The sequence below is a fragment of the Brevibacillus formosus genome, assembly GCF_003013405.1.
GTDB lineage: Bacteria > Bacillota > Bacilli > Brevibacillales > Brevibacillaceae > Brevibacillus > Brevibacillus formosus.
Window position 1 is genome coordinate 1 of record NZ_PXZL01000021.1, and the last position, 56,958, is coordinate 56,958.

Genomic DNA, 56,958 nt, shown 5'->3' on the forward strand with positions numbered 1-56,958 from the left:
TTTCCCCGCGAATCCCTTCGCAGCGGTCAGTCCCAGCCCCCAGCAGGACGGAGCCTGGAGCCTAGACTGGAAATATTCTTCTCTCCACTACAGCCACATGTCCACTTCTTCATAACAAAAAGCCCACCAGTTCCCGAGCAGGAAAAGGTGGGCTACATACGCATAGGTAACAATCAAGCGAAAAAGCGCTGTCTGCCGGCAACCGTATCCCTGCGCCGGCATGATCCGGATCAGGTGCAATGGGTCGATGGTCGATTGCTTCCATCCTCTCAGCCCCGCATGAAGGACTCCCCAAGTTGCTTGTTCATTATGATATTCCTCTGTAAGTATAGTCCTGTTTGCAACCATCTGACAAGCACGTCCGGTGGTTAATCCTCATCCTTCACATCGTAGCTCTCCGGAATCGGCTCATGACGTGCGGCATCCTCGAACTCCCGGAGCTTGCGAATTTCCTCCAGATGATGATTAAATTGCTCTTTGTTGATGATGTACTCGTTGCCGTCATGGACAGCACGGATGCGTCCCTGCTTGATTTTTTCCATAATAAACGTCTCGGGAAGCTCCAAATAGGCGGCTGTCTCCTCAACGGTCAAATACGTCTTATTCTCGCGCAATCTAGCCTCCAGTTCCGCTTTCTGCCGCTCGTAGCCCGGCTTGCCCAACAAGGCAAACATATTGGCCTTGTATGCCTCCACCCCTGGCTGATCAAACGGATTGACGCCTAGCAAATAGCCGCTGATTCCGCATGCCTTTTCAAAAAAGTAAATCAGTCCGCCGAGATAGTAAGCTGTCGCCTCCGGTATTTCCACAAGCAGATTCGGTACGCCGCCGTCCACATGGGCCAGCACCGTTCCCTCGAAAGCCTTTTTATTGACATACCCCATTCGTTTGCCAGTCAAAAAATTCAATCCATCGACGTCAGCGGGGTCCTCCTGGACAGTCAAATCCACAGCGGGCTTCCTCACAGACAGAACGGTCTCGAATAAATGCCTCATGCCGTCCTGTATGTATTGGCCCAACGAATGCAGGTCCGTTGAAAACTCGGCAGAAGCTGGAAAAATTCCTTTGCCGTCCTTGCCCTCCGATTCCCCGAAGAGCTGCTTCCACCACTCTGCAAAATAGCGAAACTGCGGTTCATAGCTTACCAACAGCTCCACTGTCTTGCCTTTTCGATAGAGTGCATTGCGAATCGCCGCATACTGATAGCACGGATTGTCGCTTAAATCCATGACCATGTAGCGTTCGCGTGCATCCCTGGCCCCTTGCATGAGAGCATCCATGTTCGCCCCGCTTACAGCGATCGGCAACAATCCAACCGCGGTCAGGACTGAATACCGCCCACCGATATCATCTGGGATGACAAAGCACTCATAGCCCTCGTCATCCGCCAGCTTTTTCAGGGCTCCCCGCTGTTTATCAGTCGTAATGTAAATTCGTTTTTTGGCCTTTTCACGTCCGTATTTCTTTTCCAGCCATTCCCGAAAAAGTCGAAACGCGATAGCGGGCTCAGTCGTCGTGCCCGATTTTGAGATGACGTTGACGGACACATTTTTTCCTTCTAATACGTCCATCAGATGAGAGATATAAATCGGACTAATATTGTTGCCCACAAAATAAATCTCTGGAAAACGCCGCTTGGACTTCGGCAGCAAATTGTAGAAGCTGTGGCCCAAAATGTCAAGTACCGCTTTTGCCCCTAGATACGAGCCTCCAATGCCAATCACCAGAAGCACATCCGAATCTGATTGAATTCGTGCTGAAGCTTGGCGAATTCGCTCATACTCGTCCCGGTCGTATTGTTCCGGCCAATCGACCCAACCAAGATAATCCTTACCAGGTCCAGTCCTTGAATGAAGCATTTGATGCGCAATTTCGATCGCTGGAGCAAGCTGCTCCCACTCATGCTGTTTGACAAAGGCTCGAGCGTTGGCATAATCAAAGCGAATCGTTTTGTTCATAGCTCCCCTCCGAGGAACGTCATCTCATCTTTATCTATGATATCACGGCAATTGGCGGCAAAGAACTTCCCGATAAAACGTATCAAAATGCGTTTAATTATGTCCAAAATGTGAACATTCGGTATTTCATGTTACCTTTTTCCAGCACTTCCGTAAAAACCTTTCGAGCAATGAAATAATATGGTTCTTACCAAAGCAAGGAGAATGAACATGAAAAAACGATGGTGGATCATCGGTTCCGTCGTAGTCCTCCTGGGCATCGGGGGCGTTGCGTTTTCCATGATGGGATCGCAACAAGCTATGGGAATGCCTGTCAGCATCGGCGCACCAACGAAATCAGCTTTGGAAAGCAAGGTTTTGACATCAGGGGTCGTCACCGTAGAGGACAAGCTCAAACAGTACGCCAATGTCACCGGAACCTTACGTGAGTTTGTCGTCAAGGAAGGCGACAAGGTGAAAAAGGGACAAGTGATCGCGAAAATTGACACGTCAGATGTCGATAGCAGAATTCTCGAGCTGGAAGCGCAAATGGAATTGGCCAAAGCCAACCTCGCCAAGGCACAAATCGGCAACGAGCCGGAAGAAGTCGCGCAGGACCAAGAACGTGTCTCCCAAGCCCAGCGTGAATATGATGCGGCAAAGCGGGAATATGATCGGATGAATCAATTATTCACTTCTGGCGCTTCTACCCAGCAAGAGCTGGACAAGTTGAAATCACAAATGGACAGCGCTTTATCTACGCTGAATGTTGCCAAGCAACAGCTCGCGCTCAAGCAAAAGGGTCCACGCAAGGAAGACATTGCCGCTCAGCAAGCCCAAATCAACAAGCTGAATGTAGAAAAAGCACAGCTGAATAAAGAAAGAGTCCAAAGTGTCGTCGTAGCACCGATGGATGGAACCGTCATTGGCGTTGCAGCTGATAACGGTCAATACGTCAACAAAGGAACAGAAATCTTGACCCTTGCCAATCTGAACAATCTGTTGGTTGAAGCAGATATCAACGAATCCGATGTCAACAAGCTCAAAATCGGTCAATCTGCCACGATTGAAGGCGTGACACTTGGAAAGAAAAAGCTGAATGCGGAAGTAGCTCGCATCTCTCCAACCGCGACGACTACAGCCACCAAGTCAGGGCAAGGTGATAAAACTCGCGTCAAAGTCACCCTCAAGCCATCTGGCGATCTATCTGCTTTGAAGCCTGGTTTCCATGTGGACATCAACATCTCCGTCGAAAAAATCGATAATGCCTTGCAAGTGCCAATTGAAGCCGTACAGCAAGACGCTGACGGCAGCACCTTTGTCTGGGTATCTGCTAATGGTGTGGCGAAAAAGCTGAAGGTCGAAACCGGCATGGAAAATGAGTTGTTCACTCACGTCAAGTCCGGACTTAACGGTGATGAGCAAGTGATTCTAGGCCCTGTCGAATCCCTGACTGAAGGAGCACCTGTCATGCCGATGAGTGGCGGCGGCGCACCAATGGGCATGTAACACGTAAAGAAGGAGGTCAGCCGACGATGCTTCATGTAGAAGGCTTGACGAAAGCATACAAGACGGGTGATACCGTACTGCCCATCTTAAAAGGTGTCTCCCTGCTGGTGGAACAAGGCGAATTCGTTGCCATCATGGGGCCATCAGGATCAGGGAAATCGACGTTTATGAACATGCTGGGCTGTCTGGATCGTCCAGATTCGGGTTCGTACATGCTAGATGGCATTGAGGTCAGCAGCCTAAAGGATACGGAGCTCGCCGTTGTTCGCAACCAAAAGATCGGCTTTGTGTTCCAATCGTTTAATCTGCTAGCCCGCTCTACCTCCTTGCACAATGTAGAGCTGCCGATGATGTACGCAAATGTCAGTCGCTCAGAACGGCGCAAACGGGCTACAGAAGCACTCAAGCGAGTGGGACTGGCTGAACGCATGGATCATAAGCCGACCCAACTGTCCGGTGGTCAGAAACAGCGTGTGGCGATTGCCAGAGCACTGGTCAATAAGCCAGCCATCCTGCTGGCAGACGAACCGACGGGAAATCTGGACAGCCGCTCCGGGGTCGAAATCATGGCCATGTTTCAGGAGCTGCATGCGCAGGGCGTTACGATCATTCTCGTTACCCACGAATTGGATATCGCCCAGCACGCTGAGCGGATTGTGACTTTCAAGGATGGCGTGATCATTCGCGATGAAAAGGTTACGGAGCGAATATTCTCCAAGCCGTCTGACGAGGTGATTGTCACATGAATTTTATGGAAAGCTTTAACACCGCCGTGGAGGGTATTTGGGCGAACAAAATGCGCTCAATCTTGACCATGCTCGGGATCATCATCGGGATTACCTCCGTCATTGTCGTCACGGCACTCGGTGAAGGTGGACAGAAAGCCATCAATGAAGAGATGGAAAAGTTCGGGCAAAATACGTTTAGCGTCTTCATCAATTGGGAGACAAAAGAAGAGATAGCCTCAGAAGATATGACCGTGGAAGATACCGAGGTACTCGGCAGGATTAGTCCTGCCATCGAATACATCGTGCCTTCCAACTCCAGCACGATTGATTTGAAGGGACCGAAAAAGGAAGAACGCGTCAACCTCACTGCCTCCACTGCTGACTATTTTTCGATGCAATCAACCTTGAAGGTGGCAAAAGGGCGACTTTTCAACGAGGTAGATGACAAAGAGCAACGTGCGGTCATCGTTTTAGAGGAAGCTCTTGCTCAAAAGCTGTTCGGTCAAATGAGCCCGATTGGTCAGCGTGTTCGCTGGGGAAATCAATCTCTCGTCGTAATCGGGACGTACACGGAAGAGAAGTTCAAGTTTGACATGGCAACAAGCTACGGAGCGATTATTCCCATCCGTTACGAAATGAGCCTGCAGGAAGAGCCTTCTGTCCAAATGATCATGGGAAAAGCGATCGACAAAGCCTCTGTCGACCCAGCCATGCAGCAGGTCAAACAGTATTTGAGCCGCAAGCATCAAAAGGAAGACCATTACAGAGTTCGCAGCATGCAAGAATCGATGGATCAGTTTAATCAAATGACGGGCACCTTGACGCTGATCTTCAGTATCATCGCTGGTATCTCCCTTGTGGTTGGGGGCGTCGGCGTTATGAACATTATGCTCGTATCCGTGACAGAGCGTACGCGCGAGATCGGGATTCGCAAAGCATTAGGGGCACGCCGACGAGATATTTTGATTCAGTTTTTGATTGAGTCGGTCATCGTCTGCTTGATCGGTGGATTAATCGGGGTGTTGTTCGGCCTTGGTATCGCTTCGATCATCGCCTATTTTGCACAGTTGCCGCCGCTTATGTCCTGGAACAGCGTGTTTATCGCTTTTGGCTTCTCCAGTGCTATCGGTATTTTCTTCGGCCTCTATCCGGCCAACAAGGCAGCCAAGCTCGATCCAATCGAAGCACTGCGCTACGAATAAGGAAAAATGGTGCAGCCAATTTTCCATCCTTAAATGGGCGTGTACCCTTTTTGAAAAAACAAGCACCTGTAGGCTCTCTGGCTACAGGTGCTTGTTTATGTTGGCAACGTATCTGTTACCAGCTTCAAAAGAAAAAAAAGCGCAATCCCCACGCTCGCGACTGTCCACCAGAGCGGCTTGCTGTCTGCCTTCTCTGCCTTGTAGATCCCGATTAACTTCCAGGTACCCACCGCCACGCACAAGAGGCTAAACAGGAGCAGGATTGTCCCCATGACCTCCCTCCCCTCACTCCTAGCTATATGGGAATGAGAGAGAAAAAATCACTTCTTCGGGTCCTTTTTGCCCAATCGACCGAGGACCATCCGGCCCCGCTCCTTGATCGACTCGTCCTTAATATCTTGTTGCCGCTTTTTCATCAAACCGTTTTTGGAAGTATCCGGTCGGTCCGTTTGCCGTCCATCCCGCATTAGCTGTACTTGCCTCCGCCTTTTTTCTCGTAATCGTCCAAAAGCTCAGCAAAGCTCTTGTTGCGCTCGCGTTCTTCCTGCTCCCGGCGCATTTGTTCGGCTGCTTCCTTTGCTTTGCGCTCGCCTTCTGTCTTCATGTCTTTTTCAAGCTGCTTGAGTGCTCCGAGCGCATCTGCATTCAGCATATCCTTCAAACTGTTCAATCCGCTTTTCGCGTCTGTCGTAGTCGTTGTTACTGCTTGACGCTGTTGTGGTTTTCGTTGTTTTTTCGCCATTTGAATTGCCACCCTTTCCCTATCCTCATTCTGTCCTCATTCTCTGGCCCCATCCGGGTCATACTATCTTCATCTTTCATAAAGAGGAGGACATCACATGGTTCGCAACAAAGAAAAAGATTTTGGAAAAACCGCTGAAATCCGAGGACCCAAAGCCCAATCCGAGGCTGTCCGTTCTGACGGCTCCATTAATAGTGAACCACAAGAAAGGCTAAAAGAAAACCGCTAACAAAAAAACCGCCGGGCAGCCATTATGCTCGGCGATTTTTACTCTTTCTAAAGTTTAATGAGTCTAGGGGGCGTGTAATCTCATGAGAATGACAGTTCATTGAAGATCTATGCGAAGAAATTATAGAGCAGGAGAGAATCAAGCAACGATACTTCCGAAATGCTAAGACAAAGCCTAAGGATGATCTTCATCAAATCATGAAAAAGTCCTTTGAACATAATAAAGATGGATTAAGGTATTTTTGAAGTTTTGACCTCAAAATCAGGTAACGAACAGCGAAGAAAAACAGAGCTTGAACGAGATCGTGATTTTTTGCCCAAAAGTGCTGTTTGTCCACGATGGGAGGACATTTTACCTTGATTTTCTCCAGCTCCCAAAACGCTAATTTGCGAAAAAACGCTCGAAATTGAGGATTCGGGCGTTTGTTTGCATGATGTTTATTATCGGGGGACCCAATATAACGTAATTGGACGACATGTGAGTGCAAAAAAGCCCAGTGAACCTTGGCGCACGCAATATATAAGAACATTTCTATAAGGGATACAGCCAACATTTTAACGTTAGCTTAACTAGTCAGGATGGGTGACTTTACATTATTCAATGTAAAGTTGCCCGTTCTTTGTTTCTTTAAAAATTAGATATCTATACTCATTTCCATAGTACATTGAGTTAGGTGTTTATGATGGGGGATGCTGCCCCAAACCGGGGTACATCCGAGATACGTGTAAAAATGGGTCAAGCACTGGTCAGTAACAGTTCGTTGCATGTCGTAAAAATTGTAACCCCATGACCTAATTTTGCTGTTATCTCGGCTGTACCCCGAAGTGAGCCATTAGTAGGGCTTGCCTTAGTTTCCGAGACTCACCATTTGCGGAACTAAGGCAAAAATATCCCGAATTTTCACAAATGCTTGTGGTGACAGCTACGCTGGTATTACCCCAAGTTGTAGACTGAACATGGTACTCAGCGGTAACAACAGGACCTAAATGTTCTGGAAGCCTTATCTGATAAAGTGTCCCAGTCTAAAACTTTTTTGAGTCTAGAACTTTATTTTCAAATAACACTTCCACTATAATTCTTAATTGGTATATAATGGAATTTGTTGTGACCAATAAAAGGGAGGTTTTGTAATGAAAAGGATTTACTCTCTATTTTTCTCCATTTGTTTATTGTTAGTCTTTAGTATCCCTCTTACTGCTTCCGCAGAAAGTAATGAAAAAGCTTCGCCTGTACCTAACGAACGGGTTGTCGAACTATTAAAAAGAGCCAATATTGAATTTCAAATTGTAAATGGTAATATAAAACTAGAGAATACCTCACCCGAATCTATAGCTAGGTCCAATAAGTTACTTGCTTCAGAGTTCAACTCTATTGCTAAAGCTGCTGTTTCTTATCCAACTCCCTATGTGCATATGAAATTGAATGATTATACGGCTTCAGACAGATTTAAAGCAGCAACTAAAATTGCTTTGGCTTCAGCTACCGTTGAATGGGCAAAAAATAAAGGCTTACCTGATCCACGTAAAATCGGTGTAGCTGCTGCTGGCGGATTTGGTATTTATTATTTTTTAGCGCCTATTAATCCAGAGCATTTGTATTTTTATATCAAATATTCCTATAGAGAACTAGGTCCAGGTAAATTTGACATGAATGGGAACTTTATAGGAGATTATGAGATTAAAAAAGAAATAAGAGTAACTAAAAACTCCGATTATTCAGGGGGTAATCTTGAAACAGATATAAGAAAATCTACAGTAATAGATGCTTGGTTTTAAGGAAGGATTTTTCAAATGCTTGGATATTTTATTACTTTTATAGCCAATTTTGTTATAGCTTGTTTTTTTTATGATGGATCTGGTGTTACAAAACCTCTAATTCATTCCATCATTATCGTGATTTTGATTTTTATAGTTGACTTAATATCAAAGAATAAAAAAAACAATCAAAAAAGCTCTTAGAAAATTGATCTGCCCCCTGTCATGTAGACTGTGGAAAAACAAAAAGTCTGACACTAACTATTCACTTTAGTTGGTGTTCTTTTTTATTCTTTGTACTTTTGGTATTGAAAAGGACACACCTGTAGAAGATGTCCTGGTAATCGACACAGTAAACAATTAAGCCAACATTTTGACGTTAACTTAACTAGTAAGAATGCTGGTGCTCTCCCGAGAATGACTGTGGAAATCCAACCAGTTGTTGAAGAGAAACAATTGCTTTCGTCTGGAAATATAGGCGCAGGGTTGCCGGATTACCTCGGCAACTTCACCTTGAACGAATTAATCAAAATGGCAAATGTGGAAGTAAAGAAGAAAGACATTTACTTGAAGGTGAAACAAATCAGTGCTACCGAAACCATTACCCTGGAAGTCCGGATTTACCCAGATGGTATTGCTATGTTGGGTACAGCAATGACTAAGCCTACAAAGAAGAAATTGCGTGCAACGGTTTTGAGGATGCTGGAGGAAGGAAAATCGCAAGAAGAAGTCGCACACTCACTGGCTGGCTGCGTTACTGTATACAAAAAGCCGATTGCATAAGCAATCGGCTGAAGGAAACTTTGCGCGTGTCGTGAAGACTAAAAACTCATAGGTGGTGGATTGTACCATGACACAAATGATTGTAGTTCTGATTATCTTTACTTTTGTTGTCCTGATTGCCCGAATTGTTTTCCGATCAATAAAGGAGAAAAGACTTCCAAATCCGCCTAACTATACCCCTTACGATGATGTAATGTCTGGAAAAGTTCGCTCGGATGAAACCCGTGAAGCAAATAAGGAAAACTAGACAGGTCTCAACTTTCGCTTCGTTTCTCTTAGCCTGACCCTCAATGCCTTCTAAAACCTCACTAAGGGCCTGCTGATCGTGTTTTGCTTCATGTATCCTTTAACGACATAGTCAGTCCAATATTCCTCTTCAGAGATTCCCAGACCTTGAATCAGACCATCAATTGCCTTTTGGATTTCTTCGGGTTGGCTATTCATAGAAAAATCGAAATTTACCTCATTAGAGCTTTCAGATGATTGGCCACTCCACCAAAAACCGAAGTTTTACATAAAACCTAATATCGAGACCAAAATATAACATAATTGGACGAAGTAATTTGAAAAATAAGGTGCAACATATTACAGAAAAATGATTCTAGTATATAAAGAGAGCATCTCGTGAGGGGGGATTTTTATCCCAATGTGGGGGTTCTTATTAACCATTGTTGGTGGCTTGATCGTATTTGGTGTAATTTATGACCAGATCAACAAAAGAAAAAAGAGAAGAATCCCAAGAACTTGAGCAGCTCCCAAATGGTGTACACAGAGAACTATCTAAACGAAGTACGTAATGATATTAGTGGACCACAATAAAATTTGCAGCCCACTCTCCCTTGAGAGGCTGGCTGGGCAATTGATAGAACAAGCGAAGCAGTTAATAAGGAGGTCATTGCATGTTTTGGGAAATAATATTGGCTTTTATTGTACCAGTGCTTGTTCTTGGATATGTGGCTGATAGACAACGTAAAAAGAAAGTACACATAAATGAAATTAATTATGCCGGAAAAGAAAATATTACCCATACATTCGAGGCAGAAGCTGTAAGTAGAACTTTCATGGATAGACCATAAAAAGGGTAACACGGCTAGTCTCATTTGGGCTGGGCACAAGCTCCCCTCCGAAACCGAATAAGGGGTCAGTGACTGATGCATGCTATGGGATAAAAGGAGGTCCAGATGATGGATAACGAGAAGCAACAGAACGACAAGACGAAGGATATTTCCCTCGATGGGACGCTGCCACATCAAATCAGTGCTCCTGACTTCAAGAACTCGTCCCGTACGATTCAAAAGCCATTCGTCAATGAGTTCGGAGTCGTCATCGGTGACAGCTTGTACGAGTCCAAGGAATCTCCCTTACACAACTGGAGTACAGAAACTGATCCCTCCGTCATGGCAGGAGACCGGTGGGTACATCCGACCAATGACATTGGCTGGAACTCGATAGAAAACCGTGAGCTCCTTGAGGATCAAGAAGAACCAGATAGAGCGCGTTTTATGCACCCTACCCTCGATGTGAGCAAAGGCAAGGACTAATGACAGCTTTTTCATGCAAGCCCGTTCGGCAGAGGCACTTCTGACCGGACGGGTGTTTTTGAATTGCGCTTGCACCTTCGTCCTCGGGACACTACTCTGACTTGTGTTACAATGGAAGACAAGTAGCAGAAAGGAGCTAGTCCATGAGTATCACACTTGCGATAGAACCAGCGTTTTCCCTTGCCTATCAACGTTATGCCGGCTTTGTACCGGGAGATACGCTTCGATTATATGTACGAACAAGCGGCCCCGGGACCGGTGGCATGTTTTATGCAATTGAAAAAGATGAGGCCCTCACCGATGATGCTGTGTTTGAAATAGAGGGGTTGCGATTTGTCATTCGTCCAACTGATTTCTGGTATTTTGACGGGGGACATCTGAGCTACGATCCGCTCTATGGCGAGTACGGCTTTCACTTCACCAACCCTCGTCTGGATGGCAACTAGAACAGAAACTTTTCTCGACTTGATTCGTAAGAAGGAATATCTGCCTATATCTTCTGGGAGGAAAAACGATGAAAAAAAGCCGTTCAGTCCTTTTGGCGATCGGTGCTTTCTTACTTGCCAATTTAAAATGGATACTTGGCATACTGAAGTTTTCGAAATTCGGAACCACCATTATATCCATGGGGATTACCTTGTGGGCGTATGCCGCTTTTTACGGTTGGAAATTCGCCGTGGCTCTCGTCTATCTGATCTTCGTCCATGAAATGGGCCATGTGATTGCCGCTAAACGAAAAGGAATCGCGACTTCACCTGCTGTGTTTATTCCTTTTGCCGGAGCCTTCATCGCCATGAAAGACATGCCGCGTGATGCAAAAACGGAGGCGTACTTAGCCTACGGCGGACCCTTGGCGGGGATGATTGCTTTCTTGCCTGCCCTCCCGCTGTATTGGTATACGCAGGACCCTTTCTGGGGGTTGGTTATCTACTTGGGCGCCATGCTCAATTTATTTAACCTGCTGCCGATCTCTCCGCTGGATGGCGGCCGCATCGTTTCGGTATTGTCCACGAAAATTTGGTTTATCGGGTTAGCCGGGCTTGGCGTTATGCTGTTCGCCAACCCAGGACCGATTACTGTGTTCATTTTCATCATCGGCTTGATTACGTGGTACAACCGCCTGCGTGGCAGCTATCAACAAAAGCTCCTGCAATACGAGCGCGAAAAGATTGCAGACTTCCAGCAAAGCATAGCCAAATGGCCCGCGCTGGAATCGACATGGGATATTCGCATGCAAATGAATGCCGAGGTCAATGCGATCAATCAGGAAGATTTGAAGAAATTTTATGTTCCATTTTTGCAGGACAAAAAACGCCTTCAGCGTGACTTCAAGCGACTTGATAAAGTGTATGTGAACAGAAAATGGGAACTGTTCAGACTGTGGGAACGAGAGCCTGTTCTGTATTATGATTCGGACCCGAACCGACCGATCCCATCGGATGCGCTCCGTGATGGAGAACGTGCGGCGCAAGAAAGGTTAGGCGAACTGGATGAGCAAATGCACCAGCTCACAACGTACTACGATGCACCTGCCTCTACGAAGTGGAAAGTGCTAGCTGCCTATCTCGGTCTAGCTGCGGTTTTGTCAGTTTTTTTCGTCTACGCCCAACAAATACTGCACAGGTAAATCCTTGCACTTTGCGTTGCTTGACAAAAATGGATGCCCATCTGCGGCGTTCTCCGGGCGCAAAAACATGCGCTACGGTTATCTGAGAGTCGCTCTTCCCGACCAAAAGGGCGTAAAACGCCCTCTACGGTGGTATTTCGCTTTTGTGCGTTCCACCCAATCAGAGTAAAATAGAAAATAGTACTTTCATAAAATTCCAGAGAGGATGACTTTTTACTTGGACACCGTCCCGATAGTGCTCAACCTACTGCTTGTTATATTTCTTGTTTTTCTCAACGGCTTTTTCGTAGCCGCAGAGTTCTCACTCGTAAAGGTGCGGCAAACGCGCCTGACACAGATGGTGAATGAAGGTAACAGACGTGCAGTCTATGCCCAAAAAGTAACGCATAAGCTAGACGCTTACCTATCTGCCTGCCAGGTCGGGATCACTCTCGCCTCGCTGGGACTGGGTTGGGTCGGGGAACCGGCCATTGCCCATATGATTGTGGAGCCTTTGCTTGGATCCTCAGGATTGCCTGGTTATGCGATCTCCGCGATTTCTTTTGGTGTAGCCTTTGCGATTATTACGTTCCTCCACATTGTCTTGGGTGAGTTGGCTCCGAAATCATTGGCCATTCAAAAAGCAGAAATCACCTCGTTGTGGGTTGCCGCGCCATTGATGTTTTTCTATAAATTGCTTTACCCTGCCATTTGGTTCTTGAACGGAACCGCCAACGCTCTCATGAGACGACTCGGACTCGAAGCCATCTCAGAACATGAAGCGGCGCATACCGAAGAAGAAATTCGTCTTCTGGTCAACCAAAGTCACCAAAGTGGCCATATCGACCAAACCGAATTGGCTCTTGTGGAACAAGTTTTTGACTTCTCCGAAACCGTTGCTCGGGAAACGATGATCCCGCGCATTGATATGGTTTGCTTATATACGACGAATACCTTTGAAGAAAACCTGGAGATTATCCGCTCGCAGCGCCACACGCGTTTTCCGGTTGCAGCTGAGGACAAGGACAACATCATTGGTTTTGTCCATGCGACAGACTTCTACCTTTCCGCCTTGCAAGACGGAAGCGTAGAGCTGGATACGTTGGTCCGCCCTGTCCTGACCGTACCGGAAACCATGGAAATCAGCACGGTATTGCGCCTGATGCAGAAAAACCGTTCACAGCTCGCGATTGTCATCGACGAATACGGTGGAACAGCCGGTCTCGTGACGATGGAGGATATTCTGGAAGAAATCGTTGGGGATATCCAAGACGAGTTTGATGAGGAAAGACCAGAGATTGAAAAGCTGGACAATGGCCTCTCTGTATCCGGTATGCTCGTGTTGGCTGACCTGAATGACCATCTTCCGTTCGAACTCGAATCCGAAGATGTAGACACGATCGGTGGTTGGTTGTACAGCCAACTGGAAGAAGACATCGCTGTTGGTGCGACAGTAGAATGGGAAAACCACCTGTTCACCGTCAAGCAGATGGACCATCACCGTGTTACACGCGTTCTGATTACGCGTTTGGAAAAAGATGAATCGGAGCAACAAGAACTGTTGACCGTCTCCTAATCATCACACCCTTAACACAAACCCAAGCCCCACACCTGCTGACTTGCCTGGTGCGGGGCTTTTTTCTATTTGTCTACGTGGTTCCCTGGTCCGCTAGTTCCTTCCAGTCGTCCACGCCGTTGTCCTCCAAAATCCCCATCGTCACATCACTAATATCCGGGTCAGTCAGCAAGCTGTCGCGAATGCGGTATTTAATATCGTCCGCCACAGCAAGGCTCAGTCCTGTCCGCAGCTCTACGTAGCTCTCCACATGGTAAAAACGCCCTTCCTGTACAATCCGCATCTGGTTGATGTCCGTCACATCCGGATCAGCAAGAATGACTTTGGCTACCCGATCCTCGATTTCTTTGGGAGCTGCAATACCAATCAAACCGACCATGTTGTCATACCCTACCTTGAATGCCACACCCACCATGAGAATCCCGATTAAAATGGTGGCAATCCCGTCCAGCAAGGCAAAGGAAGTAAACGTAGTGACGATAACGGCAATCAGTGCCAATAACGCACCGAGCGTAGCTACGATGTCTTCATAAAAGACAAGTCTGGTCGGGGGAGCCGCACGTCCTACATTCCGAAAGGCTGCAGGGATGACAGCAAAGCCCTTCGCTTCCACCCGAGCTTCATGAACGATTTCGAACATTACTTTTACGAGCACATATCCATCCACAATGACCGCCAGAGACAAAATGATGAAATTCAACCAAAAATGGCTGGATTCTGCTGGCTCGGAAATGAGATGGAGGCCTTTGATAATCGTTTCGTAGGCCATGATGGTTACGACGATCACCGCGACCATACAGAAAATGTTAATGACACGACCAAAGCCTGTAGGGAACCTCGGTGTCGGTTTTTTCTCTGCGAGTACGCTGCCAAAGAAAACGAAGAATTGGTTGACCGCATCGGCTACAGAATGCATCGCCGAAGCAAACATGGCTCCACTCCCACTAAAGACAGCCGCAAAGCCTTTTGCGATCGCAAGCCCTGTGTTTCCCAAGGCCGCTGTCGCCGAGGACGTATTTCCCTTTTTTAGCGTTGCCCAGAAAGAGCTCATGGTGTTGCCATTCCCTCCTTGAACGAGACGATTTTCTTTACTATTCCCTATTCGCAAGGAGTGTTCCTTATGAGAAATGGAACATATACACAAAGAAAAGACAGACATCCGAAGTGGAATATCTGCCTTTCCTTGATACCGCTACCTTATGCTACTAATTTCAATCCTGCTACTGCTATAATCACCACGGCGATGCACAAGATCCGCAGCTTGTCTTTTGCTTCTCCATAGAACAACATCCCAACAAGAGCGCTGCCTACCGTACCAATCCCTGTCCAAACCGCATAAGCCGTTCCCATGGGGATATCTCTCATGGCAAAGGACAAGAGGAAGAAGCTGAGGGAAAAGCCACCGATCAGAACCGCAAACGAGCGGAACGAAGGCTTTTGGTTGACTTGTGTAATCCCCATCACGCCAACGACCTCAAACAACCCTGCAAAAATTAAGGATAACCATGTCATGCCACTTCACCCTCCCTCTTCGGCTTCTCTTCATGATCTGGTGTGACCAGCTTCAACCCAAGGATTCCGCCCAGAAGAAGCGCGATCAAGCCCACTTTTACCCAGCTGAACGGTTCGCCAAACAAGACCATTTCGCTCATAACGGTACCTGCCGTTCCCAAACCGACGAAGATCGCATAAACCGTACTCGTCGGCAGCTTTTTCCCTGAATAAACCAAAACACCAAAGCTGATAATAATCGCAATGATTGTCAACGCCCATGACCAGAAGCTGTCGGCGTGCTTCAAGCCCGCTACCCACATGACTTCAAATACTGCTGCTACGACAACCATCAACCAATATTTCCCCATTTCTGTCTCCCTCCTCTTTCTTTTACGCTCATCGCAACGGACGTATCCGTTTTTATCGTTCCCCAAAATACATACTCATCCAAGATGGCTCAGGCTTTCCGAATGCAAAAAAAGCCTCGGGTGAATACCATCACAGATATTCTCCCGGGCTTTTATCCCTCCGTGTACACGACCGTGGTCGTGGGTTTTCTCTCGGTCCTGACCGGCCAGATGACTAACCGCGGAACCCTAGAAAACTCAATACATATGCAGTTCTTTTCTTGGGGTAACTGTCATTATCATATCAAAACACGCCGCGATTGGCAATGAACCTGCACGCCTCGCTAAAAAAGCAAGAACCCCAAGCTGATAATGCCGCCTGTCACGATCAGCATCATCAAGCAGTAGCCCATGATATCCCTCGCACCCAATCCAGCAAGAGCTAGCACAGGTAATGCCCAGAATGGCTGAATCAAGTTCGTCCACGCATCCCCCCAAGCAATGGCCATCGCGACTTTTGCATGGGAAACGCCCAGCTCAGTGGCAACAGGCAGCATGATTGGTCCCTGTACTGCCCATTGCCCTCCACCAGAAGGAATGAATATGTTCAATAAGCCTGCACTCCAAAACGTGAACAGCGGGAAGGTAGTAGGCGTCGAGATGCTGATAAACCATTGAGAGATACTCGCTGCCAGTCCTGAAGCCGTCATCATCCCAATGATCCCTGCATAAAACGGAAACTGCACGACGATCCCTGTCGTGGTTTTCACCGCTTCATTCATGGCATCCAAAAACTTGCGCGGTGTCCCATGAAGAAGTATGCCCAGAAACAAGAAACCCATGATGACGACATCCAAATTCAGCTTAAAGCCTTTATCAGCAAAATAGTAGATCAAATAAATAATTCCGAGTGCTGAAACAAGAACGGAGATCAAACGGCTGTTTTCCATTTTGGAAGCAGGAGTATTGTCGATTGTAGAATCAGCAGCAGCCATTTCTTGTTGCGCTATCCCTTCTCCCTTGAATACAATCGTATCTTTTTCGGCAGGCATCATCAATCTGTTCACAATCGGGAGGACACTCATGATTGCGGCTACGATGGTCAAATTCATCGGTGAAAACATCGTTTCCGAGGTAGGAATGACACCGGTGATGTTTTCCAGGCTATGCTTTTCCGTAGCGATCGTCAAAGGAACAGAGCCGGCAAGCCCTCCGTGCCAGACAACAAATCCTCCATACGCACTTGCGACGAGCAATCGATAGTCTACCTTTTCCACTTGATTGGCAAGAACGCGTGCCAATAGCGCACTGATGACAAGCCCAAATCCCCAATTGATCCAGTTCGCCACACAGGAAACGACTGTGACGAGTACAATCGCTTGACCTGGCGTCTTTGCCAGTGATCCCAAGGCATTCAAGCCACGCTTACAAATATTCGTACTGGCTAACGTATGACCCGTAATCAAGATCAAGACCATTTGCATCGTAAAGCTGAGCAGGCTCCAAAAGCCGCCTCCCCAGTAGTTGACCATTTCCATCGGCGTTTTACCATTGACGACGATCCCGGCAACAAATACGAGGAAGGTTAAAATGACTGCAAATAAAAAGGCGTCTGGCAAATAGCGTTGCACCATGCGGACTGAAGCATTCGTTAAGGCTTGAAACACATTTTCATCCCCTTTTCAAAAAGCATTCGTGTGCTTATGCCTTTCGATATAGCAAGAGGGATGCCAATCTGTTTTTCAAGGAAAATGAATGCGTTTTCAAATCGATTGCTCTACTCTACTGACTACTTTTTGCACAGTATGACACTTGTTTGCGCACATCGGGCGATTAGTCTCTTTCACCTTTTGCCGAATCCAATCCGTACATTTGCAGCTTGTAGAGCAGCGCCCGCCGTGATATGCCCAGCCTTTTCGCTGTCTGTAGCTTGTTGCCGCGTTCTTTGCGCAAGGCATGAGCAATTGCTTCCTGCTCGACCTGAGCAATGATTTCCCGCAAAGTTCTTCCTTCATAACTAATTTTGCCAAGGCCTAGGGTCGATTCGCTCATCTTGTTTTCCTGAATGGGGGACAAGACATGCTCGTGACCGATAACTGCTCCTCTGGTCAAAACAACAGCCCGTTCAATCGTATTCTCCAGCTGACGCACATTGCCTGGCCAGTGGTAGGCGATTAGCGCTTCCGTGGCAGCAGCGGACAAGCAGAGGTCATGCTTCCCTGCCTCTTTTCCATATTTGGCGAGAAAGTGACGGATAAGCAAAGGAATGTCCTCTTTTCGCTCACGAAGTGGCGGCATGCGAATCGGAACGACATTGAGCCGGTAGTATAGATCTTCGCGGAAAAGCTCCTGGCGAATTCTTTCCTGCAAATCACGATTGGTAGCAGCAATCACACGGACATCAACCGATACAGCCTCGATGCCGCCTACTCGCATAAATACGCGATCCTGCAAAACCCGCAGCAGTTTTACCTGCAAAGAAAGGCTTAGTTCTCCTACTTCGTCAAGGAACAACGTACCTCCATTCGCAAGCTCCAGCAACCCTTGCTTGCGATGAACGGCACCTGTAAATGCACCTCGTTCATATCCAAACAACTCGCTCTCCAGCAAATTTTCAGGAATCGCGCCGCAATTGACAGGAATGAGCGGTTTGTCCGCCCGGGGGCTATTGGAATGGATCGCTCTTGCAATGAGCTCCTTGCCTGTTCCGCTCTCCCCTTCAATCAAAACAGTGGCTTTAGACATCGCTACTTTTCCCACCAGCTTGTACACGTTTTGCATAGCCGGACTCAGGCCGATCAAGCTGGTTCCATTTGGATTCGCATGCTCCTCCTGTAGGACTTTCCCGACTTCGCCTTGCTCAAGCGGCTCTCCCTGTGTAAGTGCATGAGCAACAACTTGTTTGACCTGCCCCAAGTCAAATGGCTTTTGCACATAATCAAATGCTCCCAGCTTCATTGCCTCCATGACGTCACTGGCAGAACCATAGGCAGTCATCATCACGACCCTCGGGTGCCTTCCCTTTTTCTCGTTCAGGAGGCGCAATGTATCCATGCCGTCTAAATGAGGCATACGCAGATCCAAAAGCATGACTTGCGGGCAAAAGCGTTCGACCTGCTCCAAAGCCTCTACTCCACTGCCAGCCTCCAAGAGCTCGTATCCCATTTTGCGCAGCGTAGTTGACAATGCCTTTCTCACATTGGCCTCATCGTCTACGATCAGCACTTTGCTCGTCATGACAATCCTCCTTTTGCCCGAATCGGCAGTACGACAGTGAAGCAAACGCCTTCGGGGGTATTTTGAGCAAAAATATGTCCGCCATACGCTTGTACAATCCGTTGGGAGATCGCCAGTCCCAGTCCCGTACCTGTTTGCTTCGTCGTGAAAAACGGTTCGAATATAGCCAGCAGATTTTCTTCCGCAATAGGCGAACCGTCATTCGTTACCTGGACATGCACATCATTATTTATGTTTTTGATTTCAATCTGAATACGACCTTCCATTGGCTTTGCTTGCAGTGCGTTGTGCAATATATTCAAAAACACCTGCTTTAACAACTCTGGTGAAGACATCACGGCAGGAATATCCTCATGACACACAAGTTGTACATTCACTCCGCTAAAGCCCTCGACATGTTCCATCAGCTTGAGCGTGTGCTGGATTACCTCTTGCACGCGCACAGGTACGTTCGACTCTTCATTGGGACGAGAAAATAACAAGAGCTCGTCAGTAAAACGGTTCAGACGCTCGACTTCCTCCACAATGATCCCTGTGTATTCCCGAGAAGCATGGTCTTTTGGCCATTCTTCCTCGATGATCTGGGCGAAGGCTTTGATAGCCGTCAACGGATTGCGTACCTCATGGGCAATGCTAGTCGCCCACTCACCTATAACCGCCAGCCGCTCGGCTTGAGCCAGCCTTGACTCCATTCTCCGCCATTGTGTGCGGTCCTCGAGCACGACGATCGCCCCCAGCACTTCATCTGCGTTATTTTTCCAAATAGAAGAGCTGACCTTTAGCCAGAGTACGCCCCTGTCCGGATGCTGATGGCGCCATATAGCATCCCGGATGGCTTGACCGTTTTGTAGCGTATCTAACAGGATATGAAGGAGAGCCTCACTCTCTGTAAAAACTTCCGTGTAATGCATCCCCTTTGCTCGACTGGACGTGAAGCCAATCATATGTATCGCTGTCTCATTCCATGCAATCAGGTGCCCGCTCTGATCCAACGCGAGGACCCCGCTGTCCATGCTATTCATGATTGTCTCCGTTCGGCTACGGCTAGCCTGTAAATCACTCGCCAGATTGTTGATGGCACCTGTAATTTCTCCAGGCTCGCCGTCCATTCTCCTTAAACGAAAGGAAAGGTCTTGGCTAAGCCGCTTCAGTCCTGACTTGATCTCTGACAAAATCACTTCAAAGCGATGGACGAGCAAACCGCTGGCCGCTGCTGCGATCATACAGCCAATGCCCAAAATCGCATAAATGCTTTGTCGCATTCCCGCGAGTTGTATATCAATCGTAGACATGAGCTCATTCGCCCAAGCATAGCCGATCACTTGATCATTGCGAATGAGTGGAACCATGGCGTTCATGATGTTGCCGCGTACTTGTTCGCCGATTACTACATCAATCTGCCGCGTCTGCATGACATTGCGACCCGGATGGTTTTCGCTAATCGATTGTCCTATGTACAAGCTCATTTCATTGCTGGGTCCATACGTCACGATGGAATCGAGAGCTGCGGAATAATAGCCGACGCCAATTCCCGAGTGGGCTAGAGCGATCCGATCTGTAAGCGGTTGCATTTTCTCGTTTAATGCTTGAAGCTTGTGCTCTTTTTCCGCCTTTTCTAATCCAGCTTCCACGACGATTGTGTCAAAATCTTTTGACAGCGCAAAATCCAGCTGCTGCGTGATGGCGATTAGCTTTTGTTTCTTTTCCGCCAGTAAAGCCTGCTCTGCCGATTTTACCAATACGATTCCGGTAATGATAATCGGTAAAACGGTGACAACAATAACAGCCACGACAAAACGTATGCGGTACAGATATGTTTTCATTGCAAATGGCCTCCTTATGGTATTCTAACATACAGAAGCATCCACACAGGAAGAGAGGAACGTACATATGACAACCGTTTTGTTCGTTTGTCTGGGCAATATTTGCCGATCACCCATGGCCGAAGCTGTATTTCGCCATCTCGTAGAGGCGGAGGGATTGGCAGGGGAAATATCCATCGATTCAGCGGGGCTCGGTGGCTGGCACGCAGGTGAACCTCCACACAAAGGTACACAAAAGGTGTTGACCGAGAATGGGATTGCGCATGACACACTGCGTGCTCGCCAAATTGTCACACAGGACTTCTCGGAGTACGACTATATCGTCTGCATGGATGAAGAAAATTTGTCCGCACTCAAGCAGATGGCGCCGTCAGGGAAAAAGGTGTATCGTCTGCTAGACTTTGCCGATTCTGTCCAGGAACAAAATGTGGAGGACCCTTATTATACCGGGCGATTCACCTATGTGTATGACCTGGTGAATGCGGGTTGCCGCGGGCTCTTGAACGAAATCAAAGCCAATATCGCCAAAAAGGGATAGCCCGTCATCAGGGCCATCCCTTTTTCTTATACTGCTACCGTTTCCTTCTCCTGCAATCTTGCCAGCCAGCTCATCGTACTGGCAATCAAGCGTTTGTAGCTGTCCGCCGAGGAAAAGGTATGGTCTCCTCCTACAACTACTTCTGTTTCGCAGCTCCCCCGTCTCCGCAGATGCAGCTCTCGCTCATAATGGAACATGGCATCCACCGCAATGACATCATCCCGATTGCCATGCAGGATTAACACATCGCCCTCAAACTGCTTGGCTTGACGCAACGGTAAAGCCGTACCCAGCGACTGAAAAAAGCGCTTTTCCAATCCGTAGCCCAAATGATCCGTTTTGCCGTATGAAACTGCTTCCTTGTATTCCTTTTCCCCCACGATCCGAACGATATCCTCGAAGGGGCGTGCTACTGGTGCCCATAGGATGAGCGAGTGTATTCGTTTATCCTGGCTCGCCGTCAACACACTGACCGCACCACCCAGACTATGCCCTAACAGGCAGACACGCTCCTTATCTACCTGTTCCAGCGTGAAAACATGGTCGAGAACATCACGTGTTTGCGCAAGCAGGACATCCAAACCACCTGCCCCATAATCCCCGTCGCTTTCCCCGCAGCCTCCGTAATCGAAGCGCAGTACGCCAAAACCGTGTGAAGCTAATTCTCTGGCAGCTTTTACAAACAAGCGGTTCACTCCAATCCGACTGCCGATAAAGCCATGGCAAATGACAACCAACGGGTATTTCACTCTGGTCTTGCCTGTTGTGCATGTAGGTTCATGCAAGGTAGCCGTTAACGAAATCGTGTCGCTAGGTATTTGCAAAATCCGTTCCAAAGAACTCACCTCTTTTATTTTAGTATTCCGAGTTGTTTACTTAGTTATTATGTTTATTATCTTCATTTTCATGAACGCTGTCAAGATGAACCGGAAAACTCAATGAAAAATCATCCCGCACGGTTTATGATGGAAGGGAGCGAGGCGCAACATAAGAATGCTTACTTTGCTAGAGCTGTTGCACCGAAGATAGATTGTGAGGAGAAAAACTATGTCCGATTTGCGGAAAGAAACCTTGGAAAAAATAAAAAACGGTGATTTCACCTGTTCCAAGGAGCTGACCTTGTCTATGTTCAGCGGAAAATGGAAAGTCGTGATCCTGTGGCATTTAGGAGTAGAAGGCCCGCATCGCTTCAGCGAGCTGCAACGGTTGTTTCCAAAAATCACACATAAAATGCTGACGAATCAGTTAAAAGAGCTCATCGAAGACGGGATTGTTCACCGGGAAGTATATCCGGAGGTTCCCCCTCGCGTGGAGTATTCCATGACGGAGCTGGGGATGACTCTGTTGCCCATTGTGGAAATGATGTATGAGTGGGGCGAAATGCGGATGGCGCAATTGAAGCTGGCGTTGGGGGAGTCGTCCTCTGACTAGCTGCTGTGGTGGGGAGGAAACAGGAGAAAACGCTCAGATTCTTGGAACACCTGCGCGGGAGCATGGGGTGCCCGGCTCCGTGAAAAAAAGAGAAACCGCGTCCAAAGTCGATGATTCAGGGGGGCTTCTCAGAGGTGGACGCTAAAGGCAGTTTCTCTTTTTTTCACTGCGCCTCGGTAGGTGTGTCCAAAGATCTTCGCTTATTTCTCCTGTTTCCTCTGCGAACTGTTGTGATTCCACCTACTTTTTTTAATAAAGGAATAGACCCCTTGAATGCTACTTTCAAGATGTAGAAAAAGCCGCGTGGGAAGAAGCACATTTCCAGTCCTAGCGCCTCTGGAGCCCTACCTAGCTCCGAAATAAATGGCGGGGGTTTTCAGCTTTTATCACATACAAAAACGATATAACGTTTTCTGTTTTGAAGCGCTCCCGCCATTTATTTCGGAGCGGATAGTCTAACCCCTTGCGGGGCGTAGGCCGAAGCGTAGACTGGAAATGGGCTTTTTCCCCCTCCACTACAGCTACTATAAATGAAAAAGGATAGCCTCCCAAGGAAGCTATCCTTTCCGTTATTACGGATTCACAGTATTTTTCGGAGGAGAAGCCAGATCACGCAGGATTGCTACCTCTACACGTCTGTTTTTCGCTCTGCCTTCTGCCGACGTATTCGGCGCTACCGGATGGTATTCTCCCAAGCCTGTCGCGCTGAACTTCGTCGGGTCTAGGTTCTTGTTTTCTAGAAGCACCTTCAAGAAGTTAACGGAACGTTTGGCACTGAGATCCCAGTTGGATGGGAACTCTGCACGGCGAATCGGCACATTGTCCGTATGACCGGTTACGGTCACTTTTTTCGGGTGCGGCACCAGCATCCCTGCCATTTCGCTCGCAAGCTTTCTCGCTTCCGGTTTTAGATCAGCTTTACCGGAGTCAAACAATGCATTGTCCAGAATGGTGATCAGCAGTCCTTCTTCGGTGAGCTTAGTCTGTAGCTTGTCCTGAAGCTTGTTTTGCTGAATGTATCCGTCCAGCTTTGTCTGTAGCTTTTTCAAGTCCTCTGTCTCTTTGCGGACTGCTTCTTCCAGACGCTTTTCTTCTTCTGTCTTCTGTTTTTCTGCTTCCTGTGCGCCTTTGTGCAAGGTTTGCTGCTGAAGTTCCGGGTCTAGCGGCACCGGACTCGGGTAGTTCATGACACCCACACCGCCGTTCATAGCAACGCTGAAGGACCGAACCATTTGGTCGAACTTCTTCGCATCCATCTCGCTAGAGGCGAACAACACGATAAACAAAGCAAGCAGAAGGGTAAGCAAGTCCGCGTATGGAATTAGCCAAGACTCGTCCATATGCTCTTCATGATGAGCATGTCTCTTTGGTCGCTTAGCCATTTACCGCAGCTCCTTCCTCCCTCTTCTCTTCCTTCATTTCTTCTTTCATTTCCGCACGCTCTTGGTACGGGATGTAAACCAGCAGCTTTTGTTCAATCGCAGTCGGGGATACACCTGCTTGAATGGAGAGCAATCCTTCGACCATGATTTTTTTGATTTCGATCTCTGCCTTTGATTTCCGTTTGAGCTTGGTCGCGAACGGGTGCCATAATACGTAACCCGTGAAAATACCGAGCAAGGTTGCTACGAAAGCCGCCGCAATCGATACACCCAATGCATCGATGTCACTCAAGTTACCCAAGGCGGCAATCAGACCGACAACCGCACCCAATACCCCAAGAGTCGGAGCGTAGCTTCCCGCTTGGCTAAAGACGAGGGCCCCTGCCTGATGGCGCTCTTCAATGGCGTGAATTTCTTCATTCAGAACATCGCGAACAAAATCCGGTTCCCCACCATCAATGATCATCTTCATGCCGTTACGCAGAAATGGATCTTCAATCTCATCAGAAGTGTTTTCCAGTGCAAGCAATCCTTCGCGGCGAGCGATGGAAGCCCAGTTCATAAACTGACCGATCAATTCTTTTTTTTCAGGGAGCTTTTCTTCTTTAAAAATTATCTTGAAAAGAGCAGGAATACGTTTGATTTCCGACATAGGAAATGCGTTACAGATAGCAGCAACAGTACCTACGATGATGATCATAAATGCTGCTGGATTCAGTAATGCCGCCGGACTCGCATGCTTCAAGATCATCCCGACTACTACTGCGATAATACCTAAAACTATACCTATCAAGGTAGACTTTTCCATCGTGACACTCCCTACTTCCATAATCGAAATCTATCTATATATGGTTTCGGAATTTTTGCTCTCACTTGTGAGGCTTTTTGAAAAAAACCGCTCATCCGAATGACTGAACGAGTCCAATCATGACCAAAAGTCCTAGGATAAACGAAAAAGTTGCGGAACGAGCATGACCATCTCCATGGCTTTCGGGGATGAGCTCCTTGTAAACGATGAACAACATCGCGCCAGCGGCAAAGGAAAGCCCATATGGCACCAGCCCGTGAACCACAGAGGTTAGATAATAGCCACAGATCCCAGAGACGATTTCGACTGCTCCGGTCATCGTTGCCAATAGAAACGCCTTGAAGCGACTGACCTTCTGATTGATCAGGAAGAGAGCGACCAGGAAGCCTTCTGGTGCATTCTGAAGACCGATTGCAAAAGAAATCAGGCCACCCAGGCCAGACTGTTCACTGGAATAGCTCACGCCAACAGACAAGCCCTCTGGAATATTGTGCAAGGTAATCGCGGACAAGATCAGCAGCGATTGCGAATCCATCGAAATGTTGATTCTCGTATGCTCCAGATCGATATGCGGAACGATGCTTTCCAACACCGTAAGCAGCAATGTTCCCGTTAGCACTCCCAAGCAAACAATAATAAATGGCGCGCTCTGAAGTGCCTGTGGAATCAGACTGAAGGTCGAGGCAGCCACCATAATTCCAGCCGTAAACGCCAGCAATATATCCCGCCATCGATGTGATACCGACTTGAAAAAAAGGATAGGCAAGGCGCCCACACCAGTAGCCATGGCTGAAAGAAAGCTACCTATCAGTAGTTGTTCCATGTATGTTCCTCCACGTAATAATGCCGCTCTTCAGATATCTGGAACAAACGGCCTTCTACTATCATATTTCCCTTATGGAATCGGTACGCCTTTTTGTTAGGTCTTTTTTGTTAAGCGGATCACATCCAGCAAATCGACTTTTTGCCTTGTTTTTTCATGATATAGCCATTTTTCCTGAACATGATCCACAAATAAAATTCCGTCTAAATGATCGATTTCATGCTGCATACAAACAGCAAGGAATCCATCTCCAGCAAGGATCATTTCCTCGCCTTGTCTGTTCAACGTCTTTACCTTTACATGCTCGGCTCTCTTTACATTGCCATAGTAACCCGGAAAAGATAAGCAAGCTTCCATTCCGATTTGTTCGCCACTCTTTTCTATGATTTCCGGATTAATGAGCTCAATTAATCCATCTCCGCAATCCATGACAACCACCCTGCGAAGAATGCCTACTTGAGGTGCGGCAAGGCCAGCACGGCCATCCTTGGCATATAAGGTTTCAGCCATCTCATCCAGTAGCTTGAACGTTTTCGCATTCAGCTCATCCACTGGCTTGGCTACTTTGCGCAAAATCGGGTCTCCAAAAGGCAAAATTTGTTTCACTGCCATATTTTTAGGCTCCCTTCACTCTATTAGGCGGTGTATATGCCCACAAGTCATTTGGTGTACACTCCAGAGCTGTACAGAGTGCATCAAGTGTCTCGGCTTTCATTTGTTTGGGCTGACTGGTTAGCAAAGCACTGATGGAGGCTGGAGACAGGCTGTAATTTGCTTTCTCTTTTAACAGCCTTGCTAAAGCGGCTCCCGTCCAAACTCCTCTTTCTGCCATTACTTTTCGCAACATCCAGACAAGCATCTTTTCACCCCTCAAATTTTCGGTATTAACTAATTTTATTAGGTAATACCTAATATACCATATTTTACAGGCAGAAATACAAAAACGCCAAAAACTTGGCGTTTTTAACGTTCTACGTTTCCGATCGATATGTTTTGCCTAACTGATCACTCAGACCAAAATAATGACGGAAGTTGTAGATCAGCGGATTCCATGCTTGAGGGTTCACGTGATGAGCACTTTGGACAATCTGTTTGGCTGCATGGACGTGACGCACTTCTGTCTCCAAAATCGCAAACATGTCGGCATATTCCGGAAAACGGATTGTGCGGACGACTGCTTCGAGTTGAAGCGGGCATTCTCCCACTCGCTTTGGACGAACGATAGCAGAGTCAACAGGAGTCAAATTGGCTGCCTGAAACTTATCCGCTTCATAGCGGAAGCCCAGCTCCTTTTTATAGTCGGGTACGGGATTGCGGCCTGTTAGCGGAGCCAATGCTTCTACTTGCTGCCACATGGAAGCATCCGGCAAATTGATAACGCACTCGGGCCGCTGACGCAAATTTTCCAATCCATGCGAGCCAAACCCGAGTCCCAGAATGACATAATTCCCCAGAGCCCATGACGATGAAATGGGACTGATATTCGTTGTTCCATCTTCATTTTCAGTCGTCAACAGAACGACGGGAGTTCCGTAATACAAAATCTTCGGCTGGATGGTAGTATGGCTTGTCATGAACATAGCCTCCTTTGACTAGAATCACTCTTGCTACGACTTATTCTAGTCGAGGATTATTTCCATCGCGCTCGAAGTGTGAATGTACGCTTACCTCTGCATATTAGCGTGCTCCTGCTTTTTGCAGGATTTGTACGATCTCGTGATAACCTCGTTCTTTTGCACGATATAGAGGTGTTTTTCCTTCGCGATCCGGGATGTTCACATCGGCACCGTGGTCGATTAACAGTTGGATCATCTCTTGCTGTTTTTTCCCACCATCGTTCAATACGATTGCTTCCATCAACGCCGTCCAGCCCGGATTGTTCACATGGTTGACGTCTACATCCGTCCGGGTAAGAAGTTCCTTCGCTACTGCCACATACCCATGTTCCGCTGCTGGAATCAAAGGTGTTCCTCCGAAGCGGTTGTAAATCTTCGTATCGGGACCTGCATCGATAACCAGCTTCAAGATTTCTAAATATCCCTCTGCTCCCGCATACAAGAACGGATTATCTTGCCGGTCGTCCTGAATATTGATGTCAGCTCCTGCTTCAATAAGGACTTTCACTGTTTCCACATGGTTGCCGTGTGTTGCCACCATTGCCGCTGTTCTTCCACGGTCATCCTGTGCGTTTATCTCAGCCCCTGCTGCCAAACTAGCCTTGACTTCATCAGTTTTGCCCTCAGCTGCGGCAGAGAGCAGTTTTTTGTTCCGTTCTTTCAGTTCTTCTGGAGATAGAGTTGGTTTTTTCACTGGTTGAGACTGTTGCTGCGGTGATTGTGGTGTTACTGGTAGTTGTTGCTGCTGTGCGGTCGTTACAGCCGGAGCTGTTGCGGACGGTTCATCTACGCAGCCAGTCAACAACATTCCGAATGGGATTGCAGTGAGAATGAGTTTGTACATTTTTGGCACCTTCCTCCTGGCTATGTCATTGAGATATTGGCCCAAGCCCGGTTGCGTACCGAGCTTAGATAGCTTGTTAAACCTCTGAATCCATCGTAGTCCGTAGAGATAAACTCCTACTAAACCTGTTCTTAATGAACTATTTCCTAAAGATTAACTTTTTCTAAAAAAATGCCATGAAAAGAAAAAACGCCAAATCACGTTGGCGTTTTTGCGTTCGTTTGCACGGTATATACCTACACCTTAAATCGGCGAATCATGTGCTGCAGCTCTTCTGCCATATTGGAAAGAGCTGTTGCTGACGAAGCGATTTCCTCCATAGAAGCGAGCTGCTGCTGTGTAGCAGCGGAAACGTTTTGCGTGCCATCAGCAGTCAAGTCGGAAACTTCGCTGACCAGCTCCATCGCTTGTACGACCTGTTCGGAATGGGCGGACACTTCCTGGGCAGATGCAGACACGTCGTGAATCTGGTCAGCTACTGTGCCAATCGAGCTCTGAATTTGACCGAAAGTCTCACCCGCACGATGAACGACGCGAATTCCTTCTTGTACTTCCCGGGTGCCTGTTTCCATTGATTCGACCGCGACTTTTGTATCTGTCTGAATCGTGCTGATCAACTGCGCAATTTTTTGGGCGGACTGAGCCGATTGCTCTGCCAGCTTCCGTACTTCATCGGCTACAACCGCGAATCCACGGCCTTGCTCTCCTGCGCGTGCTGCTTCAATCGCTGCATTGAGGGCGAGCAGATTGGTCTGATCCGCAATGCCTGTAATAACCTCAATGATCTCTCCGATTGCTTGAGAATGATTACCCAGACCGTCTATCACGGATGAGAGCTCACGCATGGAAGCGTGGATCGCATTCATTTGTTGAACCGCTGCCTGAATCGACTGGTTCCCTTCTCCTGCCATGTTGGCGACTTCGCTCACCATATTGGATGTTTGCTGTGCGTTATTTGCGATTTGACGAATTCCTCGTGACATATCATCAATGGATTTCGCCCCATTGTCTACACTCGCTACCTGGCGATCAACCCCTGCTGCCACTTCTTGAACAGTAACAGCAATCTGTTCGGTAGCCCTGCTCGTCTGATCGGCACTTGCCGTCAATTGCTCAGCAGATGCGGCTACCTGCTCGGAAGTTCCGCCTACCTGACGAATGACAGTCGTTAAACTACTGGTCATCTCATTGAATGAGTTCGACAGATCCATAATCTCATCACGACTTTTGACAACCAATGGCTCCACACGCAAATCGCCATCAGCAACTTTCTTCATCTCTTCCATCAAACGCAAGATCGGTCGACGGATGCTTGCCGTCAGTACGACAGCCAACGCTACACACGCAATGACAGAGATCACCATAACAATAATCAGATCCCGCTTGACCGACTCATACAGTTGCGCACTTTCCGTACCAGCGCGTTGTGCTCCCTCACTGTTATACGTCATCATTGCATCCAAATATTTTTTGCGTTCTAAAAACAATTCACTGCCTTTTTTCTTAATGCGATCCAGCTCGGCCATGTCTGCATCGGTAGCTGGCCTTCTGATGTCGACCTTTTTGGCGATTGCCACGTATTGCGGATTGAATTCCTCGTATTTTTTCAGCGCCTTCTTCAATCCTTCCAAATTGTTACGGTCCTCTTCACTAAAAGCCGTTTTTTCATAGCTTGCCACTAATCCGTCCATATAGGCAAATTGGTCATCGACTTGCTTGGCGTACTTGTTCTTGTCATCCATGCTCTCAGAAGTAAGCATGGTTTGCGTAACTCCGTAAACGGTTTCCAGCGTCATGTTGATCTTCAAAATATCTTCCAGACCTGGGCGCCAGTTCGTATTCATTTCAACCATCTTTTGATTCATCTGCTGCATCTTGGTAATGGTCGTGATCCCCATAAACAGCATGATGATCAGGATCAGCGCGTACGCACTAGCCAATTTTTTTCCGATCGTCCATTTCATTTCGTAAACACCACTTTTCTTGACATATGATGATAGCGTAATCTCCTTTTCCCTCCCAACTGATGGAATAAACCTTATTGCACACAAAAAAATGGTTCTTTACACAAAAATTAAAATCCACAATTCAGAAAACTCCTGTAAGATAGATGAAAATAAGCGGAATGGAGGACTGATGATGCAAAACTACGACGTCATTATTGTTGGAGCAGGATCGATGGGAATGGCAGCTGGCTACTATCTGGCGAAGCAGGGCGTGCGTACACTCATGATCGATGCCTTTGATCCCCCACACACGATGGGCAGCCATCATGGGGATACCCGTATCATTCGCCATGCATACGGAGAAGGAAAGCAGTACGTCCCGCTTGGGTTGCGAGCGCAACAGTTGTGGTCAGAATTGGAACAAGCATCCGGTATGCCGATCTTCGCCAAAACGGGGGTTTTGAACGCTGGACCCTTGAATTGTCCTTTCCTGAATGAAATTCGGGAGAGCGCTGAGCAGTACTCCCTGCCCTTGGAAGTACTCCGTGCCGATGAGGTCATGCAACGCTGGCCAGGAATCAATCTATCTGCTGATTACTACGGGTGCCTGGAGCCTACTTCAGGTGTGCTTTATTCCGAAAACGGCATTCGTGCCTATCGAGAGCTCGCCCTCACCTCCGGAGCTTCACTGTTGACGAACACGCCGGTCACGCAGTTGGAGCCAGCAGGAAACGGGTTCATCGTGCATACAGAATCCGCCAGCTACCATGCCGATAAAGTCCTTCTATCCGCTGGTGCTTGGAATGGTTCTCTCCTTGACTCATTGGGCTTGTCTATCCCGCTCGTGCCTACACGCAAAACGGTCGCCTGGTTTGGTGCAGATGAGAGCCAGTATAGTGCGGATGGCTTTCCCGCTTTCATCTTTCGCCTTCATGACTCCATGTTCTACGGATTTCCCAGCTTTGATGGCAGTGGTGTAAAAATCGGGCGCCATGACGGAGGACACGCCATCGATCCCAATAAACTGGAACGTACCTTTGGCACCTATTTATCAGACGAAGGAGATGTCCGTTCTTTTTTGGAAGCGTATATGCCTGGAGCAGCCGGACCATTGCGACAAGGCAAGGTATGCATCTACACCATGACACCGGATGAGCATTTCGTCATTGACCGTCATCCTGAACATCCACAGCTTGTATTGGCAGCAGGCTTTTCCGGGCACGGTTTTAAATTCGCCAGTGCGATCGGGGAAGCGACCAGCCAACTGCTGGTAGAAGGAGCATCTACCCTTGACCTGTCTATGTTTTCTTGGAAGCGATTCTCCTGTCCATCATAGAGGTTGTTCAAAAAGCCTCTTGCCGCATTTATGGCAGGAGGCTTTTGTTCGTTTTACCATTCCCAAGACAAAGAACCGATCTGCGCTGTGATTCGACTGCTCGCTTGTAACGGATTGCCGGAAACTCGCATGATTGAACGACCGTTGTCATACGGAAACAGGTAGGAGAAACCAGGCCGAGTCGCCTGATTGACCAGATAGGCAGACCTCATTGCTCCCTCTCTTCGTTGTTCATTCAAAAACGCTACCATCTCATTCGCTCGTTTGATCCCCGCACCATGCCCGTAATACAAGCCACTGCCGAGCACTACTGCATTTTCCCCTTGCCACTGCGGTGTCGCGCGATCGTAATCAGGATTGGCAAAATAAATCACATCACCTGGCAAGAAGGTATTTGTCCTTAATGTTTGCAAGTCCAGATCCTGATCGTACCGCCAGTCATATAGCAAGATGTCTGCAAACATTCTCTCAAAATCCGGTAAACGAATGGACTGTAGGACTGCATGATAAATAATAATGACCATCGCCGTAGCGCACTCCGTGGCGTATTTTTGGCCCTCAAGAAAAATATTGATAATCCCGCTGGATGGCAGCACTCCGGGTCGCAAGCGAAATCCGCCCTGGTCTGTTCGTATCCAGTAAGCTGGATTGGCACGGGATTCTTCAAAAGTAGAAAAGGCCAGGCCGCTTTCGTGCAGTGCCAAGGCAGACCTCACCAGATGATCACGCATCTTCAGTTCAAATTGCAGGAGTTCAGGAGTCGGATATTCAAATACTTCATCACTTCGTACCAGAATCGCTACCGTTTCACGCTGTACCGGATTTAATCCCCATTCCGTGGCCAACGAGGCGGGATTAGCTGGTCTCCCCGCTATGACAATCATATACAACCTCCCCTTCACACACTGTCCTTCTTATTTGTATGCGAATGCCCATGTCCACGTGATCGACTAAAAAACCATGAGTCAACATAGTGGTGGAGAAGAAAAAGCACAGTTCTCTTCGACTCTGACACGCCAAGCCGGGGAGATTCACTGGTCGTCTCCACTACAAAAAGGGGACCGTCGAGCCAAAGCCACCCTACGGGCGGAAGATTCTCGAGGGAGAAGTGTTCGACAAGCGTGGACCCCTTTTTGTAGCTCCGACTGGGTAGGCGTTGTCAAGGTCTGCGAGCCCTGTGCTTTTTCTTCTCACTAGCCTTGGGCGTTGATCGGTACCTTCTAAAACTTCCATGTTGTGTTCAATGAAAATAAAGTAATAGACGGGAACCTTGATATGGCGGAAGTTATTTCAGGAAAAATCTTCAGTCGTACAAAATAAGATATAGACTCGTACCCAATTTTAAAAAGCCGCTGACTATGACTTTAAAAATAAAGTCTTAGACTGCGGCTGCTTATTTTGCGCTGTCAAGCATGAGATACCAATAAATTGCTATCTCATCACTATCTTTATCTAGACCTCTGTAGACGTAGGAATCGAAACCTCCGATGACAAAACCACAACTTTCGTAGAAATTACATGCGCGGACATTATTATTTTGAGTCTCCAGCATGATTCCCGTCATACCGCCATCCTTCATCCAGCGTTTAGCCTGTTCGATTAGTTTTTTTTCCGACACCGTATCCTCTATATTGCTTATCAACTTTACCCACTTGATTAGGATGTTTACTTACTCTCCGAGTGAATATTCTCATTTCGTAAAAACTAAAACAAACCTCTCCGCTAACATAATTGTGATGTTGAGGTTTGTTTTTACTCTATTACGATTAATTTTTTCTGATACAATGACTTCATGCTAAGAGAAAGGTTGGTTTGGCAGTAATGAAGAACGAAAGTCAACCTTACACGGATTTTGGAGAAATGTACCGAGATATCGATTTCGCAGCAGAAGCTTACTACAACGAGTTTTTCCATGCCTACAAGACGGATGGGCGATTCCCCGAAGTATATACGCCCGAGCAAACGAAAAGAGCTTCTAGTGCCATCCAACTTCTTCAACTCTTGGAATGGGAATGGAACCCGGTTCGTTTACTGGCATTACTATCGACAGTAGGTGCTGCCCTAGGAATCGGACGCCCTATACCTGTTTTGGATTTTTGTACAATGATTGAAGGTATGAATCTAATAACGTCTCCATATGCAGACTACTATATTGAAAAGAAAGACATTCTTATAGCTACATTGGAGATGTTTGCAAATGAGGAACCATAGAAGTTAAACCGTTAACCCCCGCCTCGTCTCTCATAGAGCTTGTGGCGGGGGTTGGCAATTGCAGAGTGCCTAATTTGCACTCTGGTAAATTTATTTTATATAAATGCCCTATTTACCAAAAAATCCCCCGCTTTTTTAACTAGACGAGGGATTTCCTTTTTAGCCTTGTGCTTGCTTGACTGTATGTGGTGTCGGGGGCGAGACGTGCTTTAAGCGTGAGAACATATAGCATCCGACAATGACGATTATACTTCCGAGTAATTGGATGATGGTCATACGCTCTCCGAGCAAAAGAAATGCGAGAATGGCCGTAAAAATAGGATTGAAATTGAGGAACATACCTGCTGAGGTTGCGCCAACCTTTTGTACACCGATATTCCACAACACCATGCTGACGACAGTCGCCATGACACCAACGTAGAACAGCGACAGCCAGAACGTCCAGTCTGTGTTGCTGATCGTAAATGTAGTGACATTAAAGGGCAGCATCAGCGCAACACCGAAAATCCCCGAGTACAGCGTGGACATCATCGGCGAGACGGTCTTCATCGCCCACCGCGCGCATACGGAGTAAATCCCCCACATGGCGACAGCGGCGAGCATCCACAAATCGCCCGTGTTGAAATGCAACTGGGACAAGTGGGCGAAGTCTCCTTTGGTCATCACTACAAGCACGCCTGTAAACGAGATCAGCATCGCGACAATCTGCAACGGTCGAATTTTATCGCCCATCAGCAAAAAGGAAAAAATCGCGATCGAAACTGGATTCAGCGTGGACAATAGCCCGACATTGGTCGCGTCTGTCCGCTCAAGTGCCCAGAACATAAATAAATTAAAGAGGGCTACACCAGTCACTCCCATCACGATCAAAGGAAGAAGTGCCTCTCGTGTGGGAAAAATCCGCTTTTCGCGTATCCAAACAACTGGCAACAAGCAAACAACAGCAATAAGCCAGCGCAAATTGGTCAACGTCAAGGAAGACGCATGCCCGACAAGAAATTTACCGACAACAAAATTTCCTCCCCAAAGGAAGCTAGTACAGAGTAATAGGACGATATATAGCGGTCTCATGTTGCCTCCTGCCAAGATGAAAGAGTTATGAAGCTTTTATTTGTCCTCTATCATACACCTTTCGCCAGCATTTAGGCGGTCATGATACACTTCCATTTTTATCCATTACCAGAAGCAATCCACTTCTCCATGAAAATTAGTTCGTCACGCTCATACCCAAGCTGATTGTAAAAAGCTTGTACACCATGATTGGTCGGCTCGATCAACAGGTTAATCTTTTCACATCCGATATTCGCCAGCCGCTTTTCCAGCTCATCCATCAGCCTGCTCCCTATGTCTTGTCCTTGGAAATCCGGATCGACTGCCAGATGATTCACCCATCCTCTCCGTCCGTCATAGCTGCCCATTACAGCTGCTATCATCCTTTCCTCCTCATTCATTGCCACCAAGAAAAGCTCTGCGTCTCGCTCCAGCTTTTTACGCAATCCCTCACGTGTATCCGAGCAAGAAAGCTGTAATCCGGCTCGTTGCCATAGCTGAATGACGTCCTCGTATTGTTGCAAAGAGAATGATTCAATTCTCATGTTTGATCACCACTATCTCATGTATTTTTATTCATTTAATTTTATTTTTATACGTTTATTGTAATACAAAAAGGGGCTATCTAACAGCCCCTTCCTTCACACAGCCAGCCACGACATAATCACGGGCAGAAAGGTAAACGCCCACACTACTGTGATCATCGCTCCGGCGATTACAGCCAAAGTCGCACTGCTTCCTTCTGTTTCCCCACGCTCAAACGCTTTTACCATCCCCAACGCATGTGCGCCCATTCCGTACATCAAACCGATGGAAACAGGATGACGGAGCTTCATCTTTTTGATGATTTTGGGAGCTAGAAAAACGCCTGCGAAGCTGGTCAGCATGCCGAATACCGCCGTCATCGTAGGCATTCCGCCAATCGCCTCGGTTACGCTCACCGCAATCGGCAGAGTAATCGAGCGAGGAATGACGCTAATCGCCGCTTCTTTTCCCAATCCGACTAGCATCGTCGTAGATACTCCTGCAAGGATGGCAATAAGGGAACCCGTAGCGAGACTCGTCAATATCATCCGGCGATGCGCCATTAACACCGACCAATTTCGGTACAACGGAATCGCAAACGCCACTGTGACTACGCTCATCATCTCACTAATGAGAGAGGTCGCTTCACTGTACACCTGATAAGGAATGCCTGCGAAAAGCAAAAACAGAATCAAGCCAATCGGCGCCAATATGGCCGGGGAAAACAGCAGAGACGGTCTTTTCTTGTTGAACCGTTTGGCTGCATAGAAGAAAACCAGTGTCAGGAGCACGCTAGACGTTTTCCACAGGATCATGCTGTTTCACCTCTCCACGATTGAACATGCGCTCAGCAACAACACCTGTCGAAATCATCACAAGCGCACAACCGCTCACGACGACCACAAGCACCAGCAATCCTTTTATTCCTATCAACCATGGATACTGCATCATCCCGACCAGCGATGGTACGAAAAACAGGATCATCTGCGAGAATAACAGAGTCGCTCCTGCTTCCACCCACTGTAGTCGAATCAAGCCGGTATATAGACAAATGAACAAAAGCGCGAGTCCGATCAGACTGCCGGGAACAGGAAGGTGAAAAAACGAGCTTACCCATTTCCCAATCCAAGTGAAGCCGAACAAAAGCAAAACTTGTGCGATGATGGAGAACCATCTTTTCATCGAGACCACCCCAGTTGCTCTACAAAGGTTGTTCAAAAAGTTACTGTTTGAACGAGTTACCTTCATTCTAAGCCGTCTCGATTCCATTCGTACAATACATAAAAATCATCATTTCTATTCCATTTGGTTATAGCCGTACATTTTCTCTACAAATGATATGAAAGCCTTTGTCGCATGCGATAAATACCCTTCTTTTCGATAAATCAGGGCATACTGCCAGTCAATCACCGGGTAGGAAATGTTGACGGTGTGCAATTGTCTGTTGTTCAAGCGTCTCACGATGGAGCGTGGAATAAGTGATATCCCCAGTTGAGTAGCCACCATCTCTCCGACAAAATCCCATAAAGAGCTCATATAAGCGACTTTCGGTTCAAAGCCGGACAGCTTGCACGCTTGGCGCACCACATCATGCATCGCGTACTCTTCGGTAAACAATATGAAAGCCTCGTCCTTGAGCTGTTCCAAGCTCACCTCGTCGACTCCCGCGAGCCAATGCTCCCGATGAACGATCGCGACGAGGTCCTCTGCGAGCAAGGGAACCGCCACAAATTTCTCCTGATCCGTTGGAAGAACGGTTAATGCCACATCGATGCTTCCTTGCTCCATTTGGATTTCAAGCAGCTTGGCGCTGTATTCCTTCATCTCGATATCGATGCCAGGATACTGCTTTTTAAACAAGGCGATCACATTCGGCAAGAGAAAAGAACCCACCGTTGGCATCATGCCCAGTTTGACCCGACCACGCTCGACATTTCGCAATTCTGCAATCGACGACGCCATGCCTTCCATCAGCTGCAACACTTTGGTCGCATAGCTGTAGACCATTTCCCCTGCGTCTGTCAGATCCATTTTCCGCTCCGTCCGATCCAGCAGAACTACCTCTAGCTCTTCTTCCAATGCCTTGATCATTTTGCTGATAGAAGGCTGAGAGACGTGGAGGGATTGCGCGGCCTTCGTAAAGTTTTTATGTTTGACTACTTCCACAAAGTAATGCAGCTGTCGAATATCCATGATGCCCTCCGTCTTCGTCCAATCAAAAGCGTTAGCTACAGATTACCACAGGCGGGAGTATGCGAAAAAGCCAGGTACGCAGTCGCGCCCTGGCTTTTCCTCCAGCGTGAGTTACTTCACGGTTACTTGTATTTTTACAACTTTTCCATTGTACGTCGCCGCAATCGTTGCACGACCTTCTTTCACAGCCGTGATCTTGCCATCCGCTACAGTCACAACGGAGCTGTTCGTGGAGATCCAGTCTGCATCGGTTGTGACATCGACTTTGGTTTTGTCAGTATAGGTAACAGATACTTTCAAATCTTTTGATTCGCCGATTTTAAGTGCGACCTTTTTCGTGTCAAATTCCAGCTTGGAGATGACAGCAGACTCTACAGGGATCGAGATTGTCTTTCCACCGTAAGTTGCTTTGATTCTCGTTTTGCCAGAGCCTACGGTTTTCACAACTCCGTTTTCAACTGTAGCGACTTTTTCATTGTCAGATGTCCACTTGGCTTTGCTTGTTACATCTACTTTTTCTTTGGTAGACAGGGTAGCCAACAGCGTAACTGACTGGGTAGTGTCTGGACGCAGGTACAGCTTTTTCTTATCGCTGTCCAGCTTGGAGACGACATCCACCTCTACTGGAATGGATACGCTTTTACCACCGTACTTCACTTTGAGCTTTGCTGTGCCCGAGCCTACTGCCGTAACCAATCCATTCGTGACCGTTACGATTTCCTTATCATCGCTTTCCCACTCTGCCTGAGCCGTTACATCAGCAGTAGACTTATCCGAGAAGGTTGCTGTTGCGTTTACCTGTTTCGTGCCTCCCACGCTAAGAGCCAGTTTCTTCTGGTCAGCAGTGAGCTTGGAAATCACATCGATCTCAACAGGGACATTCACACTTTTGCCCCCGAAGCTTGCTTTCACTCTTGTTTTACCGGAACTAATTGCTGTGACCAAGCCTTTTTCAACGGTTGCAATGTCACTGTCAGAGGAAGTCCACTCCGCTTGCTGTGTGACGTCTTCCGTTGTTTTATCCGTGTATTGCACGCGGACGTTCAACTGCTGTGTCCCCGCTTTTTTCAATTTTACTGTCTTCGTATCAACCACAAGCTTGGAAATCTTCTTCTGCGTACTTGTCGTCGCAGAATTTGCCAATGCCGGTACTTGGCCGACACTGGAAAAGATAAGCCCAACAGTAACAGCCGTAGCGAGCATCCCTTTTTGCCAGTTTCTCATGCTCACATCCCTCTCCTCTCTCATTTTCCACCATTTCCTATATCGGCTAAACAGCTGTACTTGTTGAATACAAAATGGCAAAGATAGTCATGATTCTTCTGCCCATCTCCCTGCCAATGGAGCAAAGTGCTGCATCGCCAGAGCTCCAGCTCCCATCACGATCGCCTCTCCCTTCAATTCAGAAGGAATGACGCGAAATTTTCCCTTGAATGGCTCCCAGATCACTTGATCGCTATGCTCCTCGACCAAGTCAATGATTTCGCGATAATTCTCCACCAAATCACCGCTTACAATCACGGTATCTGGATTATACATGCACACAATATTGTTAATCGTGATTCCGAGGTACAATGCGGTACGGGAGACGATTTCCTTCGCCCAGCGCTCTTCGTTTCTCGCCGCCGCGAACACCTGTCGGACATCATTGACATCCTTCACGCGACGGGCTTCCATGATCAAAGAATTTTCGTCTATGTATGTTTGCAGGCATCCGCGCTTTCCACATTCGCACAGATTCCCATTCGGATCGAGCGTTGTATGCCCCAGCTCTCCTGCGCTATTGGAGCCCCCGCGAAACACTTCGCCATTGATAATCAATGCCGAACCGATACCCGTGCCAATGCCGATCAAGGCTGTCTTGTTCGACCCTTTGGCAGATCCGTACAAGTACTCCGAGAGGATTTTCACCTTCAAATCGTTGTCGATAACGGTTTTGATTTTCAGCCTTTTTTCAATCAGGCTGGCGAACGCTACGTCCTTCCAATCCAGCGTAGTGGATAGCTGAACAATCCCTCGCTCATAATTGATCACCCCTGGCATTCCAATGCCGATCCCGACCACTTTTTCTAGCGGAATGCCTGTCTGGTTGAGCATCCCTTCGATCTCGTTACAGATCAGTTCAGCCGTTTCTTCCGGTGTAGAATCCTGTGTTTTATGATCCATCCGATGCTGTGCAATAATCGCTTCGCTAAAGTCCATGATTCCAAAGCTGATGCGCTTTTTTGCCATGTCCACGCCGATTGTATAAATGGCCCCCGGCTCGATGTCGAGCATAATTGCCTTCCTGCCTACACCCGATGAAGTAAGCTCTGTCTCTCGAATCAGTCCTTCCTCGCACAGCTCACTGACAAATCTCCCAATCGAGGTGGCACTCATCCGCGTAATTTTTGCGATTTCTGCACGCGATATCGGTCTCTGCTTTTTGATAATGTCGAGGATCATTTGCTTGTTATGCTGCTTGGTGACGTCCTGATCTTGTTTCATGATTTTTTTCATCCTACAAAACTCCCATCTTGCTTGAATTCCCGGTAATATTCCTGCGCGATTATTCTCACACTACCTGTTGCCATTTATTACGTCAACTGGGCCAAACAAAAACCATCCGAATCACCTCGGATGGCTGCTGCGTTGCTATCGCTTGTTGTTGTTCAAATCATACGGTGTCTCTTGGTAAACGTAATAGTTTAACCAGTTGGAAAACATCAAATTCGCATGCGCGCGCCAAGTGACAATGGGCTCGCGGCTTGGATCGTCCTTTGGATAGTAATTACGCGGAACAGCAATGTCCAAGCCTTTGTTCACATCCCGCTGATACTCATCTTGCAGAGTGGTCGGATCATACTCGGAATGTCCTGTCACAAAAATTTGTCTGCCATCCTTCGTCGCTACGATGTAAACCCCTGCTTCATCAGACTCGGACAAGATCTCCAATTCGGGCACTTGCTCGATGTCTTCCCTGCGATTTTCAGTATGCCTGGAATGCGGGATGTGGAAGTAACTGTCAAATCCGCGGAACAGCTTCACATTTTGCTTATTGAGTGTATGAGGGAAGATTCCGAACATTTTTTCTGGCAAGGGATGCTTCGGAACGCCAAAGTGGTGGTAAAGACCCGCTTGTGCTCCCCAACAAATATGCAGGGTCGAAGTGACGTTCTCCATTTTCCAATCGAGGATTTCTGTCAGCTCCTGCCAATACGTGACGTCTGTAAACTCGAGCTGTTCCACTGGCGCTCCGGTGATGATCATGCCATCAAATCGCTGGTCACGGATCTCCTCAAACGTTTTATAAAACATCGATAAATGCTCTTCTGACGTATTTTTGGACGTATGACTGGACATGTGCAAAAGCACGATCTCCACCTGTAGCGGTGTATTCCCCAGGAGGCGGAGCAACTGTGTTTCTGTTGTTTCCTTCACTGGCATGAGGTTGAGAATGACGATCCTGAGCGGTCGTATGTCCTGTGTGAAGGCACGGCTATCCTTCATCACAAAAATATTTTCTTGGGCGAGTATTTCCGTTGCAGGCAATTCGTCGGGCAATTTGATTGGCATAAAGATCCCCCTTTCCATCCTTTGAACACAGGTAGAAAAACAATAATCCGACAAATTCGACAAAAATACTCGCCTTCCTGCTAATCCGTAGGGGAAAACGAAAAAATCCCCTTGCAAGCAAGTTGCAAGAGGTCTCTTCCCTTAAATCCAGCCGCGTGCTTCCATAGCCTCCGTAATTCGCAAAAGCGAGATCATATAAGCTCCCGTGCGCAAGTCCACCTTGTATTGATCAGAGAGCTCTTTCACGGCGCGATAAGCGTTAATCATGGCCGTTTGCAGCTTTTCGTTTACCTCAACCTCGGACCAGTAGTAATTCATCAGGTTTTGCACCCATTCAAAATAAGAAACGGTTACGCCACCTGCATTCGCGAGAATATCCGGGATCACGGTAATCCCTTTTTCCCGCAAAATGGCGTCAGCATCGGGGGTAGTAGGTCCGTTTGCTGCTTCTGCAATCCATTTGGCCTGAATGTTGTGGGCATTCGCTGCTGTGATGACATTTTCTAACGCAGCCGGGATCAGAATATCCACTTCCAGCTCCAACAGCTGTTCATTAGAGATGACCGTACCACCTACATACTCCAAAATAGTGGCATCGTCTTTTAACTGGCCTACCTTTTCGATGTCCAAGCCAGCAGCATCATAAATACCTCCGCGTGAGTCACTGACCGCCACGATTTTGAAGCCCAGCTCTGTTAAAAGCCTCGCTGCTATTCTTCCCGCATTGCCAAAGCCTTGAATCGCAATAGTTGTTTGCTCCGGCTTGCGTCCAGAATCTTTTAGCGCCTCCAATATGGTAAAGACACATCCCCGGGCAGTCGCTTCGTTTCTTCCTTTGGAGCCGCCGACAGAGAGCGGTTTTCCAGTGATCACTCCCGGAGAATAGGTGCCTTTTAATCGACTGTACGTATCCATCATCCAGCCCATGATTTGTGGGGTCGTATACACATCGGGTGCAGGTATGTCTGTCTCAGGTCCGACAATATCAGCAATGGCTTCCATGAAACCTCGGCTGACTCGTTCCAGCTCATTTTTGCTGAATTCGTGGGGATCACATATGACGCCGCCTTTTCCGCCGCCATAGGGAAGGCCAACCACGCCACATTTGAATGACATCCACATGGAGAGCGCCTTGACTTCATCCATTGTCACATCCGGATGAAAGCGAATCCCTCCCTTGGTAGGTCCTACCGCATCATTATGCTGAGATCGGTAGCCTTCAAAGACACGCACGCTGCCATCATCCATCTTGACAGGAAAGCTGACGGCCAATACTCGTTTGGGTCGCTTTAAAATTTCTACAGCATCGCTCCGCAATCCCAACAATGCCGCCGCAGCATCAATCTGTTTCTGCACAATTTCGTATGGATTCAGGTTTTCTTTCTCTACAGTATTAAGCATCTCTCTTCCTCCCCAATACTTTTCACACTCGTTTTCTACATCACCTTGGCACAGAGCTAAAGGATGAATGGAGTAATTATATACGATGAAAGTAAATTCAGACAATTTATTTTCTTTGTTTTCGCATTATTGTGTTATTTTTGGTAAACAAATAAAAAACGCCCGATGCATCCTCACGACACATCAGACGTTTTTCTCCTATTTTTTTAAATACGCCTTCATCAGCTTTGTTTTCGTCTCCCACATCTCTTCGCTGATGTGCAGGCGGTAATGCTCTGGATTCAGCATGCGCAAGTATTCAGGCCAGAACAGCTTGAGTTGCTCACGATGGTAGGTGCGAATCTCTTGGAGGGTCGGCAGTTCATAGACCAGTTCCCCATCCACAAATACCGGAATGAGCAGCGACTCAGCCTGGTAGTTCTCCAAATTCTTGCTCAAATACGTATGGCTCGGATGGAACAAATGGAGAGGTGCTCCCTCTTCGACTGCTGTTTCATGCGGGAAGCACAAGTAGTCAGCGATCGCTTTGCCCGTTTCCGGATCAATCAATCGGTACATATCTTTGATGCCCGGCGTTGTGACTTTTTCCGGATTCCCGGAAATTTTGATGGTCGGCTGATATTCTCCGTTCGCGCCTTCACGCGCCACCAGCTTGTATACGCCTCCGAGCGTCGGCTGATCCGCTGCCGTGATGAGCTGTGTTCCCACTCCCCAGCTGTCCACACGGGCTCCCTGCACTTTCAGGTTCATAATTGTGTGCTCATCGAGGTCGTTGGAAGCGACAATTTTTACGTCGGGCAGTCCGGCCTTATCGAGCATTTCACGCGTTTTGATGGACAAATAGGCCAAGTCGCCACTGTCCAGTCTTACAGCAGCCAGCTTCTTGCCTTCCTTCTCCATTCGCTTCCCTAACTTAATCGCATTCGGTACACCGCTTTTCAGCGTATCGTAGGTGTCAACCAGAAGAGTGACCTGTCCAGGAAGTGCTTTCGCAAACCGCTCAAAAGCCTCTTCTTCGCTCTCGAAGCTCTGTACCCATGAGTGAGCATGCGTCCCTTTTGTCGGAATGCCAAACATTTTCCCTGCCAGCATGTTCGAGGTCGCGTCGAAGCCAGCCAAGTAGGCTGCCCGCGTCCCCCACAGCGCAGCATCTGCCTCCTGCGCCCTTCTTGTTCCGAACTCCATAAGAACATCATTGCCCGCCACGTTTTTAATCCGCGAGGCTTTGGTCGCAATCAGCGTCTGGTAGTTCATGTAGTTCAACAGGGCCGTCTCAACCAGCTGTGCCTCCATGACACGCCCCTCTACACGAATCAGCGGCTCGTTCGGGAAAACCACGGTTCCCTCCTTCACGGAGTAGAGCGAGCCCTTAAAACGAAGCTGGCGCAGCTCTTCCAAAAACTTCGGATCGTAGTTCTCCTCCTGCTCACTCAAATACTTGAGATCGCTTTCTTCAAAACGCAAATTTTTAATATAGGAAACAATTCGTTCCAATCCGGCAGATACGGCGTATCCGTTTCCAAAAGGCAGTTTGCGGAAAAATGCTTCGAAAACGACCTTCTGATTGTGTGTTCCGTTCACCCAATGGGCGTACATCATGTTGATTTGATATTTATCTGTGTGTAGTGCCACACCAAATGATTGCATGTCACTGAGGCCTCCTGTGTATTCCTTTCTACCATCATACCAGAAGCGTCCGCTGGTGCCCATCCGCTGTGGAGGATATTAGGGAATGTGGTATAGTATGGGGATAAAAAGAGAAGCAATCGTACAGGCTGGGAGTGAGCATTAGTTGAACAGAAAAATCGTTACGATTAGTAAAGGATTACCTAAAAGTAATATGTACAACGGCAAGGAATATCTCTCCGGCATTTGGAAGGAAGAAGCAAACGAGCTCGTTGTCCGTTCCGAGAAAATTGACGACGACGATATTGCGAATCCAGAATACCACGGCGGCCCAGACCGCGTCGTCTGTGCGTATCCTTTTGAACATTATGCCCATTGGGAGAAGTTATTCGGCCAACCTCTGACCAATGCGGCATTCGGAGAAAATCTCACGCTTGCGGGCATGACCGAAGAGCAGGTCTGCATCGGGGATGTGTATCAATTCGGTGATACCATCCTGCAAGTGACCCAAGGCAGATTTCCTTGCGCGACGATCAACAAGCGAAACAACAATAACCAACTGCTCAAAGCGGTGGTGGAAATGGGCTATACGGGCTATTTCTTCCGCGTCCTGCAGGAAGGGACGATCAAGCCAGACTCCAAGATTACCCTCATCACTGCACATCCAAAACAAGTAACGGTAGCGTCGATTCATCACTTATACTTCCACGACAAGACACCATCCCAAGAGACGATACAGCGTATGCTCGAGGTGGAGGAATTGGCCCTGCCTTGGCGGAATAAACTACTTGAAAAACTGGAAAAGCAGCAGTAATAGCGAAAGGAACGTCTCATGCGAATTAATAAGTTCATCAGTGAAACCGGCATTTGCTCGCGAAGAGAAGCCGATAAATTAATCGAGGCCAAGCGCGTGACGATCAATGGCCAGCTCGCGGAATTGGGAAGTACGGTTGCGTCAGGAGATGACGTCCGCATAGATGGGCAGCCGCTCGGTGCTAAAAAGAAAGATGTCTACATCGCCTTGAACAAGCCTGTCGGAATTACGTGTACCACTGAACTGCACGTCAAAGGCAACATCATCGATTTCGTGAATCACCCGGAGCGGATTTTTCCTATCGGGCGTCTGGATAAAGATTCGCAAGGCCTTATCCTGTTAACCAATGACGGGGATATCGTAAACAAAATTTTGCGTGCTGAGAATAATCATGACAAAGAGTACATCGTCACCGTAGACAAGCCGATCACGGCGAATTTCTTGCACGGAATGGCAAACGGCGTACGCATTCTCGGAACGACTACAAAGCCTTGCAAAGTAACCAAAGTCAGCGACCGCGTCTTCAATATCGTACTGACGCAAGGGCTGAATCGACAAATCAGACGGATGTGCCAAGCTTTTGGTTATCAAGTGCGAAAGCTTGAACGGATACGCATCATGAACATTACGCTGGGTAATTTGAAATTGGGCCAATGGCGCAATCTGACGGCCAAGGAATTGTCTGATCTGAATAAAAGCTTGTGAAATAGGGACGGGCTGGAAGTTAGTATAGTGGCTCCGCTGTATTTTCTTTCATCAATATTCGCGAATCATTTGCTATCCTTTCAATATCCTGTTATGCTAGTAAAGAATTATTTTTGTTCGAAGCAACGGATAGCGTAGATAGCAAATTTTCGTCTAGATGATCCTGAGAGCAAGGATAGTAATATATGTGTGTTACACACTAGGAGGCAATAACAATGGAACAAGGTACAGTAAAATGGTTTAACGCAGAAAAAGGTTTTGGTTTTATTGAGCGCGAAGGTAAAGAAGACGTATTTGTTCACTTCTCTGCTATCCAAGGCGAAGGTTTCAAATCCCTTGACGAAGGTCAAAGAGTTACTTTTGACGTAGAACAAGGACAACGCGGCCCACAAGCTACTAACGTTCAAAAAGTTTAATATAGCCATACACAAAAAAACAGACTCCTATAAGAGGGTCTGTTTTTTTGTTGTCTGAAACACAAATAAAAAACCCTACTCGCGTAAATGGAGTAGGGCATGCTACAAGAACAGTAAATGGTAGGCTCAGTATAACACAGTACCTATCGCTTCTTAAAATTTTTATATTTTCAAATACGGATGATTCGACCCAGCCCCTCCTTTATTCCTCCATGTTCAACTGGCGAACCGTACTGACGAGCCTTTGCAAACCGTCGCGCAGCTGTTGTTCATTCAAATAGGAATAACTGATGCGTATCCAAGAGCTTAACTCCCGCAGCGGGTCACAGATCGCACCGGGCACAAACGTAATGGATTGCTCTATGCACTTCCCCAAAAGAATTTCCATCGGGACGGAGTCAGGCAGCTTTACCCATAAATTAAAGCCTCCTGGCGGGCTGGACCACTCCCAGTCGGTCACAGACAGCTCTTCCTCCATGATATCCCGGCGAATGGCCAGTGCAATCCGCAGCTTCGCCAAATGCTGCTGCATCCGTTCGGAGAAGAAATAATGCAAAAAAATCTTTTGATTCAACAGGGGCGCTCCGCTGTCTGACAGTGATTTTGCTTGGATCAAATATCTCATGAGAGCTGGACGGCATGCCACAGTGGCAATACTAAGCCCTGGCGCGATGTACTTGCTAAAGCTGCGCAGATAGATGACATAGCCCGCTGTGTCGTAAGAAAAAAACGGCAGTGGAGGCTCATCGCCGAAGTAAATATCACGGCACGGATCATCCTCCACGATAAGACACTGATACTCCGCAGCCAGCTCCACCAATCGTTTCCGTTGTTCAGCTGGAACCGTGTAGCCGGTTGGATTGTGAAAGGTCGGATTGAGATAAAACAGGCGGGGCTTTTCTTTTTGCATCAACAGCTCAATCTGCTCCAAATCATACCCATGCGGCTTGATCTCGATGGGAATCATTTTGGCTCCCTGTCTTCTGAATACATCGATGGCAGGACTGTAAGTGGGTCTCTCCAGCAACACGACATCACGCGGCTTTACAAGGACTCTGGCAACCAGATCAATCGCTTCCTGCGAACCTGATGTGATCATCAGCTCATCGGGTGACAAGTGGAAATGATAACGGCTGACATAATAGCTGCACAGCGCTTCCCGCAGCTCCTGATCTCCTTGTGTGGTTGAATAGGTACCCAGCACTTTTGGATACAGATCAAACACTTTCTTCACGTACTCGGAGAAGTAATGATTTGGCAATAAATTCGGTTCGATCAATGCTTTGGAAAATTGATAGGTCGCCTGCACCTGATGAATTTCCGAAAGGTGACTCTTGTGCACATAGGCAGAAACGATTGGATCATCCATCGACTCCACTGGCAACAGGCTGCTCGGTAGTACATAATACCCCGACTTATCCTTCACATACACATGGCTGTTTTGCTTTAATAATTGAAATGCTTTAAAAACCGTCAGGCGATGCACATTCAATTCCAACGCCAACGTTCGAACAGAAGGAAGCTTCTCATGTGCTCTCCACTCTTCGCGTCTGATTCGGTCCAGAAGATAGTCATACACTTGTTCGAAAAGCTTATCAGAATGACTGTTTGAAAGAGCCTCCCTTTTCATGCAAGCTCCCCCTTTTCCCCCATGATAAATCACTGACCCTCACATCTGTTCTATTCCATTTCATCTGTTCTGTTTCCTTCCCTTTATGATGAGGAAAAGGGAGGAATCATAATGGTACTGCTTAATTATGTGGTCATGTGCTTGATATTCGGAACGACATTTTTGGCAATCAAAGTCGGGATCGATGCGGGGGCGCCGCCGTTTTTCTCTGCTGGTATTCGCTTCTTCTTGGCAGGTGTGATTTTGTTTTCATTTATGCTCTGGAAAAAACAGGCGCGTCTCTCGCTGCTGCTCCATAGAGAGATGTTTTTTACCGGAATCGGTTTAACGTTTGGGACATTTGCCACCTTGTATTGGGCGGAGCAGCATATCAGCTCAGGAATCGCTGCGATTTTATCGGCAACAGCGCCGCTTATGGTCATGCTGCTTCAAACGGGCATTTCACGGCAAAAGCTCTCTGCCATATCGTGGGCTGGTAGTCTCGTTGGATTTGTCGGTGTTGTCTTGCTGATTTTACCCGGTGCGACAACCATCTCATTCAGCTTCCTTTGGCTCGCTGGGTGCATAGTGGTTTTATTCGGGCAAATCTTTTATTCTGCTGGTGCTGTTTACTCCCGTAGCGTCATTCAACGGTTTCAAGACACCTCACCCATCGCTTTGAATGCAGCACAGATGATGTACGGAGGAGCCATGCTGCTTGTCTTATCGTTATTTACGGAGCAAGTTCATATCGAATCGATGCTCACGGCAAATGCGATCCTCTCGCTCCTGTACTTGGTCTTCGTTGGTTCCATGATGGGGCACACCATTTTCTATTGGCTCGTTGCCAAGACCAACCCTGTGTTTCCATCCACGTGGCTCTATATCTCTCCGTTGATCGCCTTAAGCTTGGGCGTCACCCTGTACAATGAGCCGCTTTACCTCCTGTCGTTCGTAGGGGGAATCACGATTATTGTCGGGATTATCCTGATTAACATGGATGGCTTGAAGCAGTTGATCGGTAAAAAGGTGAGCAAGTTGAGTGACATAAGCAATTAGAGATAGAAAAGGAGTACCACAAGCCAAACTGGCGCTTTGTGGTACTCCTCTATTTGGATTATGGTTATTTCGTTTCGTTGATTTGCTCTGCGATTTTAATCAGCTCGTCTTTGGATGCCACTTCCTCTGAAGCATCGACCATATATTGCAACTTGGTACCGTTTTTCACCCATGAGATCCATTGAGAGGCACTGCCATCCTTAAAGGTATGTTTGGCAAGCACTGCCTCATTCTTACCTACCATGACTTTTTCAATATTCTGGGCGTTTGTTCCCATACCATTGCTATCGTCCTCGAGTAGTCTTACTTCTACCCCTACATTTCCTTTCTGAGACTTATAGTAGACACTTGCGCTGTCAAATTTGTTGCTTGCAGGTATTTCCTTTACGATGTATTTTTTGTTGTGTTTGATTGCTTCAGCCTTCATCGCTTCTACATCGTACTTGTCGCTATCTTCATAGTTTATCACTCCATAATCAAAGGGGTACCCTCCCTCGAGCTCGGCTGGTAACGTAAACATCTCCCCAACAAGAGGCTCCATTTCCTTCCACCCTTTGTATTCAACCGGTTTCGTAACAACATCAACATTCGGATGTTTGCCCTTAACAAACTTCATGTCCTTGTATCTTTCTTCCTCTTCTTTTGTGGGCACCCAGTAAATAGCGGCAGTGGTTCCCGGCTTCAAGCCATTCATAATATCTGTAACGATTTTACTCCTCTGCTGGCTTTCTTTTTTTAACGCATCTAGTTTAGCTCTTTCCTCAGGAGAAAGGCGCTCCAGCATTTTTTGTTGTTGCTGATCTGTATGTTGGGAAACTTCATAGATCACTTCGCCCTTCTCATTTTTCAACTGGATCATTTCTACTCCCGCCCATACGGAAGACGCTCCGACGAGCATACCTACAGTGACTAGCAAGCCAATTTTCTTTTTCACGACTTTTTCCTCCTTGTTTTCCTTGGCACGAATTGCTGCCATGACTTTATGTTTGACATCGACTTTCGGGACTGGCTTCGCTCTCAGCATGTCTTGCATGCGATTAAACGGATTTTTGTCCATTAGCGGCCACCCCTTCCATCGTTGGCAAATAACGTTTGCACTTTTTCAAAACGCGTTCAAATTGCTTGCGCAGAGCCGCAGCCTTTTTGTCCATCAGCTCCGATATTTCCTCGTACTCTCTTTCCTCTAGCACACGCAGGAAAATGAGTGTTCGTTCTTCGGCGGACAGCCGTTTCCAAATTTGTTCGAGCGGCTCCCCGAAATAATTGCTGTCGATGCTCTCCTCGACATAGTTGCGTCCATCCTGATCTCGGTTGTACAAAAAGGGCAACACGCGGCTTAATTTCCTGCGCTTTAGCACATTCGCACAATGGTTGTAAGCGATCCGGTACAGCCATGCAGAAAATGACAGCGAGTACGTATACTGGTCAAGATGCTCGTAGGCACGAAACAGGACTTCCTGGACAGCGTCTTCCGCATCTTGGCGATGACCGAGCATGTGATAGCAGTATGTAAAGATCGGTTGTTGATAGTGATCGATAATGAGTTCGTATTGCTCAAGAGAACCTGCTTTTATCTCAATCAGCAGGCGCTCTATCTCTGTTTTTTCCACTGTTTGCCCTCCTCTCACTATGAATAACAACTGGCATCTTTTGTTTGTGACACCTATTTTAGAAATTTTTGGTTCTACAAATAAAAAAAAGGTGCTCCACCCGTCTCGTACGAAAAACCTCGTACTTACGAAAGGAACACCTTTATTCCATGCTTGTATTCATTTAATTTTCCGTACTCTTGTCGAATGTCTTGATTCTTTCCCGGGAAATCGACAGCACCTGTCGGCTGCTCTTTAGAAATGCTCTCCGTTGGCGTAATAGCTTTCTTTTTGATAAGCAACAAATGCCATTTCCACTTCTGGGATGCCAAGAGATAGGACATGCTTCGTTACAATCTGGGCAAACTGGTCACGAACTTCTTGCCCACGCTCGAACCACGCTACTTCGATAAAAGGAAACGACTCCACGATTTTCCCGCCAAAAACGCCTGTCGTCTGTAAGCATTCGATTGTGAAATTATCCGTGCCGCATTGGCATAGTGCAGCAAGCTCCACTGCAAGCGGTTCGCTAATCGTGGCCATTTGTTCAGCTTGAATGCCTCGAACGATAAGATGTGGCATGATGATCCCTCCTGAAAAGTCCATACTTCTATGCTCTATCTTACCGTTCAAGACGCAAAAAGAGTAGAAAAAACTAGGTCAGAGCTGCGGCGCTCCCGTGCTTACCTACTGCCTCCTGCACCCGCACTTCTTTGTTCCCTTGCTGCAATTGATACATCTGATAGTACCTGCCTCGCTTCTCCATCAAGTCTTCATGCTTTCCTCGCTCTACAATTCTGCCTCGATCCAAAACAAGAATTTGATCTGCATTTTTGATCGTAGACAGGCGATGAGCAATGATAAAGGTCGTTCTCCCTTTTTTCAACACCTCAAGTGCATTTTGAATAATGCCCTCTGTTTCCGTGTCGATGCTGGCAGTCGCTTCATCCAGAATGAGGATAGCCGGGTCAAACGCGAGAGCACGCGCAAACGAAATCAACTGACGCTGTCCGAGCGAAAGCGTGCTGCCCTTCTCGATAACGGGTTCATCAAATCCTTGCGGGAGACTGCGGAACAGTTGGTCTGCCCCTACATCACACAAGGCCTTCTCCACTTTTTCCGGCGAAATCGACGGATCATCCAGACTCACATTGGAACGAATCGTTCCTGTAAACAAAAACGGGTCCTGCAAAACAATAGCCATATGCTGGCGAAGCTGCTGTTTGGAAAACGACTGCACATTGCGCCCATCAATCATAATCGCTCCGTTGTTTACATCATAGAAGCGGAGTAACAGATTGATAATCGAGCTTTTTCCCGAGCCTGTGTGACCAACCAGTGCCACTGTCTCTCCAGGCCAAGCCTCGAACGAAATGTTTTTCAGCACGTATTGGTCGTCTTTGTAGGCAAAAGAAACATCATCAAAGCGGACATTCCCCTGATAGCAAGGAACCTTTGCTGGATCAACGTCAACGCCCTCTTCATCCAGCAGTTCAAACACACGCGACGCCGCGACGAGAGATTGCTCCAGGTTCGCCAATTGGTTGACGATCTGTGTCATCGGCTGGAACAAGCGGTTGAGATAATCGACGAATGCGTAGAGGACACCAAGCGACAGCAGTGTACCTATCCCAAGGGACGCTCCTCCGAAATACCAGATGAACAACACAAACGCGATATTGCGGATGAACTGAACTAAGTTAAACGAGGCGGTCGCATTGAGCCGCAGCATTTTATTTTGATAGGTGAACAGTTCTTCATTCAGTTCGCCGAATTCCCGCATCGTTTCCTTTTCTCTGCGAAACGCCTGAATGATCGGCATCCCTTGGATCGACTCGTTGATCATTCCGTTGATGTCGCTGATGCGTGCCCGAATGACATGGTTGAATGCAGAAGCGTACTTGCGGTACAAGTAAATCCACACGACCATGATCGGCAAAATAACCAGACACACGAGCGCGAGTCGTACATCAAGCAAGAACAGCGCTGCGAAAATGCCGATTAAATAAATCCCGCTCGTAATAAAGTTGCCGAGCACATTCGTAAACAGTTCACGGATTGCCTCCGTATCGTTTGTGACACGAGCAACCACCTTCCCGGCAGGGAGATGATCGAAATATTGAATGGGCAATCGTTGAATATGCGCAAACACGTCAATACGCAGTCTCTCTATGACTTGATTCGCTGATTTTTGCCATAAGAACTTTTGTCCATAGTGGAAAAGTGAGGCAACTACCAATAATCCGAAATAGAGAGCAGCCAGTGTGAGCAAGCCGCTTGTCTCTGGCCGGAAAAATTCAAATATCTCCTGATTGCTTAAGAGAGTGGCCTGGTACTCCGCTCGATCCGCACCTTTGACAATGACGAGCTTCCCATCCGCAATAGAGCGCTCCCCATCATACGAAATCGCCTGATTCACGAAATAATAGTCGCGTCCCACCTGCAAAACACGAACTTCCCCACCTGTGCTCTCCCCTGCTGCCAAGTGGTCCTGTCTCGTGTAGTACTTCCCTTTGTACAGCACGGAATCCTCATGCTGTGCCGTTTCATACCAAGGGAATTCAATGCCCATGATGTGCGTATCGATCATTTTTTTTGCCAAAAACGGTCCCGTCAGTTCTGCCCCAACCGAGATGGACAGCATCAAAACAGCCAAGAGGATCGTCTTTTTAAAAATAGCTGCATAGTGGACTAGCCTTTTCCCCGTCGTCATTCATTCACCCGCTTTCTGTCAGCGTCGCTTCAATCTGCTGTTTCTCGAATTGTTCTTTATACCAACCGCCCAGCTCCAATAGCTGTGCATGTGTACCTTCCTCGACGATTCGCCCTTCGTCCATGACGAGAATCCAATCTGCATGCTGGACGGCCGATAAGCGATGTGTAGTGATCAGTGTTGTTTTGCCTGCACGCTCCCGGCGAATATTCGCGATCATCTCCGCTTCGGTTTTGCCATCCACCGCTGACATGGCATCATCGAGAATCAAGATTTCCGGATTGACCAAAAGAGCACGGGCAATCGAGACTCGCTGTTTTTGCCCGCCAGAAAGGGCTACACCTTTTTCACCCACGAGCGTTTGCAAGCCTTCAGGCAGTAATTGCACATCCCGAGCAAATGCGGCCTGCTTCAACACTTCCTGTAATTGTTCTTCTGTTGCCTCGTTGTTCCCAAACAGGATGTTTTCGCGGACTGTCTTCGAGAACAGAATCTGTTCCTGCGGTACATAGCCAATCCAGCTCTTGATGTTATCCAGGCTAATCTGTTCTAGCGCCTCTCCCGAAACACTGATGGCTCCTCGCCCTACCGGAAATTCGCGAAGCAGCTGTCGCACCAGGGTGGATTTCCCGCTTCCCGTACGCCCGACGATTCCTAGCGTTTGCCCTCGACCAAGAGTAAAGGAAACATCCACTAGTTGATCAACCTGCGCAGATGGATAGCGGAATGTCACCGAATCAAACCGAATGACTTCTGGTACTGCCACATGAACCGGTCTGTCGTGATCCGTTACATCGGCTTCGTACGCCAAGGTTTCATTGACCCGATCCAGCGAAGCACTTCCTCTTTGCATCACATTAATCAATTCGCCAATCGCAAACATCGGCCAAATGAGCATCCCGAGATAAACGTTGAACGAGACCAGCTCTCCCAAGGTCAGTTCTCTTTGGAACACGAGGTAGCCACCGTAGATCAAGCCGATCATATAACTGACCCCAACCAATATTTTGACGGTCGGTTCAATCAACGAATCGATTCTCGCCACATCCATATTTTTTTGATACACTTCATGGGTTTTTTGGCGAAAGCGCTCCTGATCCGCCATCTCCTGTACGTAGGCTCGAATCACACGAACGCCAGAGACGGATTCCAGCACACGGTCGTTTAGCTCACCGAATGAGGTTTGTGCGGTAGAAAAACGCTCGTGAATTTTTTTCCCATACTGCTTGATGATATAGGCCATGAACGGCAATGGAAGGATCGCTGCTAAGGTCAGCTTCCAACTGATCAGAAAGCCCATCGTCAGCACAATCGCCCCTGTAAAGGATAACGAGTCTACCATTGTCAAAATTCCGAAGCCTGTCGTCATTGAGACAGCCTTGAGGTCATTTGTCGCTCGTGCCATCAGATCACCGGTACGATTGCGCTGATAAAACGTCGGCGTCATCCGCAAAAAATGCGTCATGAGCTTCGACCGTAACGTCCGCTCCGCCAGAAACGCTCCCCCAAACAGCTGGCGAATCCAGATAAAATTGACCCAATAAATCGCGACAGACAATACGCCGAAAAACAGCAAGATGGATACCAGCCGCTCACCAGTCAGCGTCCCCAGGTGAATCTCATCAATAGCCACCCCGATGATTTTTGGAGGGATAATCTCCAGCAGGCCGCCTAGAATCAATAGCAGAATAGCGACCGTATAACGTTTCCAATGCTCCTTGAAAAACCAATCAAGCTTTGCCAAAACCGAGAACATCTTTTGTTTCTCCCCTCTCTTTAGCTGGGTGGGTGACCTTTTTTAGGGACAAAAAAGACATATCGCCCGTGAGCAACATGCCTTTTCATCAACAAAAATAGAAAAGGCGTAGGCTACAAAAGATAACCTACGCCATGTTAACGAGATCAAAAAAACGATACTACGCTCGTATCAATGGTGGGGTTACGTCATGTATGCCCTTGTATGGATGACCCATGCGTACAATTCTTTTCATGACTAGCCCACCTTTCCATTAATATTTCGAATTTCCAATAAATACATTCTGAACTTTACCATTCTTGCGGATACATTGTCAACTGATCTTTTCGCTAGCCCTTTTTGTACATGCTCAATCCGCGTTGGACAAACGTACAAGCCATGTATGAGCAGTAAAAATATTGTAGAAAGTAGGAGGTGATTACTATGCCATTTAGGTTTCGAGCTTTTTTACGAGGTTCTGAAGAGGTTCCGCCAGTCAGAACAAATGCAACAGGTACTACTAGCTTTCGATTAAGCCAGAATGGACAACGACTCGATTTTCGATTGGTCGTGAACAATTTGCGGAATTTCACGGAAGCTCATATTCATGTGGGGGCCAGAGGAGTAAATGGACCTGTTGTTGTATTCCTGTTTGGTCCTGTAACGCGTGGTATCAGTGTGAATCGGGGTGTTGTGGCTGGTTCCATTACTCAAGCTGATTTGGTTGGTCCGCTGCAGGGCAGACCCCTGTCAGAATTGATTCGGCTCATGAAGAACGGGCAAACGTATGTAAACGTGCACACGACGCAAAATCCGGATGGAGAGATTCGCGGTCAAATTAGACGTGCCCTCCGTCTCAATAAGAGGTAGATGAACGAACACTCCTTGTCTTTGGTGCTACATGCAGACAAGGGGTGTTTTCTTAGTATTTTTGCTTGCGAACTTTTTTTGGTATGATTATCCTCATGAAGCTTATTCAGGAGGCCATTTATTTTGTTATCATCCAATCAAAAGCGTCGATTGACTTCTGTTCAAATCATCGTGTTTGCCTACGTTGGGCTCATCCTGATCTCAGCGTTTCTTCTGTCATTGCCGTTTTTTCACTTGCCGGGAGTCTCTCTTTCTTTTATTGACTCTTTGTTTACCGCGGCGAGTGCCATCAGCGTTACCGGGCTTACTGTCATTACGATTCATGAGGTTTTCAACCAGTGGGGGATTCTCTTTCTTACGTTGCTCTTCCAGGTTGGCGGGGTCGGAATCATGACACTCGGAACGTTCATCTGGATCCTCATGGGTCAAAAAATCGGTCTGGAACAGCGCATCTGGATCGCGACGGACCACAACCGCTCCACGTTGTCCGGTCTGGTCGACCTGATGCGCAATATTCTCGTGATTGCGCTCTTAATCGAGCTAGTGGGAACTATCCTGTTAGGCAGTCATTTTATTTACGCCGGCTACTATGATGACTGGTACACCGCGTTCTACCACGGTTACTTTGCCTCTGTCAGTGCTTTTACGAATGCCGGGTTTGACCTGCACGGAAACTCCATGCTCGACTTTACCCACGATTACGTGTTTCAGACCATCGTGATGATCTTGATTATTTGTGGAGCGATCGGGTTTCCCGTACTCGTGGAGCTGAGAACGTATTTTTCCTATCGCCGTGCAAAAGTTCGTTTCACCTTTTCACTCTTCACCAAGATTACGACACTGACGTTCTTTTCCTTAATCGCCATTGGCGCCCTGCTCATTTTCGTTTTTGAACGAAATCAGTTTTTGGCCGATAAGACCTGGCATGAAATGTTATTCTACTCGTTGTTCCACTCCGTCTCTTCGCGAAGCGGCGGCTTGGCTACGATGGATATCAGTCTCTTGTCGACCACAACACTCATCATGCTCTCCGGGATGATGTTCATTGGCGCCTCGCCGAGCAGCGTGGGCGGGGGGATACGCACTACGACGTTCTTCGTCCTGATTGCCTCGGTTTTTGCCAACATGCGTGGCTACAAGGAAGTAAAAGTGTTCGGAAGAGAGCTTGTTGATGAGGACATTCAACGCTCCTTCACTGTCTTTTTCATCGCGATCGTCCTGGTGTTCACAGCGGTCATGCTGCTCGTCTGGCTGGAGGATTTACCTTTCCAGCACGTCTTGTTCGAGGTCTGCTCTGCTTTCGGTACGACCGGATTGTCTACTGGGATTACGGCTCAGATGGGCATAGGCGGCAAGCTTATCTTGATTATTACGATGATGATCGGACGTATCGGGATTATCAATTTGCTCCTCTTTTTGAAGCGCAATGAACGAATCGTCCGCTACCATTATCCGAAAGAACGCATCATCATTGGTCAATAGAGGAAAGGAAATCCCCCAAAGCTATGTAGCCGTTGGGGGATTTTTTCTAGAATCAAAAAGCTGGCAAGAGTACAAGCCTTTCTTGTCATCGAATGTCGGATTAATACGGGCCCCAGTTAATCAATACCCCGATCACGATAAACACGATGGAGAGAACTGTCCATACCGCTGTG

59 protein-coding genes, 2 pseudogenes and 2 riboswitches (1 of these 63 only partly in view) are annotated in these 56,958 nt (G+C 47.5%); of the genes and pseudogenes, 22 read left to right on the plus strand and 39 right to left on the minus strand.

Translation table 11 applies throughout. The features are described 5' to 3' along the window. Window positions 1-187 precede the first annotated feature (187 nt). Window positions 188-304: riboswitch (TPP riboswitch) on the minus strand. Between the two features lie 64 nt (window positions 305-368). Both C7R91_RS29905 and C7R91_RS19495 read right to left on the minus strand, forming a co-directional pair. After that, a complete protein-coding gene (locus C7R91_RS29905; protein WP_308460958.1) occupies window positions 369-614 on the minus strand; it encodes an excisionase family DNA-binding protein in 246 nt (81 codons plus the stop codon). Continuing rightward, window positions 609-1,958 (minus strand): annotated as a pseudogene (locus tag C7R91_RS19495) (glucose-6-phosphate isomerase); the annotation flags it as partial. The gene C7R91_RS29905 and the pseudogene C7R91_RS19495, both read right to left, overlap by 6 nt. 210 nt (window positions 1,959-2,168) lie before the next feature. Between C7R91_RS19495 and C7R91_RS19500 the strand changes: the two are divergent. The 3 genes from C7R91_RS19500 to C7R91_RS19510 are packed head-to-tail and all read left to right on the plus strand — an operon-like array spanning window position 2,169 to window position 5,376. Continuing rightward, the gene (locus C7R91_RS19500) at window positions 2,169-3,446 is read left to right on the plus strand and encodes an efflux RND transporter periplasmic adaptor subunit (RefSeq protein WP_047073493.1); all 1,278 of its coding nucleotides are present in this window, start codon (window positions 2,169-2,171) and stop codon (window positions 3,444-3,446) included. 26 nt (window positions 3,447-3,472) lie between these two features. Beyond that, window positions 3,473-4,192, plus strand: a complete 720-nt coding sequence (locus C7R91_RS19505) for an ABC transporter ATP-binding protein (RefSeq protein ID WP_047073491.1) — start codon at window positions 3,473-3,475, stop codon at window positions 4,190-4,192. Further along, window positions 4,189-5,376, plus strand: a complete 1,188-nt coding sequence (locus C7R91_RS19510) for an ABC transporter permease (protein ID WP_047073490.1) — start codon at window positions 4,189-4,191, stop codon at window positions 5,374-5,376. The genes C7R91_RS19505 and C7R91_RS19510 overlap by 4 nt, the downstream gene beginning before the upstream one ends. Before the next feature lie 95 nt (window positions 5,377-5,471). Here C7R91_RS19510 and C7R91_RS29435 read toward each other — a convergent pair whose 3' ends face one another. From C7R91_RS29435 to C7R91_RS19515, 3 genes are read right to left on the minus strand one after another with little or no spacing between them, the layout of a single operon-like run. After that, a complete protein-coding gene (locus C7R91_RS29435; protein ID WP_007724726.1) occupies window positions 5,472-5,648 on the minus strand; it encodes a hypothetical protein in 177 nt (58 codons plus the stop codon). 48 nt (window positions 5,649-5,696) lie between these two features. Further along, entirely contained in the window at window positions 5,697-5,843 is a 147-nt protein-coding gene (locus tag C7R91_RS29440; protein WP_007724729.1) for a hypothetical protein, read from the minus strand. Further along, complete coding sequence (locus tag C7R91_RS19515) at window positions 5,843-6,118, minus strand: DUF3886 domain-containing protein (RefSeq protein ID WP_047073489.1); 276 nt, start codon at window positions 6,116-6,118, stop codon at window positions 5,843-5,845. Before C7R91_RS19515 ends, C7R91_RS29440 begins: the two co-directional genes overlap by 1 nt. Before the next feature lie 97 nt (window positions 6,119-6,215). On the opposite strand from C7R91_RS19515, the gene sspK reads away from it, so the two are divergent. From sspK to C7R91_RS19555, 9 genes are all read left to right on the plus strand, one after another. After that, window positions 6,216-6,347: a small acid-soluble spore protein K gene (gene sspK, locus C7R91_RS19520; RefSeq protein ID WP_007724732.1), complete on the plus strand. Its 132-nt coding sequence runs from the start codon at window positions 6,216-6,218 to the stop codon at window positions 6,345-6,347. A gap of 1,130 nt (window positions 6,348-7,477) precedes the next feature. Then, the gene (locus C7R91_RS19525) at window positions 7,478-8,122 is read left to right on the plus strand and encodes a hypothetical protein (RefSeq protein ID WP_047073488.1); all 645 of its coding nucleotides are present in this window, start codon (window positions 7,478-7,480) and stop codon (window positions 8,120-8,122) included. Window positions 8,123-8,518: 396 nt separating this feature from the next. Continuing rightward, on the plus strand, window positions 8,519-8,884 hold the full coding sequence (locus C7R91_RS19530; protein WP_047073487.1) for a hypothetical protein: 366 nt from the start codon (window positions 8,519-8,521) through the stop codon (window positions 8,882-8,884). A gap of 67 nt (window positions 8,885-8,951) precedes the next feature. After that, a complete protein-coding gene (locus tag C7R91_RS19535; protein WP_047073486.1) occupies window positions 8,952-9,131 on the plus strand; it encodes a DUF3951 domain-containing protein in 180 nt (59 codons plus the stop codon). Window positions 9,132-9,783: 652 nt separating this feature from the next. Next, window positions 9,784-9,960 (plus strand): hypothetical protein, encoded by a 177-nt coding sequence (locus tag C7R91_RS29445; RefSeq protein WP_160309992.1) that lies wholly within the window; start codon window positions 9,784-9,786, stop codon window positions 9,958-9,960. 108 nt (window positions 9,961-10,068) lie between these two features. Continuing rightward, window positions 10,069-10,425, plus strand: a complete 357-nt coding sequence (locus tag C7R91_RS19540; protein WP_047073485.1) for a DUF3905 domain-containing protein — start codon at window positions 10,069-10,071, stop codon at window positions 10,423-10,425. Window positions 10,426-10,568: 143 nt separating this feature from the next. After that, a complete protein-coding gene (locus C7R91_RS19545; RefSeq protein WP_047073484.1) occupies window positions 10,569-10,871 on the plus strand; it encodes an iron-sulfur cluster biosynthesis family protein in 303 nt (100 codons plus the stop codon). A 68-nt stretch (window positions 10,872-10,939) separates the two neighbouring features. Then, window positions 10,940-12,052: a site-2 protease family protein gene (locus tag C7R91_RS19550; RefSeq protein WP_047073483.1), complete on the plus strand. Its 1,113-nt coding sequence runs from the start codon at window positions 10,940-10,942 to the stop codon at window positions 12,050-12,052. A gap of 217 nt (window positions 12,053-12,269) precedes the next feature. After that, a complete protein-coding gene (locus tag C7R91_RS19555) occupies window positions 12,270-13,607 on the plus strand; it encodes a hemolysin family protein (RefSeq protein ID WP_047073481.1) in 1,338 nt (445 codons plus the stop codon). A gap of 73 nt (window positions 13,608-13,680) precedes the next feature. Here C7R91_RS19555 and C7R91_RS19560 read toward each other — a convergent pair whose 3' ends face one another. From C7R91_RS19560 to atoS, 6 genes are all read right to left on the minus strand, one after another. Continuing rightward, on the minus strand, window positions 13,681-14,658 hold the full coding sequence (locus C7R91_RS19560) for a cation diffusion facilitator family transporter (protein ID WP_047073479.1): 978 nt from the start codon (window positions 14,656-14,658) through the stop codon (window positions 13,681-13,683). A 146-nt stretch (window positions 14,659-14,804) separates the two neighbouring features. Beyond that, window positions 14,805-15,119: a DMT family transporter gene (locus tag C7R91_RS19565; protein ID WP_047073477.1), complete on the minus strand. Its 315-nt coding sequence runs from the start codon at window positions 15,117-15,119 to the stop codon at window positions 14,805-14,807. Continuing rightward, the gene (locus tag C7R91_RS19570) at window positions 15,116-15,469 is read right to left on the minus strand and encodes a DMT family transporter (RefSeq protein WP_047073475.1); all 354 of its coding nucleotides are present in this window, start codon (window positions 15,467-15,469) and stop codon (window positions 15,116-15,118) included. Before C7R91_RS19570 ends, C7R91_RS19565 begins: the two co-directional genes overlap by 4 nt. A gap of 139 nt (window positions 15,470-15,608) precedes the next feature. Further along, window positions 15,609-15,712: riboswitch (guanidine-I (ykkC/yxkD leader) on the minus strand. 80 nt (window positions 15,713-15,792) lie between these two features. Further along, on the minus strand, window positions 15,793-17,115 hold the full coding sequence (locus tag C7R91_RS19575) for a short-chain fatty acid transporter (protein ID WP_047073473.1): 1,323 nt from the start codon (window positions 17,113-17,115) through the stop codon (window positions 15,793-15,795). A 166-nt stretch (window positions 17,116-17,281) separates the two neighbouring features. Beyond that, window positions 17,282-18,685 carry a sigma-54-dependent transcriptional regulator gene (locus C7R91_RS19580; protein WP_047073471.1) on the minus strand — a complete coding sequence of 468 codons (1,404 nt, stop codon included), beginning with the start codon at window positions 18,683-18,685 and terminating at the stop codon, window positions 17,282-17,284. After that, window positions 18,682-20,508 (minus strand): two-component system sensor histidine kinase AtoS, encoded by a 1,827-nt coding sequence (gene atoS, locus C7R91_RS19585; protein ID WP_047073469.1) that lies wholly within the window; start codon window positions 20,506-20,508, stop codon window positions 18,682-18,684. The genes C7R91_RS19580 and atoS overlap by 4 nt, the downstream gene beginning before the upstream one ends. A 67-nt stretch (window positions 20,509-20,575) precedes the next feature. Here atoS and C7R91_RS19590 point away from each other — a divergent pair, with 67 nt between their 5' ends. Then, entirely contained in the window at window positions 20,576-21,046 is a 471-nt protein-coding gene (locus tag C7R91_RS19590) for a low molecular weight protein-tyrosine-phosphatase (protein ID WP_047073467.1), read from the plus strand. 26 nt (window positions 21,047-21,072) lie between these two features. Here the strand turns inward: C7R91_RS19590 and C7R91_RS19595 are convergent, their stop codons facing one another. Next, window positions 21,073-21,891, minus strand: coding sequence for an alpha/beta hydrolase family protein (locus C7R91_RS19595; RefSeq protein WP_083995200.1), 819 nt, complete (start codon window positions 21,889-21,891; stop codon window positions 21,073-21,075). A gap of 202 nt (window positions 21,892-22,093) precedes the next feature. Between C7R91_RS19595 and C7R91_RS19600 the strand changes: the two genes are divergently transcribed. Continuing rightward, window positions 22,094-22,477, plus strand: coding sequence for a winged helix-turn-helix transcriptional regulator (locus C7R91_RS19600; protein WP_047073464.1), 384 nt, complete (start codon window positions 22,094-22,096; stop codon window positions 22,475-22,477). A 572-nt stretch (window positions 22,478-23,049) separates the two neighbouring features. On the opposite strand, the gene motB is transcribed toward C7R91_RS19600, so the two are convergent. The 8 genes from motB to C7R91_RS19645 all read right to left on the minus strand — a co-directional run bounded on the left by motB (window position 23,050) and on the right by C7R91_RS19645 (window position 29,914). Beyond that, window positions 23,050-23,859, minus strand: coding sequence for a flagellar motor protein MotB (motB, locus tag C7R91_RS19610; RefSeq protein WP_047073463.1), 810 nt, complete (start codon window positions 23,857-23,859; stop codon window positions 23,050-23,052). After that, the gene (gene motA / locus C7R91_RS19615) at window positions 23,852-24,667 is read right to left on the minus strand and encodes a flagellar motor stator protein MotA (RefSeq protein ID WP_047073461.1); all 816 of its coding nucleotides are present in this window, start codon (window positions 24,665-24,667) and stop codon (window positions 23,852-23,854) included. The genes motB and motA overlap by 8 nt, the downstream gene beginning before the upstream one ends. Before the next feature lie 91 nt (window positions 24,668-24,758). Beyond that, complete coding sequence (locus C7R91_RS19620; RefSeq protein WP_047073459.1) at window positions 24,759-25,490, minus strand: ZIP family metal transporter; 732 nt, start codon at window positions 25,488-25,490, stop codon at window positions 24,759-24,761. A gap of 96 nt (window positions 25,491-25,586) precedes the next feature. Continuing rightward, window positions 25,587-26,102, minus strand: a complete 516-nt coding sequence (def, locus tag C7R91_RS19625) for a peptide deformylase (protein ID WP_047073457.1) — start codon at window positions 26,100-26,102, stop codon at window positions 25,587-25,589. Between the two features lie 4 nt (window positions 26,103-26,106). Then, window positions 26,107-26,349, minus strand: a complete 243-nt coding sequence (locus tag C7R91_RS19630) for a helix-turn-helix domain-containing protein (RefSeq protein ID WP_007722000.1) — start codon at window positions 26,347-26,349, stop codon at window positions 26,107-26,109. Window positions 26,350-26,461: 112 nt separating this feature from the next. Further along, complete coding sequence (locus C7R91_RS19635; protein ID WP_047073455.1) at window positions 26,462-27,064, minus strand: flavin reductase family protein; 603 nt, start codon at window positions 27,062-27,064, stop codon at window positions 26,462-26,464. Between the two features lie 103 nt (window positions 27,065-27,167). After that, entirely contained in the window at window positions 27,168-27,950 is a 783-nt protein-coding gene (locus C7R91_RS19640; RefSeq protein ID WP_047073454.1) for an ankyrin repeat domain-containing protein, read from the minus strand. Window positions 27,951-28,186: 236 nt separating this feature from the next. Further along, window positions 28,187-29,914, minus strand: a complete 1,728-nt coding sequence (locus C7R91_RS19645; RefSeq protein ID WP_047073453.1) for a methyl-accepting chemotaxis protein — start codon at window positions 29,912-29,914, stop codon at window positions 28,187-28,189. A gap of 175 nt (window positions 29,915-30,089) precedes the next feature. On the opposite strand from C7R91_RS19645, the gene solA reads away from it, so the two are divergent. After that, a complete protein-coding gene (gene solA / locus C7R91_RS19650) occupies window positions 30,090-31,232 on the plus strand; it encodes an N-methyl-L-tryptophan oxidase (RefSeq protein ID WP_047073451.1) in 1,143 nt (380 codons plus the stop codon). Window positions 31,233-31,285: 53 nt separating this feature from the next. Here solA and C7R91_RS19655 read toward each other — a convergent pair whose 3' ends face one another. Together C7R91_RS19655 and C7R91_RS19665 are read right to left on the minus strand one after the other, a co-directional pair. Beyond that, entirely contained in the window at window positions 31,286-32,116 is an 831-nt protein-coding gene (locus C7R91_RS19655; RefSeq protein WP_047073449.1) for a protein-glutamine gamma-glutamyltransferase, read from the minus strand. 509 nt (window positions 32,117-32,625) lie between these two features. After that, window positions 32,626-32,875: pseudogene (locus tag C7R91_RS19665) on the minus strand (GNAT family N-acetyltransferase); the annotation flags it as partial. 178 nt (window positions 32,876-33,053) lie between these two features. On the opposite strand from C7R91_RS19665, the gene C7R91_RS19670 reads away from it, so the two are divergent. Further along, complete coding sequence (locus tag C7R91_RS19670; RefSeq protein ID WP_047073754.1) at window positions 33,054-33,443, plus strand: hypothetical protein; 390 nt, start codon at window positions 33,054-33,056, stop codon at window positions 33,441-33,443. A gap of 159 nt (window positions 33,444-33,602) precedes the next feature. Here the strand turns inward: C7R91_RS19670 and C7R91_RS19675 are convergent, their stop codons facing one another. From C7R91_RS19675 to C7R91_RS19720, 10 genes are all read right to left on the minus strand, one after another. After that, window positions 33,603-34,514 carry a DMT family transporter gene (locus C7R91_RS19675; protein ID WP_047073447.1) on the minus strand — a complete coding sequence of 304 codons (912 nt, stop codon included), beginning with the start codon at window positions 34,512-34,514 and terminating at the stop codon, window positions 33,603-33,605. Window positions 34,515-34,612: 98 nt separating this feature from the next. Next, on the minus strand, window positions 34,613-35,038 hold the full coding sequence (locus C7R91_RS19680) for a GNAT family acetyltransferase (protein ID WP_047073445.1): 426 nt from the start codon (window positions 35,036-35,038) through the stop codon (window positions 34,613-34,615). 96 nt (window positions 35,039-35,134) lie between these two features. Next, a complete protein-coding gene (locus C7R91_RS19685; protein WP_047073441.1) occupies window positions 35,135-35,833 on the minus strand; it encodes an LrgB family protein in 699 nt (232 codons plus the stop codon). After that, window positions 35,811-36,200, minus strand: a complete 390-nt coding sequence (locus C7R91_RS19690; protein ID WP_047073439.1) for a CidA/LrgA family protein — start codon at window positions 36,198-36,200, stop codon at window positions 35,811-35,813. Before C7R91_RS19690 ends, C7R91_RS19685 begins: the two co-directional genes overlap by 23 nt. Before the next feature lie 114 nt (window positions 36,201-36,314). Next, the gene (locus C7R91_RS19695; RefSeq protein WP_047073437.1) at window positions 36,315-37,211 is read right to left on the minus strand and encodes a LysR family transcriptional regulator; all 897 of its coding nucleotides are present in this window, start codon (window positions 37,209-37,211) and stop codon (window positions 36,315-36,317) included. Window positions 37,212-37,322: 111 nt separating this feature from the next. Continuing rightward, a complete protein-coding gene (locus C7R91_RS19700) occupies window positions 37,323-38,435 on the minus strand; it encodes an Ig-like domain-containing protein (RefSeq protein WP_047073436.1) in 1,113 nt (370 codons plus the stop codon). Between the two features lie 87 nt (window positions 38,436-38,522). After that, window positions 38,523-39,698: an ROK family transcriptional regulator gene (locus C7R91_RS19705; protein ID WP_236697961.1), complete on the minus strand. Its 1,176-nt coding sequence runs from the start codon at window positions 39,696-39,698 to the stop codon at window positions 38,523-38,525. A 147-nt stretch (window positions 39,699-39,845) separates the two neighbouring features. Continuing rightward, entirely contained in the window at window positions 39,846-40,766 is a 921-nt protein-coding gene (gene metA, locus C7R91_RS19710; RefSeq protein WP_047073434.1) for a homoserine O-acetyltransferase MetA, read from the minus strand. A gap of 141 nt (window positions 40,767-40,907) precedes the next feature. Next, window positions 40,908-42,167, minus strand: coding sequence for a Glu/Leu/Phe/Val family dehydrogenase (locus C7R91_RS19715; RefSeq protein WP_047073432.1), 1,260 nt, complete (start codon window positions 42,165-42,167; stop codon window positions 40,908-40,910). A 198-nt stretch (window positions 42,168-42,365) separates the two neighbouring features. Then, window positions 42,366-43,814, minus strand: coding sequence for a nicotinate phosphoribosyltransferase (locus C7R91_RS19720; protein ID WP_047073430.1), 1,449 nt, complete (start codon window positions 43,812-43,814; stop codon window positions 42,366-42,368). Between the two features lie 145 nt (window positions 43,815-43,959). Between C7R91_RS19720 and C7R91_RS19725 the strand changes: the two genes are divergently transcribed. The 3 genes from C7R91_RS19725 to C7R91_RS19735 all read left to right on the plus strand — a co-directional run bounded on the left by C7R91_RS19725 (window position 43,960) and on the right by C7R91_RS19735 (window position 45,728). Beyond that, the gene (locus tag C7R91_RS19725; protein ID WP_047073428.1) at window positions 43,960-44,607 is read left to right on the plus strand and encodes an MOSC domain-containing protein; all 648 of its coding nucleotides are present in this window, start codon (window positions 43,960-43,962) and stop codon (window positions 44,605-44,607) included. Between the two features lie 18 nt (window positions 44,608-44,625). After that, the gene (rluF, locus tag C7R91_RS19730; RefSeq protein WP_047073427.1) at window positions 44,626-45,312 is read left to right on the plus strand and encodes a 23S rRNA pseudouridine(2604) synthase RluF; all 687 of its coding nucleotides are present in this window, start codon (window positions 44,626-44,628) and stop codon (window positions 45,310-45,312) included. A gap of 215 nt (window positions 45,313-45,527) precedes the next feature. Next, window positions 45,528-45,728: a cold-shock protein gene (locus C7R91_RS19735; protein ID WP_047073426.1), complete on the plus strand. Its 201-nt coding sequence runs from the start codon at window positions 45,528-45,530 to the stop codon at window positions 45,726-45,728. 202 nt (window positions 45,729-45,930) lie between these two features. Here the strand turns inward: C7R91_RS19735 and C7R91_RS19740 are convergent, their stop codons facing one another. After that, complete coding sequence (locus C7R91_RS19740) at window positions 45,931-47,358, minus strand: aminotransferase-like domain-containing protein (protein WP_047073425.1); 1,428 nt, start codon at window positions 47,356-47,358, stop codon at window positions 45,931-45,933. Between the two features lie 111 nt (window positions 47,359-47,469). Here C7R91_RS19740 and C7R91_RS19745 point away from each other — a divergent pair, with 111 nt between their 5' ends. Continuing rightward, the gene (locus C7R91_RS19745; RefSeq protein ID WP_047073423.1) at window positions 47,470-48,396 is read left to right on the plus strand and encodes a DMT family transporter; all 927 of its coding nucleotides are present in this window, start codon (window positions 47,470-47,472) and stop codon (window positions 48,394-48,396) included. Window positions 48,397-48,460: 64 nt separating this feature from the next. On the opposite strand, the gene C7R91_RS19750 is transcribed toward C7R91_RS19745, so the two are convergent. The 5 genes from C7R91_RS19750 to C7R91_RS19770 form a co-directional block, all read right to left on the minus strand. Next, window positions 48,461-49,453 carry a hypothetical protein gene (locus C7R91_RS19750; RefSeq protein ID WP_047073421.1) on the minus strand — a complete coding sequence of 331 codons (993 nt, stop codon included), beginning with the start codon at window positions 49,451-49,453 and terminating at the stop codon, window positions 48,461-48,463. Further along, a complete protein-coding gene (locus C7R91_RS19755; protein WP_047073419.1) occupies window positions 49,434-50,006 on the minus strand; it encodes an RNA polymerase sigma factor in 573 nt (190 codons plus the stop codon). The genes C7R91_RS19750 and C7R91_RS19755 overlap by 20 nt, the downstream gene beginning before the upstream one ends. 234 nt (window positions 50,007-50,240) lie before the next feature. Then, the gene (locus C7R91_RS19760) at window positions 50,241-50,567 is read right to left on the minus strand and encodes a DUF1904 family protein (protein WP_047073417.1); all 327 of its coding nucleotides are present in this window, start codon (window positions 50,565-50,567) and stop codon (window positions 50,241-50,243) included. 73 nt (window positions 50,568-50,640) lie between these two features. Further along, the gene (locus tag C7R91_RS19765) at window positions 50,641-52,698 is read right to left on the minus strand and encodes an ABC transporter ATP-binding protein (RefSeq protein ID WP_047073416.1); all 2,058 of its coding nucleotides are present in this window, start codon (window positions 52,696-52,698) and stop codon (window positions 50,641-50,643) included. 4 nt (window positions 52,699-52,702) lie between these two features. Continuing rightward, a complete protein-coding gene (locus tag C7R91_RS19770; protein WP_047073415.1) occupies window positions 52,703-54,454 on the minus strand; it encodes an ABC transporter ATP-binding protein in 1,752 nt (583 codons plus the stop codon). A 423-nt stretch (window positions 54,455-54,877) separates the two neighbouring features. Here C7R91_RS19770 and C7R91_RS19775 point away from each other — a divergent pair, with 423 nt between their 5' ends. Both C7R91_RS19775 and C7R91_RS19780 read left to right on the plus strand, forming a co-directional pair. Then, window positions 54,878-55,303 carry a CHRD domain-containing protein gene (locus C7R91_RS19775; RefSeq protein WP_047073414.1) on the plus strand — a complete coding sequence of 142 codons (426 nt, stop codon included), beginning with the start codon at window positions 54,878-54,880 and terminating at the stop codon, window positions 55,301-55,303. Between the two features lie 123 nt (window positions 55,304-55,426). Further along, a complete protein-coding gene (locus C7R91_RS19780; protein ID WP_047073413.1) occupies window positions 55,427-56,785 on the plus strand; it encodes a TrkH family potassium uptake protein in 1,359 nt (452 codons plus the stop codon). Between the two features lie 100 nt (window positions 56,786-56,885). Here the strand turns inward: C7R91_RS19780 and C7R91_RS19785 are convergent, their stop codons facing one another. Further along, window positions 56,886-56,958 carry the 3' end of a YfcC family protein gene (locus C7R91_RS19785; protein WP_047073412.1) on the minus strand. It continues 1,340 nt past the right edge of the window, so only the last 73 of its 1,413 coding nucleotides appear in the window; the start codon falls outside the window, past its right edge; its stop codon occupies window positions 56,886-56,888.

Coding starts and splice junctions, on each gene's coding strand:
- C7R91_RS19500 (WP_047073493.1), top strand. CDS start 2,169: ATGAAAAAACGATGGTGGATCATCGGTTCCGTCGTAGTCCTCCTGGGC.
- C7R91_RS19505 (WP_047073491.1), top strand. CDS start 3,473: ATGCTTCATGTAGAAGGCTTGACGAAAGCATACAAGACGGGTGATACC.
- C7R91_RS19510 (WP_047073490.1), top strand. CDS start 4,189: ATGAATTTTATGGAAAGCTTTAACACCGCCGTGGAGGGTATTTGGGCG.
- C7R91_RS29435 (WP_007724726.1), bottom strand. CDS start 5,648: ATGGGGACAATCCTGCTCCTGTTTAGCCTCTTGTGCGTGGCGGTGGGT.
- C7R91_RS29440 (WP_007724729.1), bottom strand. CDS start 5,843: ATGCGGGATGGACGGCAAACGGACCGACCGGATACTTCCAAAAACGGT.
- C7R91_RS19515 (WP_047073489.1), bottom strand. CDS start 6,118: ATGGCGAAAAAACAACGAAAACCACAACAGCGTCAAGCAGTAACAACG.
- sspK (WP_007724732.1), top strand. CDS start 6,216: ATGGTTCGCAACAAAGAAAAAGATTTTGGAAAAACCGCTGAAATCCGA.
- C7R91_RS19525 (WP_047073488.1), top strand. CDS start 7,478: ATGAAAAGGATTTACTCTCTATTTTTCTCCATTTGTTTATTGTTAGTC.
- C7R91_RS19530 (WP_047073487.1), top strand. CDS start 8,519: ATGACTGTGGAAATCCAACCAGTTGTTGAAGAGAAACAATTGCTTTCG.
- C7R91_RS19535 (WP_047073486.1), top strand. CDS start 8,952: ATGACACAAATGATTGTAGTTCTGATTATCTTTACTTTTGTTGTCCTG.
- C7R91_RS29445 (WP_160309992.1), top strand. CDS start 9,784: ATGTTTTGGGAAATAATATTGGCTTTTATTGTACCAGTGCTTGTTCTT.
- C7R91_RS19540 (WP_047073485.1), top strand. CDS start 10,069: ATGGATAACGAGAAGCAACAGAACGACAAGACGAAGGATATTTCCCTC.
- C7R91_RS19545 (WP_047073484.1), top strand. CDS start 10,569: ATGAGTATCACACTTGCGATAGAACCAGCGTTTTCCCTTGCCTATCAA.
- C7R91_RS19550 (WP_047073483.1), top strand. CDS start 10,940: ATGAAAAAAAGCCGTTCAGTCCTTTTGGCGATCGGTGCTTTCTTACTT.
- C7R91_RS19560 (WP_047073479.1), bottom strand. CDS start 14,658: ATGAGCTCTTTCTGGGCAACGCTAAAAAAGGGAAATACGTCCTCGGCG.
- C7R91_RS19565 (WP_047073477.1), bottom strand. CDS start 15,119: ATGACATGGTTATCCTTAATTTTTGCAGGGTTGTTTGAGGTCGTTGGC.
- C7R91_RS19570 (WP_047073475.1), bottom strand. CDS start 15,469: ATGGGGAAATATTGGTTGATGGTTGTCGTAGCAGCAGTATTTGAAGTC.
- C7R91_RS19580 (WP_047073471.1), bottom strand. CDS start 18,685: ATGACGAGCAAAGTGCTGATCGTAGACGATGAGGCCAATGTGAGAAAG.
- atoS (WP_047073469.1), bottom strand. CDS start 20,508: ATGAAAACATATCTGTACCGCATACGTTTTGTCGTGGCTGTTATTGTT.
- C7R91_RS19590 (WP_047073467.1), top strand. CDS start 20,576: ATGACAACCGTTTTGTTCGTTTGTCTGGGCAATATTTGCCGATCACCC.
- C7R91_RS19600 (WP_047073464.1), top strand. CDS start 22,094: ATGTCCGATTTGCGGAAAGAAACCTTGGAAAAAATAAAAAACGGTGAT.
- motB (WP_047073463.1), bottom strand. CDS start 23,859: ATGGCTAAGCGACCAAAGAGACATGCTCATCATGAAGAGCATATGGAC.
- motA (WP_047073461.1), bottom strand. CDS start 24,667: ATGGAAAAGTCTACCTTGATAGGTATAGTTTTAGGTATTATCGCAGTA.
- C7R91_RS19620 (WP_047073459.1), bottom strand. CDS start 25,490: ATGGAACAACTACTGATAGGTAGCTTTCTTTCAGCCATGGCTACTGGT.
- def (WP_047073457.1), bottom strand. CDS start 26,102: ATGGCAGTGAAACAAATTTTGCCTTTTGGAGACCCGATTTTGCGCAAA.
- C7R91_RS19630 (WP_007722000.1), bottom strand. CDS start 26,349: ATGCTTGTCTGGATGTTGCGAAAAGTAATGGCAGAAAGAGGAGTTTGG.
- C7R91_RS19635 (WP_047073455.1), bottom strand. CDS start 27,064: ATGACAAGCCATACTACCATCCAGCCGAAGATTTTGTATTACGGAACT.
- C7R91_RS19640 (WP_047073454.1), bottom strand. CDS start 27,950: ATGTACAAACTCATTCTCACTGCAATCCCATTCGGAATGTTGTTGACT.
- C7R91_RS19645 (WP_047073453.1), bottom strand. CDS start 29,914: ATGAAATGGACGATCGGAAAAAAATTGGCTAGTGCGTACGCGCTGATC.
- solA (WP_047073451.1), top strand. CDS start 30,090: ATGCAAAACTACGACGTCATTATTGTTGGAGCAGGATCGATGGGAATG.
- C7R91_RS19655 (WP_047073449.1), bottom strand. CDS start 32,116: ATGATTGTCATAGCGGGGAGACCAGCTAATCCCGCCTCGTTGGCCACG.
- C7R91_RS19670 (WP_047073754.1), top strand. CDS start 33,054: ATGAAGAACGAAAGTCAACCTTACACGGATTTTGGAGAAATGTACCGA.
- C7R91_RS19675 (WP_047073447.1), bottom strand. CDS start 34,514: ATGAGACCGCTATATATCGTCCTATTACTCTGTACTAGCTTCCTTTGG.
- C7R91_RS19680 (WP_047073445.1), bottom strand. CDS start 35,038: ATGAGAATTGAATCATTCTCTTTGCAACAATACGAGGACGTCATTCAG.
- C7R91_RS19685 (WP_047073441.1), bottom strand. CDS start 35,833: ATGATCCTGTGGAAAACGTCTAGCGTGCTCCTGACACTGGTTTTCTTC.
- C7R91_RS19690 (WP_047073439.1), bottom strand. CDS start 36,200: ATGAAAAGATGGTTCTCCATCATCGCACAAGTTTTGCTTTTGTTCGGC.
- C7R91_RS19695 (WP_047073437.1), bottom strand. CDS start 37,211: ATGGATATTCGACAGCTGCATTACTTTGTGGAAGTAGTCAAACATAAA.
- C7R91_RS19700 (WP_047073436.1), bottom strand. CDS start 38,435: ATGAGAAACTGGCAAAAAGGGATGCTCGCTACGGCTGTTACTGTTGGG.
- C7R91_RS19705 (WP_236697961.1), bottom strand. CDS start 39,698: ATGAAACAAGATCAGGACGTCACCAAGCAGCATAACAAGCAAATGATC.
- metA (WP_047073434.1), bottom strand. CDS start 40,766: ATGCCAATCAAATTGCCCGACGAATTGCCTGCAACGGAAATACTCGCC.
- C7R91_RS19715 (WP_047073432.1), bottom strand. CDS start 42,167: ATGCTTAATACTGTAGAGAAAGAAAACCTGAATCCATACGAAATTGTG.
- C7R91_RS19720 (WP_047073430.1), bottom strand. CDS start 43,814: ATGCAATCATTTGGTGTGGCACTACACACAGATAAATATCAAATCAAC.
- rluF (WP_047073427.1), top strand. CDS start 44,626: ATGCGAATTAATAAGTTCATCAGTGAAACCGGCATTTGCTCGCGAAGA.
- C7R91_RS19735 (WP_047073426.1), top strand. CDS start 45,528: ATGGAACAAGGTACAGTAAAATGGTTTAACGCAGAAAAAGGTTTTGGT.
- C7R91_RS19740 (WP_047073425.1), bottom strand. CDS start 47,358: ATGAAAAGGGAGGCTCTTTCAAACAGTCATTCTGATAAGCTTTTCGAA.
- C7R91_RS19745 (WP_047073423.1), top strand. CDS start 47,470: ATGGTACTGCTTAATTATGTGGTCATGTGCTTGATATTCGGAACGACA.
- C7R91_RS19750 (WP_047073421.1), bottom strand. CDS start 49,453: ATGGACAAAAATCCGTTTAATCGCATGCAAGACATGCTGAGAGCGAAG.
- C7R91_RS19760 (WP_047073417.1), bottom strand. CDS start 50,567: ATGCCACATCTTATCGTTCGAGGCATTCAAGCTGAACAAATGGCCACG.
- C7R91_RS19765 (WP_047073416.1), bottom strand. CDS start 52,698: ATGACGACGGGGAAAAGGCTAGTCCACTATGCAGCTATTTTTAAAAAG.
- C7R91_RS19770 (WP_047073415.1), bottom strand. CDS start 54,454: ATGTTCTCGGTTTTGGCAAAGCTTGATTGGTTTTTCAAGGAGCATTGG.
- C7R91_RS19775 (WP_047073414.1), top strand. CDS start 54,878: ATGCCATTTAGGTTTCGAGCTTTTTTACGAGGTTCTGAAGAGGTTCCG.